This is a genomic window from Psychrobacillus psychrodurans (genome assembly GCF_050209195.1).
Taxonomy (GTDB): domain Bacteria; phylum Bacillota; class Bacilli; order Bacillales_A; family Planococcaceae; genus Psychrobacillus; species Psychrobacillus psychrodurans.
Genome location: NZ_CP189791.1, coordinates 2,479,013 through 2,536,683, shown reverse-complemented (window position 1 = coordinate 2,536,683; position 57,671 = coordinate 2,479,013). Strand labels below are relative to the sequence as shown.

General features: G+C 35.9%; 54 protein-coding genes and 1 other annotated feature (2 of these 55 running past the window's edge). Of the genes, 43 read left to right on the top strand and 11 right to left on the bottom strand.

Annotation, left to right across the window (positions count from 1 at the left end; all coding sequences use genetic code 11):
* The 22 genes from citZ to ACQCPR_RS12145 form a co-directional block, all read left to right on the top strand.
* Positions 1–128 carry the final stretch of a citrate synthase gene (gene citZ, locus ACQCPR_RS12250; protein WP_090564234.1) on the top strand. 988 nt of this gene lie to the left of the window's left edge, so 128 of the gene's 1,116 nt are visible here — the last part of the coding sequence; the start codon falls outside the window, past its left edge; the stop codon is at positions 126–128.
* Between the two features lie 81 nt (positions 129–209).
* Entirely contained in the window at positions 210–1,475 is a 1,266-nt protein-coding gene (gene icd, locus ACQCPR_RS12245) for an NADP-dependent isocitrate dehydrogenase (RefSeq protein WP_340930121.1), read from the top strand.
* 191 nt (positions 1,476–1,666) lie between these two features.
* Complete coding sequence (gene mdh / locus ACQCPR_RS12240) at positions 1,667–2,605, top strand: malate dehydrogenase (RefSeq protein ID WP_340930118.1); 939 nt, start codon at positions 1,667–1,669, stop codon at positions 2,603–2,605.
* A 444-nt stretch (positions 2,606–3,049) separates the two neighbouring features.
* The gene (locus ACQCPR_RS12235; RefSeq protein ID WP_340930116.1) at positions 3,050–3,499 is read left to right on the top strand and encodes a MaoC/PaaZ C-terminal domain-containing protein; all 450 of its coding nucleotides are present in this window, start codon (positions 3,050–3,052) and stop codon (positions 3,497–3,499) included.
* Positions 3,500–3,556: 57 nt separating this feature from the next.
* Positions 3,557–4,264 (top strand): response regulator transcription factor, encoded by a 708-nt coding sequence (locus ACQCPR_RS12230; protein ID WP_427137129.1) that lies wholly within the window; start codon positions 3,557–3,559, stop codon positions 4,262–4,264.
* On the top strand, positions 4,264–5,796 hold the full coding sequence (gene pnpS, locus ACQCPR_RS12225; RefSeq protein ID WP_427137128.1) for a two-component system histidine kinase PnpS: 1,533 nt from the start codon (positions 4,264–4,266) through the stop codon (positions 5,794–5,796). Before ACQCPR_RS12230 ends, pnpS begins: the two co-directional genes overlap by 1 nt.
* Positions 5,797–5,807: 11 nt before the next feature.
* Complete coding sequence (locus ACQCPR_RS12220) at positions 5,808–7,022, top strand: carboxylate--amine ligase (protein WP_090564221.1); 1,215 nt, start codon at positions 5,808–5,810, stop codon at positions 7,020–7,022.
* A gap of 667 nt (positions 7,023–7,689) precedes the next feature.
* Positions 7,690–8,685, top strand: coding sequence for an FtsH protease activity modulator HflK (gene hflK, locus ACQCPR_RS12215; protein ID WP_090564219.1), 996 nt, complete (start codon positions 7,690–7,692; stop codon positions 8,683–8,685).
* On the top strand, positions 8,685–9,665 hold the full coding sequence (hflC, locus tag ACQCPR_RS12210) for a protease modulator HflC (protein WP_090564217.1): 981 nt from the start codon (positions 8,685–8,687) through the stop codon (positions 9,663–9,665). The genes hflK and hflC overlap by 1 nt, the downstream gene beginning before the upstream one ends.
* A 78-nt stretch (positions 9,666–9,743) precedes the next feature.
* Positions 9,744–12,371 (top strand): DNA polymerase I, encoded by a 2,628-nt coding sequence (gene polA, locus ACQCPR_RS12205; RefSeq protein ID WP_340930112.1) that lies wholly within the window; start codon positions 9,744–9,746, stop codon positions 12,369–12,371.
* Between the two features lie 12 nt (positions 12,372–12,383).
* Positions 12,384–13,256, top strand: coding sequence for a bifunctional DNA-formamidopyrimidine glycosylase/DNA-(apurinic or apyrimidinic site) lyase (gene mutM / locus ACQCPR_RS12200; RefSeq protein WP_340930109.1), 873 nt, complete (start codon positions 12,384–12,386; stop codon positions 13,254–13,256).
* A gap of 12 nt (positions 13,257–13,268) precedes the next feature.
* Positions 13,269–13,856: a dephospho-CoA kinase gene (coaE, locus tag ACQCPR_RS12195; RefSeq protein WP_340930107.1), complete on the top strand. Its 588-nt coding sequence runs from the start codon at positions 13,269–13,271 to the stop codon at positions 13,854–13,856.
* 767 nt (positions 13,857–14,623) lie between these two features.
* Complete coding sequence (locus tag ACQCPR_RS12190) at positions 14,624–15,628, top strand: glyceraldehyde-3-phosphate dehydrogenase (protein ID WP_090564209.1); 1,005 nt, start codon at positions 14,624–14,626, stop codon at positions 15,626–15,628.
* A 199-nt stretch (positions 15,629–15,827) separates the two neighbouring features.
* Positions 15,828–16,211 (top strand): adenosylmethionine decarboxylase, encoded by a 384-nt coding sequence (gene speD, locus ACQCPR_RS12185; RefSeq protein ID WP_090564207.1) that lies wholly within the window; start codon positions 15,828–15,830, stop codon positions 16,209–16,211.
* 118 nt (positions 16,212–16,329) lie between these two features.
* Positions 16,330–16,794, top strand: coding sequence for a transcriptional regulator NrdR (gene nrdR, locus ACQCPR_RS12180; protein ID WP_090564205.1), 465 nt, complete (start codon positions 16,330–16,332; stop codon positions 16,792–16,794).
* Between the two features lie 72 nt (positions 16,795–16,866).
* The gene (locus ACQCPR_RS12175) at positions 16,867–18,222 is read left to right on the top strand and encodes a replication initiation and membrane attachment family protein (RefSeq protein ID WP_340931096.1); all 1,356 of its coding nucleotides are present in this window, start codon (positions 16,867–16,869) and stop codon (positions 18,220–18,222) included.
* A 9-nt stretch (positions 18,223–18,231) separates the two neighbouring features.
* The gene (gene dnaI / locus ACQCPR_RS12170) at positions 18,232–19,170 is read left to right on the top strand and encodes a primosomal protein DnaI (RefSeq protein ID WP_427137127.1); all 939 of its coding nucleotides are present in this window, start codon (positions 18,232–18,234) and stop codon (positions 19,168–19,170) included.
* Between the two features lie 491 nt (positions 19,171–19,661).
* On the top strand, positions 19,662–21,590 hold the full coding sequence (thrS, locus tag ACQCPR_RS12165; protein ID WP_427137126.1) for a threonine--tRNA ligase: 1,929 nt from the start codon (positions 19,662–19,664) through the stop codon (positions 21,588–21,590).
* 296 nt (positions 21,591–21,886) lie between these two features.
* A complete protein-coding gene (gene infC, locus ACQCPR_RS12160; RefSeq protein ID WP_211896192.1) occupies positions 21,887–22,408 on the top strand; it encodes a translation initiation factor IF-3 in 522 nt (173 codons plus the stop codon).
* Positions 22,409–22,438: 30 nt separating this feature from the next.
* Entirely contained in the window at positions 22,439–22,639 is a 201-nt protein-coding gene (rpmI, locus tag ACQCPR_RS12155) for a 50S ribosomal protein L35 (RefSeq protein WP_053588661.1), read from the top strand.
* A 46-nt stretch (positions 22,640–22,685) separates the two neighbouring features.
* Positions 22,686–23,045: a 50S ribosomal protein L20 gene (gene rplT, locus ACQCPR_RS12150; protein ID WP_090564198.1), complete on the top strand. Its 360-nt coding sequence runs from the start codon at positions 22,686–22,688 to the stop codon at positions 23,043–23,045.
* Positions 23,046–23,107: 62 nt separating this feature from the next.
* Entirely contained in the window at positions 23,108–23,392 is a 285-nt protein-coding gene (locus ACQCPR_RS12145) for a DUF1294 domain-containing protein (RefSeq protein ID WP_090564196.1), read from the top strand.
* Between the two features lie 882 nt (positions 23,393–24,274).
* Here the strand turns inward: ACQCPR_RS12145 and ACQCPR_RS12140 are convergent.
* From ACQCPR_RS12140 to ACQCPR_RS12130, 3 genes are all read right to left on the bottom strand, one after another.
* Positions 24,275–24,487 (bottom strand): DUF6366 family protein, encoded by a 213-nt coding sequence (locus tag ACQCPR_RS12140; RefSeq protein WP_427137125.1) that lies wholly within the window; start codon positions 24,485–24,487, stop codon positions 24,275–24,277.
* Between the two features lie 463 nt (positions 24,488–24,950).
* A complete protein-coding gene (locus ACQCPR_RS12135) occupies positions 24,951–25,472 on the bottom strand; it encodes a hypothetical protein (protein ID WP_427137124.1) in 522 nt (173 codons plus the stop codon).
* A gap of 604 nt (positions 25,473–26,076) precedes the next feature.
* On the bottom strand, positions 26,077–26,463 hold the full coding sequence (locus ACQCPR_RS12130) for a sigma-w pathway protein ysdB (RefSeq protein ID WP_427137123.1): 387 nt from the start codon (positions 26,461–26,463) through the stop codon (positions 26,077–26,079).
* 93 nt (positions 26,464–26,556) lie between these two features.
* Here ACQCPR_RS12130 and ACQCPR_RS12125 point away from each other — a divergent pair, with 93 nt between their 5' ends.
* The 5 genes from ACQCPR_RS12125 to argF all read left to right on the top strand — a co-directional run bounded on the left by ACQCPR_RS12125 (position 26,557) and on the right by argF (position 34,149).
* Complete coding sequence (locus ACQCPR_RS12125; RefSeq protein ID WP_340930103.1) at positions 26,557–27,042, top strand: dUTP diphosphatase; 486 nt, start codon at positions 26,557–26,559, stop codon at positions 27,040–27,042.
* A gap of 68 nt (positions 27,043–27,110) precedes the next feature.
* Complete coding sequence (locus ACQCPR_RS12120; RefSeq protein WP_340930101.1) at positions 27,111–29,009, top strand: DUF2207 domain-containing protein; 1,899 nt, start codon at positions 27,111–27,113, stop codon at positions 29,007–29,009.
* Positions 29,010–29,089: 80 nt separating this feature from the next.
* Entirely contained in the window at positions 29,090–30,178 is a 1,089-nt protein-coding gene (locus tag ACQCPR_RS12115; RefSeq protein ID WP_090564182.1) for a M42 family metallopeptidase, read from the top strand.
* Positions 30,179–30,798: 620 nt separating this feature from the next.
* Positions 30,799–32,805, top strand: a complete 2,007-nt coding sequence (locus ACQCPR_RS12110; RefSeq protein ID WP_340930098.1) for a methyl-accepting chemotaxis protein — start codon at positions 30,799–30,801, stop codon at positions 32,803–32,805.
* A gap of 378 nt (positions 32,806–33,183) precedes the next feature.
* Positions 33,184–34,149, top strand: a complete 966-nt coding sequence (gene argF, locus ACQCPR_RS12105) for an ornithine carbamoyltransferase (protein WP_427137122.1) — start codon at positions 33,184–33,186, stop codon at positions 34,147–34,149.
* Between the two features lie 302 nt (positions 34,150–34,451).
* On the opposite strand, the gene ACQCPR_RS12100 is transcribed toward argF, so the two are convergent.
* The 3 genes from ACQCPR_RS12100 to sspI form a co-directional block, all read right to left on the bottom strand.
* Complete coding sequence (locus tag ACQCPR_RS12100; RefSeq protein WP_090564176.1) at positions 34,452–35,441, bottom strand: bile acid:sodium symporter family protein; 990 nt, start codon at positions 35,439–35,441, stop codon at positions 34,452–34,454.
* A gap of 1 nt (position 35,442) precedes the next feature.
* Complete coding sequence (locus ACQCPR_RS12095) at positions 35,443–36,837, bottom strand: FAD-binding oxidoreductase (RefSeq protein WP_427137121.1); 1,395 nt, start codon at positions 36,835–36,837, stop codon at positions 35,443–35,445.
* Positions 36,838–37,088: 251 nt separating this feature from the next.
* Positions 37,089–37,298, bottom strand: a complete 210-nt coding sequence (gene sspI / locus ACQCPR_RS12090; protein WP_090564172.1) for a small acid-soluble spore protein SspI — start codon at positions 37,296–37,298, stop codon at positions 37,089–37,091.
* Positions 37,299–37,387: 89 nt separating this feature from the next.
* Between sspI and ACQCPR_RS12085 the strand changes: the two genes are divergently transcribed.
* From ACQCPR_RS12085 to ACQCPR_RS12070, 4 genes are all read left to right on the top strand, one after another.
* The gene (locus ACQCPR_RS12085; protein WP_090564170.1) at positions 37,388–38,152 is read left to right on the top strand and encodes a TrmH family RNA methyltransferase; all 765 of its coding nucleotides are present in this window, start codon (positions 37,388–37,390) and stop codon (positions 38,150–38,152) included.
* 101 nt (positions 38,153–38,253) lie between these two features.
* Positions 38,254–38,486, top strand: a binding site (T-box leader).
* 122 nt (positions 38,487–38,608) lie between these two features.
* Complete coding sequence (pheS, locus tag ACQCPR_RS12080) at positions 38,609–39,646, top strand: phenylalanine--tRNA ligase subunit alpha (protein ID WP_090564168.1); 1,038 nt, start codon at positions 38,609–38,611, stop codon at positions 39,644–39,646.
* A gap of 13 nt (positions 39,647–39,659) precedes the next feature.
* Complete coding sequence (gene pheT / locus ACQCPR_RS12075) at positions 39,660–42,071, top strand: phenylalanine--tRNA ligase subunit beta (protein ID WP_340930089.1); 2,412 nt, start codon at positions 39,660–39,662, stop codon at positions 42,069–42,071.
* A gap of 124 nt (positions 42,072–42,195) precedes the next feature.
* Positions 42,196–43,626 (top strand): sodium:solute symporter family protein, encoded by a 1,431-nt coding sequence (locus ACQCPR_RS12070; RefSeq protein ID WP_340930087.1) that lies wholly within the window; start codon positions 42,196–42,198, stop codon positions 43,624–43,626.
* Positions 43,627–43,665: 39 nt separating this feature from the next.
* Here the strand turns inward: ACQCPR_RS12070 and ACQCPR_RS12065 are convergent, their stop codons facing one another.
* On the bottom strand, positions 43,666–43,860 hold the full coding sequence (locus ACQCPR_RS12065) for a hypothetical protein (protein ID WP_090564163.1): 195 nt from the start codon (positions 43,858–43,860) through the stop codon (positions 43,666–43,668).
* Between the two features lie 134 nt (positions 43,861–43,994).
* A complete protein-coding gene (locus tag ACQCPR_RS12060) occupies positions 43,995–45,134 on the bottom strand; it encodes an MFS transporter (RefSeq protein ID WP_093496033.1) in 1,140 nt (379 codons plus the stop codon).
* 174 nt (positions 45,135–45,308) lie between these two features.
* On the opposite strand from ACQCPR_RS12060, the gene ACQCPR_RS12055 reads away from it, so the two are divergent.
* The 6 genes from ACQCPR_RS12055 (at position 45,309) to ACQCPR_RS12030 (ending at position 48,234) form a co-directional block, all read left to right on the top strand.
* Complete coding sequence (locus tag ACQCPR_RS12055) at positions 45,309–45,542, top strand: hypothetical protein (RefSeq protein ID WP_340930082.1); 234 nt, start codon at positions 45,309–45,311, stop codon at positions 45,540–45,542.
* 15 nt (positions 45,543–45,557) lie between these two features.
* A complete protein-coding gene (locus ACQCPR_RS12050) occupies positions 45,558–46,118 on the top strand; it encodes a DUF402 domain-containing protein (RefSeq protein WP_090564157.1) in 561 nt (186 codons plus the stop codon).
* Complete coding sequence (locus tag ACQCPR_RS12045) at positions 46,111–46,650, top strand: GrpB family protein (protein ID WP_340930080.1); 540 nt, start codon at positions 46,111–46,113, stop codon at positions 46,648–46,650. Before ACQCPR_RS12050 ends, ACQCPR_RS12045 begins: the two co-directional genes overlap by 8 nt.
* 113 nt (positions 46,651–46,763) lie before the next feature.
* On the top strand, positions 46,764–46,907 hold the full coding sequence (locus ACQCPR_RS12040; RefSeq protein WP_340930077.1) for a hypothetical protein: 144 nt from the start codon (positions 46,764–46,766) through the stop codon (positions 46,905–46,907).
* Entirely contained in the window at positions 46,895–47,107 is a 213-nt protein-coding gene (locus tag ACQCPR_RS12035; protein WP_340930076.1) for a DNA mismatch repair protein MutT, read from the top strand. The genes ACQCPR_RS12040 and ACQCPR_RS12035 overlap by 13 nt, the downstream gene beginning before the upstream one ends.
* A 47-nt stretch (positions 47,108–47,154) precedes the next feature.
* Positions 47,155–48,234 carry a nitronate monooxygenase gene (locus tag ACQCPR_RS12030; protein ID WP_340930075.1) on the top strand — a complete coding sequence of 360 codons (1,080 nt, stop codon included), beginning with the start codon at positions 47,155–47,157 and terminating at the stop codon, positions 48,232–48,234.
* Positions 48,235–48,520: 286 nt separating this feature from the next.
* Here ACQCPR_RS12030 and ACQCPR_RS12025 read toward each other — a convergent pair whose 3' ends face one another.
* The 3 genes from ACQCPR_RS12025 to rnhC all read right to left on the bottom strand — a co-directional run bounded on the left by ACQCPR_RS12025 (position 48,521) and on the right by rnhC (position 50,685).
* Positions 48,521–49,012 (bottom strand): hypothetical protein, encoded by a 492-nt coding sequence (locus tag ACQCPR_RS12025; protein ID WP_340930073.1) that lies wholly within the window; start codon positions 49,010–49,012, stop codon positions 48,521–48,523.
* A gap of 215 nt (positions 49,013–49,227) precedes the next feature.
* Positions 49,228–49,734 carry a GNAT family protein gene (locus ACQCPR_RS12020; RefSeq protein ID WP_340930071.1) on the bottom strand — a complete coding sequence of 169 codons (507 nt, stop codon included), beginning with the start codon at positions 49,732–49,734 and terminating at the stop codon, positions 49,228–49,230.
* A gap of 18 nt (positions 49,735–49,752) precedes the next feature.
* A complete protein-coding gene (rnhC, locus tag ACQCPR_RS12015; RefSeq protein WP_340930069.1) occupies positions 49,753–50,685 on the bottom strand; it encodes a ribonuclease HIII in 933 nt (310 codons plus the stop codon).
* Between the two features lie 77 nt (positions 50,686–50,762).
* On the opposite strand from rnhC, the gene zapA reads away from it, so the two are divergent.
* The 6 genes from zapA to ACQCPR_RS11985 all read left to right on the top strand — a co-directional run.
* Positions 50,763–51,023 carry a cell division protein ZapA gene (gene zapA / locus ACQCPR_RS12010; protein ID WP_090564147.1) on the top strand — a complete coding sequence of 87 codons (261 nt, stop codon included), beginning with the start codon at positions 50,763–50,765 and terminating at the stop codon, positions 51,021–51,023.
* Between the two features lie 4 nt (positions 51,024–51,027).
* A complete protein-coding gene (locus ACQCPR_RS12005) occupies positions 51,028–51,570 on the top strand; it encodes a CvpA family protein (protein ID WP_090564145.1) in 543 nt (180 codons plus the stop codon).
* A gap of 822 nt (positions 51,571–52,392) precedes the next feature.
* Positions 52,393–54,096, top strand: coding sequence for a DNA polymerase/3'-5' exonuclease PolX (gene polX, locus ACQCPR_RS12000; RefSeq protein ID WP_340930067.1), 1,704 nt, complete (start codon positions 52,393–52,395; stop codon positions 54,094–54,096).
* Between the two features lie 16 nt (positions 54,097–54,112).
* Entirely contained in the window at positions 54,113–56,476 is a 2,364-nt protein-coding gene (locus tag ACQCPR_RS11995; protein WP_340930065.1) for an endonuclease MutS2, read from the top strand.
* Between the two features lie 70 nt (positions 56,477–56,546).
* Positions 56,547–56,960 (top strand): DUF350 domain-containing protein, encoded by a 414-nt coding sequence (locus tag ACQCPR_RS11990; RefSeq protein ID WP_340930063.1) that lies wholly within the window; start codon positions 56,547–56,549, stop codon positions 56,958–56,960.
* Positions 56,961–57,266: 306 nt separating this feature from the next.
* Positions 57,267–57,671, top strand: partial view of a long-chain-fatty-acid--CoA ligase gene (locus tag ACQCPR_RS11985; RefSeq protein WP_427137120.1) — the 5' portion only. 1,290 nt of this gene lie beyond the right edge of the window; only the first 405 of its 1,695 coding nucleotides appear in the window; the start codon lies at positions 57,267–57,269; its stop codon lies off the right edge, out of view.

The following is a 57,671-nucleotide window of genomic DNA, read 5'->3' as shown; positions in this document are numbered from 1 at the left end:
CAGTATCACGTGTATCTGGTTGGAGCGCACATATTCTTGAGCAATATGCAAATAATCGTTTAATCCGTCCACGTGCAGAATATGTAGGACCTGGAATGCAAAAATATATTCCAATTGAAGAAAGATAGTATTAGTATTATCTTATAAGATAGGGCTTAAACACATTTGTGTTTACTGCCCTATGATTATGATAGTAGGAGGAATAACAAATGACAACAGGCAAAATTACAGTAGAAAACGGCGTACTTAACGTACCAAACACAGCGGTAATTCCTTTCATTGAGGGAGACGGAACGGGTCCAGATATTTGGGCTGCAGCATCACGTGTATTAGAAGCTTCGGTAGAAAAAGCTTATAATGGTGAAAAGAAAATTGAATGGAAAGAAGTTCTTGCTGGTCAAAAAGCATTCGATAAAACTGGCGAGTGGTTACCTCAAGAAACTTTAGATGTTATTAATGAGTATCTAATTGCTATTAAAGGACCTTTAACTACACCAATCGGTGGAGGAATTCGTTCGTTAAACGTAGCATTACGTCAAGAGCTTGATCTATATACTTGCCTACGTCCAGTTCGTTATTTCACTGGTGTTCCATCTCCAGTTAAACGTCCAGAAGATACTGACATGGTTATTTTCCGTGAAAACACTGAAGATATATACGCTGGTATTGAGTATGCTAAAGGTACAGATAATGCAAAAAAACTAATCGAATTCTTACAAACTGAATTCGGAGTGACAAATATTCGTTTCCCAGAAACTTCAGGTATCGGTATTAAACCAATTTCTGAGGAAGGTACTAAACGTTTAGTACGTGCTGCTATTAACTATATTATCAAAGAAGGTCGTACTTCTTTAACATTAGTTCATAAAGGGAATATCATGAAATTCACAGAAGGTGCTTTCAAAACTTGGGGCTACGAAGTAGCAGAACAAGAATTTGGGGATAAAGTATTCACTTGGAATCAATATGATAAAATTAAAGAAGAACAAGGAACAGAAGCTGCTGACAAAGCACAAGCTGATGCACTTGCAGCTGGTAAAATCCTTGTGAAAGATTCAATTGCTGATATCTTCTTACAACAAATTTTAACTCGTCCAAAAGAGTTTGATGTAGTTGCTACAATGAACCTTAATGGAGATTACATTTCTGATGCACTTGCTGCACAAGTTGGTGGTATCGGTATTGCTCCAGGAGCTAATATTAACTATGTAACTGGACATGCTATTTTCGAAGCTACTCATGGTACAGCTCCTAAATATGCTGGTCTTGACAAAGTTAACCCATCTTCTGTTATCCTTTCAGGAGTATTAATGCTAGAGCATTTAGGTTGGAACGAGGCTGCGAAACTTATCATGGATTCAATGGAGAAATCTATTGCTTCTAAAGTGGTAACTTATGATTTTGCTCGTTTAATGGATGGTGCGACTGAAGTTAAATGTTCTGAGTTCGCTGATGAACTTATTAAAAACATGTAATATTAAAATGAGATTTGGTTTTTAAGGAAGGGAATTTTCCCTTCCTTTTCTTTAATAGACAAGAATATATAAAAATGTACCGTGAACACGGGATTCGAATAATGTTACTGATTTCCGTTCCAGGTGTGCGCTTTATAGAACAGGCCTTTTTAGCACGGTTCTACTAATAAACATAAAAGGAGAGTTTTCTAATGACATTGAAAAGAAGTAAAATATCAGTAATCGGTGGCGGATTTACAGGTGCTACAACAGCTTTTCTACTTGCTCAAAAAGAACTTGGTGATGTTGTATTAGTAGACATTCCACAGGCAGAAAATGCTACAAAAGGTAAGGCTTTGGATATGTCGCAAGCCGGACCAGTTCAAGGTTTTGACGCTAATATCATTGGTACTTCTAATTATGAAGAGACGAAAGACTCGGATTTAGTTATTATCACTGCTGGTATTGCACGTAAACCTGGCATGAGCCGTGACGATTTAGTTCAAACAAACCAAAAAGTTATGAAATCTGTTACATCTGAAATCGTTAAGTATTCTCCAAATACAACAATATTAGTATTAACAAACCCTGTTGATGCGATGACTTATACAGTTTATAAAGAATCAGGCTTACCAAAAGAACGCGTAATCGGCCAATCTGGTGTACTTGATACTGCACGTTTCCGTACATTTGTTGCAAAAGAATTAAACCTATCTGTTAAAGATGTAACTGGTTTTGTTCTGGGAGGACATGGTGACGATATGGTGCCATTAGTAAGATATTCTTATGCCGGCGGGATTCCATTAGAAAAACTAATTGACGCTGCTCGTTTAGATGAAATTGTAGACCGTACTCGTAAAGGTGGAGCTGAAATCGTTAACCTTTTAGGCAATGGTTCTGCTTACTATGCTCCAGCTGCTTCTTTAGTGGAAATGGCTGAAGCAATTCTGAAAGACCAAAAACGTGTATTACCATCTATTGCATATTTAGAGGGTGAATATGGTATGGATGGAATTTACCTTGGTGTTCCAACAGTGCTTGGTGCTGGTGGTATCGAAAAGATTATCGAACTTGAATTAACAGAAGATGAAAAAGCATTATTAAACAAATCTGCAGATGCAGTCAAAGCTGTTATGAAAGTTTTAGCTTAACTATAATACTGGTATCAATCGAGTGGGGAAACCTACTCGATTTTTTTAATAAGAAAATACTTAAAAGCTGAGAATTCACTTGGATAAACAGGTTGTTACCAAACCATGTGATGCACATAACTTTTGCCCCTTTTTGTGACTATAGCTTATAGTTAGGATAATAGAATTAGTTTTAGTTAATATAGTATGAAAATTAATAACACTAAAAACTCACCTTTTAATCATAGAGGAAAATGCTAGTCCAAAACCCTTAGAGAACAACGGAAACTGGTGATGAACTAAAATTTCTGTGTATGTCTTTTGCTAGTGATATTATTATGAAAAAAAGGGCTAACTAAGGATGGTTAAAAGATAGCCCAACTGGAACAGGTCCTATCATCACCTTGCACTTTGTGTAGGTTTATTGTTAATATAGAATTAGCTATTTGTAAGGGGGAGCAGCTATTGTTATTAGGGAAAACTCGAAAAATAGGGAGACATATACAGGATATAGAGATAGGTGAGAAATTAACACTTACAGAAAAAATAGAGGACAAAGACTTGCTTCTATATCTTGGACTAACCAATGATAACAATCCTTTATATATTCAACATGATTTTGCGGCTAAGACTCAATATGAAAAACCTATCGTACCGTCGATTATGTTAACGGGTATTATAACATCTGCTATCTCAAAATACTTGCCGGGTCCGGGATCACATATAACAAAACAATATATTAGTTTTCCAACACCTACTTACCATTACTCAATACTAGAATTTACATTTGAAATAAAGGAAATAATAGAACAATCAAATAATATAATAATTTCAGTAATAGCTCAAAATGACCAAAATGAAATTGTTGTGGATGGCGAATTTCATGTAACGCCTCCTATTCTAGAGAAACAATAAGATTATAGCTTAATGGATTTGGAATGGGGGTTTCAAATCAACCTTGGAGGCAAAAAAATGAGAAAAGTATTAGTTGTGGATGATGAAAGCTCGATTGTAACTTTATTAAAATATAATCTTGAGGAAGCTGGTTTTGAAGTCATCACAGCAAGTGATGGTTTAGAAGGGCTTAATAAAGCATTAGAAGAAAAGCCAGAGGTTATTGTACTGGATTGGATGCTACCGCATATGGATGGCATGGAAGTCTGTAAAGAACTTCGTTTAAAGAAAGTGCAAATACCTATTATAATGTTAACTGCAAAAGATGAAGAATTCGATAAGGTATTAGGACTCGAATTAGGTGCAGATGATTATATGACCAAGCCTTTTAGCCCGAGAGAGGTAACTGCAAGGGTAAAAGCAATGATTCGTCGTTCTAGTCTATCTACAGAGCATAAGCAAGAAAAAAACATAGAAGAGATGTATACTTTTGGGCCGTTACAAGTGTTTCCAGAACGTTTTGAAGTACTTTTAAACAATGAAGTCATTGAGTTTACTCCAAAAGAATTTGAATTACTTGTGTATTTAATAGAAAACAAAAATAGAGTGTTAACACGTGATCAGCTTTTAAGTGCTGTATGGAACTATGATTTTGCGGGAGATACTCGTATAGTAGATGTCCATATTAGTCATTTACGTGATAAAATTGAAGAGAATAGTAGAAAGCCTAATTTCATCAAAACAATTAGAGGATTAGGATACAAGTTTGAGGAGCCTAAGAGCTAATGAAATCATTTCATTCCAAACTTTTTAGAACTTATTCTATTATGATAGGGTTAATATTAGCTTGTCTAGGACTAATACTTGGACAGCTTTTTCCTATTTACGCCAAAAATTCTTCTGAAAAAGTCATAAACACACAGATAGAGGAAGTATCTAAAGATTTAGCCGCAACAGGACTAACTGTAGATGAACAGAGGGATATTAGGGATAAGCTAGCTTCTTCTTTTTCACGAGCGGATTTGATTGATTCCCATTCCTTATGGTTATTCTTATTCATCATTTTAGGTATAACATTTCTGGTTGCACTTTTTTTAGGGACAAGTATTTTCAAAAAGTTTGCTCAGCCAATCGAACATTTAACAGAAACCGCTATGGAATTAGCAAGAGGTAATTATCGGATTCGTGCGTTTGAAGATGAATTTTCTGGAATGTCCAAGCTGAGTAACTCTATTAATATACTTGCACGAAATTTGCATGATATATCCGTCATGAGAGAAACTGAAAAAGAACGTTTGAAAACGTTAATCGAGAATATGGGCAGTGCACTTATTATGATTGATCGTAACGGATATATCACCATTGTGAATCGTGCATTTCTTAAACAGCTTGATATTTCGTTCAAAGACGTTGATGGAAAGTTGTTTAATAAAATTGGTCTTCCAAAGAAGATTGAAATGTTCATTGATCAATTATTTTTAACAGAGGCATCTAATCGGGAACAAATATCTGTAAAGAAAAACATACATACTTATTACATGGATGCTTACGGTGCACCAGTTATCGGTGAACATGGAAAATGGCTTGGTATAGTGGTTGTCATGCATGAAATTACGGAGCTTGTGAAATTGGAGCAGGTCAGAAAAGATTTTGTAGCAAATGTATCTCACGAATTGAAGACACCTGTTACAAGTATTAAAGGATTTTCAGAAACATTATTATATGGCGCATATAAAAACGAAGAAACTTTACTTTCTTTCCTTGAAATAATTCACAAGGAAAGTAATAGACTTCAAATGCTGATCAATGATTTATTAGATCTTTCAAAAGTGGAGCAGGTTGGGTATGAAGTGGACTTACAAAAGGTCAACTTATTAGATGTTGTTGAGCGAAGTAAAGAAATGACTAGTCATATAGTAGAGGAAAAGAATATGCGCCTCGAGACGATATATGATGAATCGGTCTTTGTATTAGGGGATTTAAATCGTTTAATCCAAATAACGATGAATTTATTGATGAATGCACTAACTTACTCCCCTGAAAATAAAACCGTGACTATATCTATCAGTCAAAACGAAAAATGTGGAATATTCCGTATCCAAGATGAAGGGATAGGAATAGCAAAAGAAGAGCTTAACCGAGTATTTGAGCGTTTTTACCGAGTGGACAGAGCTAGAAGTAGAAACTCTGGAGGAACCGGTCTAGGTCTAGCAATTGTTAAACATCTAGTGGAAGCGCATCACGGCTTGTTAGAAGTAGAAAGTGAAGTAGGAAAAGGTACTGTCTTTACTGTATCAATTCCACTTGTTAAAAGTTAACGGAGGTCTTTATGAATAACCAACCTTTTATCCCTATAATTATTGGGACAGATATGAATGCTTATAATATGGCGATTTCTTTTCATGAGGAATACAATATTAAGCCGATATTAGTAGGTAAAGAAGAAATGTCCTTTACCAAATGGAGTAGCGTGATTGAACATATAGAAATTCAACCAAATTTATGGGATAAATCTTCTTTTGTTCAAGTTCTTTCTGAAGTAGCACAAAAATATAAAACGCAAGACAAACAATTGCTTCTAATAGGAACAAATGACTTTTATGTACGATTAATAATTGAAAATGCAGTTGCACTAAAGAAAATGTATGTTTTTAACTATATGTCAGAAGAACTAATGAACAATCTACTTGTGAAATCGAATTTCTATAAGCTTTGTGAAGAGCATGGAATAGATGCACCTAAGACATATTATTATTCATGTGCAAAAAAAGCAGCATTTACCGAAGATGTACTTTTCCCTCTAATTATAAAACCAAGCAATGGTGTTATGTATTACAAAAACAAGTTTCCAGGACAACAAAAAGTTTATCGTGTAGAGTCTAAAGCAGAACTTGATGATATTATTAACAAAGTAAATGCTAGTGGATATACAGAAGACTTAATCATTCAGGATTATATTCCTGGGGATGATACGTATATGTGGGATTCAGTATTTTATATGAATTCAAAAGGACAAGCACAACTTAGTACACTTGCACAAGTGGTTCTTCAAGAGCATACTGTTACTGCAATTGGTAACTATACTGCGCTAATTACCCGATATAATGAGGAGCTAATGAAAAAACTTCAACACTTTTTAGAAGCTGTAGGTTACGTAGGTTTTGCAAACTTCGACTTAAAGTTTGATGAGCGAGATGGGAAGTTTAAAGTGTTTGAGGTAAACATTAGACAGGGGAGATCTAGTTACTATACAACAGCTCTTGGACATAATATGGCTAGATATTTTGTAGATGATGTTATTTATCAAAAGGAAAAACCACTTACTCTATTGAATGAGCATTATTTGTTTACCGTAGTGCCTAAAATAGTGCTAAGGAACTTTGTTGAAAATGAAGAGATTCGAGAAGAAGTAAGTGGACTTTTGAAATCGGGTAAATGGGGAAATCCACTCTTTTACAAAAAGGACAAGCATTTTACTCGTAAATTATTTTTGATTGCTCGTCAGTTTAATTATTATAAAAAATACAAAAACAATAATTGGTAAGGAAATATTTACAAAGTATTAACGGGAGATTTACAATTGTTTGTTATATTTAATTAGACCCCTTTTCCAAACGATTTACCTAAAAAAGCTAGCTTTTGCTAGCTTTTTTTATTTATATAGGGAGAATGAAAAATGAATACTTAGTTTACAGGACATTTAAGAATGAATAATACTACTGGTTTCCGTTTCAGGTGGATGCTTTCCGCGGGCTTGACGAAATTACTCTTTACATAAAAAACGGGGTAAAAGATACCCGATCCTCTAAAAACAAAATGTAGATATGCTGTTGATTTTCGCTACGAGCGGACGCTTTCCGTGGGCACGGCTTCAGCCGCTTCCCTCGCGATGCTCAGTCCAGGGTCTTCAGCTCGCGCTGTTCCCACTGGAGTCGCCGCTGCGCTCCATTCAACTAGTTTCACTTTATATAAACGAACAATTGTATATAAAACCTTCTAAATATACATGTTTTATCTTCAAATAAGTGAAAATGAGACTCAGATAAAAGAAACAAGAATGTATAAGTATCTACTTTTCCAACTAAACCCTAAAAGTTTACTTAATATGCTCTTCATAGAAAACATGTATGAGATAACCAATTCTATTATTTTTGAAACCAACTACTAAGTTAAACCGTAAAAGGAAGTATACATAAAAAGGAGGAAATAATATGAGTACGAAAAGGTTACTAACTATTATTGCCATGAGTGTAATTGGAATTATATTAATATCGGCTGTTTTTACATCTTGGTATACAGTAGATGAATCGGAACAAGCAATCGTCATCACATTTGGTGAAGCAAGTGAACCAATAGTGGATTCGGGTTTAAAATTTAAGATGCCTTGGCCAATTCAATCAGTAGAAAAACTCTCCAAAGAAACATTTAGTCTGAAATTCGGTTATAGCCAAACTGCAGATGGAGAAATCGAATCATTTGATAAGGATACTAAAATGATTACAGGGGACGACAATATTGTGTTAACTGATTTAGTCGTTCAATGGAAAATAACAGACCCTAAATCTTATTTATTTAATGCTGAAAACCCACAAGAGTTACTTCATGATGCAACCTCTGCTTCTATTCGTTCCGTTATTGGGAATTCCAAAATAGATGATGCCCTTACTTCAGGAAAAGCACAAATTGAGAGTGACACAAATGATCTATTACGCTCTTTAATAGAGAAGTATGATATAGGAATCACTGTATTAACAGTAAAGCTGCAAGATGTAGAGCTTCCAAATGCAGAAGTTAGATCTGCGTTTACTGCAGTAACGGATGCCGAGGAGACTAAGAATACAAAAGTAAATCAGGCAGAAAAATACAAGAATCAGAAGTTAAGTGAAGCAATTGGTGAAAAGGATGCAATCATTTCAAATGCAAATGGGTATAAAACTGCTCGTATAGAACAGGCAAAAGGAGACGTAGCACTTTTTGATAAGCTATATGCAGAATACCAAAATAATAAAGAGATTACGAAACAGCGTTTAGTAATGGAAACTTTAGATGCCGTACTACCAAATGCTAATTTATATATTATGAATGATGATGGTGGAACGATGAAGTATCTCCCTCTACAATCGTTAGAAGCAAGTAAACAAACGACTCCACCAGCAACTACGACTACTGAAACAGAGGCAGAAAAAGAAGAAGGGAGCGGAAAATAATGGCTGATAACAAAAATCCATTCTCCAATTTAGAAGCGAAATTTAAAACAGTTGAAAACAAGGCAAGTAACTCTCCTAAAGAGAAAAAACCAGTAGATTACAAAAAATATACAAAGCCATTTATTGCAATTTTCCTAGTTTTTGTCTTGTTCATCATCGCCCTTGCGAATATCTTTGTGGTCAAAGAGGGAGAGTTTAAAGTAATTCGTCAGTTTGGAGAAATCAAAGATGTTAAAGATACACCTGGGATTCATATGAAAATACCATTTGTTCAGACTGTAACTACAGTACCTAAATATCAAATGAATTATAAATTATCTGAGGCAGAAATAAATACAAAAGATAAACGTCGAATTATTATTGATAATTATGCAGTGTGGAGAGTAGTAAATGTTAAGGAAATGATTTCTAGTGCAGGTACATTAGTTGGAGCAGGTTCTCGTATGGAAGAATTTATCTATTCGGTCGTTCGTTCTGAGCTTGGTCAATTAAATTATAATGAGATTATTAACGATGAAAATTCCTCAAGAGGAAGCTTAAATGATCAAATAACTAGTCATGTAAATGAATTATTGAAAAAAGATAATTACGGTATTGAAGTAATAGACGTTCGTATTAAACGGACAGATCTTCCTCAAGAAAATGAGCAATCTGTGTACAATGAGATGATTTCTGAAAGACAAAGTATTGCTCAAAAATTCCTTTCTACCGGTGATGCAGATAAACGAAGAATTGAAGCTGAAACAGACCGTGAAGTTCGTGAAATGTTGGCAACTGCCAATAAAGATGCATCTATTATAGCGGCTGAAGGGGATGCAGAGGCAGCAAAAATTTATAACCAAAGTTTTTCTAAGGATCCAGAGTTCTATTCACTTTACAGAACTTTAGAATCGTATAAGAAAACAATTGGAGATGAAACGATGATAATCATCCCGTCAGATTCTCCGTATGCGAATATTCTATCAGGTTACTTAGAATAGTATATGAATCGTCATTCCCCTTACTGTCATGGTAAGATATAGGGAATGACGGTTTTTATTATTAAGGAGTGAATGTATTTGGCGACCGAAAAAATCCTATTATTAGATGGCAACAGTTTGGCTTACCGAGCTTTTTTTGCCCTACCCCTATTAACGAATGAACATGGTGTACATACAAATGCAGCGTATGGCTTTACAATGATGCTACAAAAAATTATGGAAGAAGAAAATCCAACTCATATGTTAGTGGCTTTTGACGCCGGAAAAACAACTTTCCGTCATTCTACATTTGGCGAATATAAAGGTGGAAGACAAAAAACTCCGCCAGAGCTTTCAGAACAATTTCCATATATACGTAAGTTGATCGATGCTTATGGTATTAAGCGTTATGAACTGGAAATGTACGAGGCGGACGACATTATTGGTACTTTAAGTAAGCAAGCAGATGAAAAAGGTCAACAAGTCGTAATTGTTTCTGGAGATAAAGATTTAACACAATTAGCTACTGATAATACAACAGTATATATCACGAGAAAAGGTATTACCGATATTGAAAAATACACACCTGAGCATATTCAAGAAAAGTATGGTTTAAGTCCTTTACAGATTATTGATATGAAAGGCTTAATGGGGGATGCTTCCGATAATATACCCGGAGTACCTGGTGTCGGAGAAAAGACAGCTATTAAGCTTTTAAAAGAACATGGTTCGGTAGAGGATTTATATAAGGCACTTGATAAAGTGAGTGGTGTTAAGCTAAAGGAAAAACTTGTTGCTAATGAAGAACAGGCAATTATGAGTAAGGCGCTAGCTACGATAGAAATAGCAGCACCAATCCAAGTCTCAATTGAGGATATTTCTTATAATGGTCCAAATATGGAAGACGTAATTGAAGTTTGGAAGGAACTATCCTTTAAAACACTTTTGGAGAAATCTGAATATGTTTCTGAAGATCCAGAAACGACAGAGGTGGAATTCCAAATTGTTGAAGAAATAGACTCTACTGTATTAGATAAAGTGATGGCAGTCCATTTGGAAATGTATGATGTTCAATACCATACAAGCGAATTATTAGGCATTGCTTTATCGGATGGAGAAAAAGGTTACTTTGCTCCCGCAGAGATTGCTTTTCAATCTAAGGATTTTTGTTCGTGGTTAGAGAATGATACAAATAAAAAGTATTTAGCAGATTCCAAAGCAACACAAGCAGTGAGCAGAAAACACAATGTTAATGTTCAAGGAGTTGAATTTGACCTGCTCCTAGCAGCGTATATAGTAAATCCAGCTATTTCGTCAGAGGATGTTGCAGCTATTGCGAAAGAATTTGGTTACTTTAACTTGTTGGCAAACGATACTGTTTACGGAAAAGGTGCCAAAAAAACTCCTCCTGAAATCGAGAAAATTGCAGAACATGCAGTTAGAAAAGCAAGGGCAATATGGGACTTAAAAGAAAAGTTAGAAGTGAAGCTTGAAGAAAATGAACAGTACGAGTTGTATAAAGAAATAGAGCTACCTCTTGCATCTATCCTAGGCACGATGGAATCCGATGGTGTTTTAGTGGATAAACAAATACTTGTAGAAATGGGTCATGAACTCAATATTAAATTACAGGTGATTGAACAAGACATTTATACACTAGCGGGAGAAACATTCAATATTAATTCTCCTAAACAATTAGGCGTAATACTATTTGAAAAAATTGGACTTACACCTATTAAAAAGACTAAAACAGGTTATTCAACCGCAGCGGATGTTCTTGAAAAACTAGCAAATGAACATGAAATAATTGAACAAATTCTACTATATCGTCAATTAGGTAAGCTCAATTCGACATATATTGAAGGATTGTTAAAAGAGATTCACAAAGATGATGGGAAAATTCATACTCGTTATCAACAAGCGCTAACTTCAACAGGGCGTTTAAGTTCTATAAATCCGAACCTGCAGAATATACCAGTACGTTTGGAGGAAGGTAGAAAAATACGAAAAGCCTTTGTTCCTTCTCAACCCGGATGGGTAATGTTCGCTGCGGATTACTCTCAGATTGAATTACGTGTTCTTGCGCATATGTCTAAGGATGAAAACTTAGTAGATGCTTTTAATAATGATTTAGATATCCATACTAAAACGGCTATGGATGTCTTCCATGTGGAACAGGAAGATGTGACATCCGATATGCGTCGTGCTGCCAAGGCGGTTAACTTTGGTATTGTGTATGGTATTAGTGATTATGGTTTATCGCAAAATCTAGATATTACTAGAAAAGAAGCAGCGAAATTTATCGAGAATTATTTAAATAGCTTCCCTGGAGTAAAGGAATATATGGACGATATTGTTCATGATGCAAAACAATCAGGATATGTTACTACAATCCTTAATAGAAGAAGGTATTTACCGGAAATAACGAGTTCAAATTTTAATCTAAGAAGCTTTGCAGAACGAACGGCGATGAATACACCAATTCAAGGAAGTGCTGCAGATATTATTAAAAAAGCGATGATTGATATGGCAGCTCGATTAAAAGTAGAAAATATGCAAACTAAAATGTTATTACAAGTACATGATGAGTTAATTTTCGAGGCACCTCCAGAGGAGATTGCATTATTAGAAAAAATAGTACCAGAAGTAATGGAAAATGCTATTAAGCTGATTGTACCTTTGAAAGTGGATTATGCCTTTGGTTCATCGTGGTATGACACGAAGTAGGGGGTTACTTGTATGCCAGAATTACCAGAAGTAGAGGGCGTATTACGCGCCCTTCAACCAATTGTAAGTGGAAAGACTATTAAGTCAGTTGATGTTTCGGAAACCATTTATAATTCAAAAGCAAATGGTAAAGAAGCTATTATTAAAGGGTTAGATGTAGATCAGTTTTGTTTAGCTTTACCTGGCACAAAGATTGACCATCTAGAAAGAAGGTCCAAATATATTTATTTTCATCTTCTAAAGGATGGCCTCCCTTATATGCTAGTATCGCATTTGGGAATGTCGGGAGCATGGTTTTCTGTGAAAAGTTTGCATGAGATTACAGAAGAAAAATTTAGAAAGCATGCGCATGTTACTCTTTACTTTGAAGAGGGTGACATGCTAGTCTATGCGGATATCCGAAGATTTGGCGAATTGCGATTCTTAGAAACAGAAGCGGACTACCCTCCTTTATTATTAATGGCACCTGAGCCTTTTGATCAACATGCATTAGATCATTTTCTGCATATGAGCGCATTACCCAAATATGAGAATAAAGCAATAAAAGAATTTATCATGGATGGTCATGTCGTGTCTGGCTGCGGAAATATTTATGCGACTGAAGCGTTATTTCGTATGAAAATACATCCGGCAAGGACAGTAAAACGAATTAGTAGAGAGCGAAAAATTCAATTATTTCAAGAAATAGTAATTGTTTTGCTTGATAGTATTGAAAACGGAGGTAGTACGATTTCAGATTATCGCACTATTAACGGTGGAGCAGGAAATATGCAAAATAGACTTCAAATGTATGGCAAAAAGGAATGTGGGGACTGTGGTACGAAAACGAAACAAAAAACAATCGGTGGTCGTACATCTACCTACTGTCCAACATGTCAAAAATAAGGGAGCAACTAGATGATAATTGGATTAACAGGAAGTATCGCTAGTGGGAAAAGCACCGTTGCAAATATGTTAAAGGAAATGGGCTTTCCCATTATAGATGCAGACCTTGTCGCGCGAATAGTAGTTGAAAAAGGAACTGCTACGCTTGAAATGATTAAAGAAACTTTTGGTTCGGGGGTTATCCAAGAGGATGGATCCTTAAATCGGGAAGAACTTGGTGAAATTATTTTCACAACCCCTTCTAAACGTAAGTTATTAAATGATATTATACATCCTGCTATCCGTGCGGAAATGTTAGCCCAAAAGGGGCATCTTGTGCAACAGGGACATCCAGTCATTATTATGGATATACCGCTGCTTTTTGAAAGTAGATTGCAATCCTTTGTGGATAAAATTCTTGTTGTGACAGTAACGGAACAAACCCAATTGGAAAGATTGATGTCACGGAATAGGTTTACACAGGAGGAAGCCAAATTACGTATTCAATCCCAATTACCTTTATCAGTAAAAGAAAAAGGAGCAGATGCGGTCATTTATAACAATGGAACAATAGAAGAAACTAAACAACAATTAATAAAAATATTAGCTATTTGGGAATAATAAAACTGGAAATTACACGCAAATAGTAAGTATTTACTCTATAAAGTATAAGAGGAGCGCCAGAAGTTAAATATTCTGGTGCTTTTTTGAAAAGATTAAAAGTATATAAAGATGTCCTGTGAACACTTGATTCATGGGACTTAAAAGAAATGATTACCCACTGATTTCCGTTTCAGGTGGGGTTCAAAGGCTAAGAGAACCACAAAGTGTGGCAACGCCTTCGTGACCTACATCCTGTTGGCCTCCGTGGGGTGATCGATGAGCTATCACCGTCGCCACCTTACACTCCAATCAATATAGAGTGTAGTTCTCCACTCTGGAGATAGAGAAAAGCATATCGCTGAGATAATAAGAGTAATCAAAATTATTATAGGGATAAAAATCGTCTGCCGATTAGGTATACTACTTTATAATGAAAGAAGCAAGTGGATTTTCTTTATCTGAGGCCGTTTCATCCTTACTTATTTTAAGATAAAATACGTATATTTATATGATTTTATATCCAATTATTCGATTATATAAAGCGGAAATCAACGGCATAACTATGTCTTAATTAAGTAAATAACTGTATGTCCAAAGACCTTCCAAAAATCGGTGGTTACAGGTTCTTTCTTTGTTCCTTAGCTCTACTGAACCAATGAAAAGTTATTTGAAAATATCGACTTTATCATTCTGTATATTTGGGGCTACACAATACGTAAAATGTGTTATACTAATTCAAGGTTAAAAAACAATAAGTATCACATAGTTACAGGAGGACTTTTCATATGGCAGTTTCAATTGCGATTAATGGTTTTGGACGTATTGGACGTATGGTTTTTCGTCAAGCAATAGCACAAGAGGATTTAAATGTGGTAGCGATAAATGCGAGATACCCGTTAGAGACATTGGCACATCTTATTAAATATGATTCTACACATGGTACTTTCACTGGAGATATTTCACTAGAAGAAAACGCTCTAATTGTAAATGGCCAACGAGTTCAAATTGTGGATGATCGTGATCCAGCAAAATTACCATGGAAAGAGCTAAACGTGGATATTGTTATTGAATCCACTGGTAAATTTAATGATGGTGAAAAAGCTAAAGCACATATTGAAGCTGGTGCAAAGAAAGTGATAATAACTGCTCCTGCAAAAAATGAAGATGCAACTATAGTTATGGGAGTAAACGATGATAAGTTAGATTTATCGATTCACCATATAATTTCGAATGCAAGCTGTACAACAAACTGCTTAGCACCTGTAGTGAAGGTATTGAATGACACATTTGGTATTGAAAATGGGTTAATGACAACCGTTCATGCATATACAAACGATCAAAATAATCTAGATAATCCACATAAGGATTTACGTCGTGCACGTGCCTGTGGTCAATCAATCATTCCTACCTCAACAGGAGCTGCAAAAGCACTTACACTTGTATTGCCAGAGCTTCAAGGGAAGATTCATGGTATGGCATTACGTGTACCAACTCCAAATGTCTCTTTAGTAGACTTAGTGGTGGATTTGCAAAAAGATGTTACTTCAGAAGAAGTTAATGAGGCTTTCCTTAAAGCATCTGAAGGTACAATGCAAGGTATATTGGGTATTACGATGGAACCTCTAGTATCCATCGACTTTAACACTACAACTCTGTCTACAACGGTGGATGGTTTAACTACTATGGTGATTGGTGACCGTAAAGTAAAAGTTCTTGCTTGGTATGATAATGAGTGGGGTTACTCTGCTAGAGTAGTTGACCTTACTAAAAAAGTAGCTTTATCTCTATAATTATCCAAACCTCTTTCTAGCGATTAGAAAGAGGTTAATTATTTCTTGCATATTTCAATAAAACAACATATAATGAGAATCGTGTTACTTTACTTGTACACCGACTACTTAAAGGGTTAGGACCTCTTTGGACTAACTTTCCCCCGTGGTAGTCAACTTTGAGGTTAAAAATAAAACTTATCAAAGGGGGAAACGGACATTGGAAACAATGGGACGTCACATTATTGCAGAACTATGGGAGTGCGATTTCGACAAACTTAACGATATGCAATTTATCGAGCAAACATTTGTTGATGCTGCACTAAAATCTGGTGCAGAGGTCAGAGAAGTTGCATTTCACAAATTTGCGCCACAAGGTGTAAGTGGAGTCGTTATTATTTCCGAATCGCATTTAACGATTCACAGCTTTCCAGAGCACGGTTATGCAAGCATTGATGTGTATACATGTGGTGATTTAGATCCATCAATCGCAGCTAACTATATAGCAGATGCTCTTAATGCTGGAACACGCGAAACGTTAGAAATGCCACGTGGTATGGGACCAGTTAAAAAGCCTGCATCACGATTGACAGTTCAAGCGTAATAGATTTATACCTGACTGAGTGAGCAGAGGAAGAGATTCCTCTGCTTTTTCGATTTTACCCGAAAATATTGTTATAATAGATACATAAAACTACTGTGAAGAATTAGGAGAGATCTATATGAGATGCCCAACTTGTCAATACAATGGCACAAAAGTTGTCGATTCTCGTCCTGTGGATGACAATAAGGCAATCAGGAGAAGAAGAGAATGCGAAGATTGTGGATTTCGTTTTACTACGTTTGAAAAAGTAGAAGAGACACCATTAATCGTTGTAAAAAAAGATGGTTCCAGAGAAGAGTTTAGTCGTGAAAAAGTGTTACGAGGGCTAATTCGTGCATGTGAAAAAAGACCAGTTGCATTAGAACAACTAGAAAATATTGTTTTCTCTATTGAAAAAGAATTACGAAGAATGGGTAATGCAGAAGTGAAATCGGAAGACGTCGGTGAAATTGTAATGGACAAACTTGCAGAAGTAGATGAGGTAGCTTATGTCCGCTTTGCTTCTGTTTACCGCCAATTTAAAGATATAAATGTATTTATCGATGAGTTAAAGGAAATTTTAAAGAAAAATCCTTCATTATAAATTGAAGTATCATTTTGTGAAACAGCGTTCTATATTTTAATATATTCTAAAGGGGAGTAGATACAATTGTCGATGTTATATAAAGAGCTACAGCCAGCAGATTTGTATATGATTCGCTTACCATATTCTTTATCAGATTATGATCGGCAATTGCTAACTTTGTTTTATCAGCCGTTAGTTGGAGCAGAAAGTATTAGCTTGTATTTAACACTTTGGGCAGAAGGAGAACAAAAAAGCAGTGAGAGATGGTCGCATTACCAACTGATGAATGTTCTCGGGATGCCTATAGGTAAAGTTTTTCAAGCTCGTCTTGCTCTTGAGGCAATTGGTCTTCTACGTACATGGAAAAAAACGATGGATGAAGGGAATATATTCCATTATGATCTTTCGGCACCATTAGATGCAGAGTCATTTTTAAAAGATCCATTACTATCCATGTTTTTGCTAAATAAAGTTGGTGAAAATGCTTTTAAACAATTACGTAATCGTTTTATTCAAAACTCCAATTGGAATGATGGTTTTAATGACGTCTCTAGAACATTTATGGATGTATTTAAACCATCCTCCAAAATGGATAATTCTCTATCTTACGATGACACTTTCGTATCGAAGGAAAGGAAATCAGCTGTTCCATTTTATTATGATCAATTTGATTTTTCATTACTTCAAGAGGGACTTTCTGAGCAATTAGTACCTAAATCAGCGATGACAATAGAAGCGAGAGAAGTAATTGCAAAACTCGCCTTTTTATATAAATTAAGTCCAGTGGAAATGCAAAAAGTAGTTATTCTTGCGTTAGATGATGAATTACATCTTTCAGAAGCTAGATTAAAAAAAGCATGTTCGGATTATTACAAACTTACTGTTTCCAAAGTTGCGCCTGTAATAGAGAAGATTGAAAAACAAGTTGTATCTTTGGAATCCGCTCAACCCTTAACGAAGGAAGGTGAGTTAATCCATTATTTAGAAACAACGCCACCGGTGTCAGTATTAAAGGATATCGCAAACGGAAAAGAGCCAATTCTCGCGGATGTTCAGTTAGCTAATCATTTTGTAACTCACTTCAAAATGCCGATCGGAGTTGTTAATGTTTTGTTACAATATGTATTATTGCGTACAGACATGAAACTCACGAAAAATTATGCGGAGAAAATTGCTTCTCATTGGATGCGGAAAGATGTCAAAACAGCCAAAGAAGCGATGGAGCTTGCTAGGAACGAACACGAACAGTATGTAAAATGGAAAAATGAAGGCTCTCCACAAAAAACATATACAAAAAAGCCGACGCGCGAGGAAAAAGTGCCTGATTGGTTTTATAAGAAAGATGGAGAAACAAAGAAATCATCAGGTAAAACTACGAATGGTATTCAAAATATCGATGAAGAACGTCAAAAATTATTAGCAGAGTTAGGCATGTTGAAAAGGTAGGTGACAAGTATGGAACGTATTAATGAAACCCTCAAGAGAGTTGTATCACCTGAATTTACTACTCGACTAAACGATATGAAAAAGGAAGTCTTAGAAGACGCTAGAGTGCAGAAGTTTCTGGAGGAAAACGCCTCAGATATCAATAAGGAGATAGTCGATCGTAGTTTGAGTAAGCTATATGAATTTATATCTCAATCACATGATTGTGGCTCTTGTCCAACGTTAGATCAATGTCAGAATTACATGAAAGGGTATGAGCCTAAACTAGTCCTTGATCGAAACCTGATAGATAATGATTTTATTCGCTGCAAACGAGGCATTATTGAAGACGAGCGTAAGAAAGTTATTTCTATGATCGACAGTATTCATATGCCTAAAGAAGTTATGGAAGCTAGTCTTGCAGGAGTAGATTTAGAGGATGGCAGTAGAGTTGTTGCAGTCCGTGCAGCTAAAGACTTTCTTAACGAATGGGAGCGTACAAATGTACTTCCAGTAAAAGGCTTATATATCTATGGCATGTTCGGAGTAGGGAAGTCGTATTTGCTAGGTGCACTTGCAAATGAGTTAGCGGCAAGACATATTCATTCTGTAGTTGTATATGTACCTGAATTTTTAAGGGAAATGAAACAAGCAATTCAAGATCAGTCATTAGCAGAGAAGATTGAATTCGTCAAACGTGCTCCGGTTTTAATGTTAGATGATATTGGGGCAGAAATTATGTCTAGCTGGACCAGGGACGAAATTTTAGGGACAATTTTACACTATCGAATGTCAGAGCAGCTACCGACTTTCATGTCCTCTAACTTCAACTATGATGAGTTGCAGCATCATTTGTCCTTCACGCAGCGCGGGGAAAAGGAAGTTGTAAAAGCTGGACGAATCATGGAACGAATTCGAGCTCTTACGACACCGATTGCTCTACAAGGGAAAAACTGGAGGGAAAGTTAAAGGATAAGAGAGAACTTGCACGAAAAAATGAATTTCAGCTTGCAAATGGATTTTCAGTGACGTATAATCATTTCCATAAGAATAAGTAAATGCAATGAAGAGGACAACACTCAGTTTGTACGACTTTGAAGAGAGAGAAGCCATGGCTGTAAGCTTCTTAAGTATCGGCAATCGATTTACCACCTCCGAGCAGTAATTGTGAATTGATATAGCAATTACCGGTCACCGGCCCGTTAGCCGATGCAAAGCTTCGTCTATTTCATTTCTATTGGATAGACAGAAGAAGGGTGGAACCACGACTTGAACCTCGTCCCTTTTTAGGGATGGGGTTTTTTTATTGTTTTTTAAATGTCTAGCTCCAGCGCCAAGTCCCTCGAGGTCGCTTCAGTCTCTTGGTTGAAAGCGAAAAGAATGCTTTCAATTTGGCTTTCAGCGCTTGTCGGGGCTAAAACAGGCGCTTGTGCTTTTCTTATTATAAAGGAGTGTTCAAAATGGCAGAAATTATTAAATTGAAATTTCCAGATGGAGCAGTAAAGGAATTCCCTGTATCGACAACTACAGAAGAAATTGCCCAATCGATAAGTCCTGGCTTACGTAAAAAAGCACTTGCTGGAAAATTAAGTGGAGTATTAATTGACCTTAAAACACCAATCACTGAGGATGGAGACATCGCAATTATTACTCCGGAATCCGACGAGGCTCTAGAAATCTTGCGCCATAGTTCGGCACATTTACTTGCGCAAGCAGTTAAACGTCTTTTCAAAGATGTTAAATTAGGTATTGGACCAGTTATTGAAAATGGTTTTTATTATGATATTGACTCACCAGTGCCGATTACTGCGGAAGACTTACCATTAATCGAAAAAGAAATGAAAAAAATAATTAATGAAAATATTGAAATCATTCGCCACGATGTTTCTCGTCAAGTTGCTTTTGATAAATTTAAAGAAGATGAATACAAAGTAGAACTATTAGAAGCAATCCCTGAAGGTGAACAAGTTTCTATTTATGAGCAAGGAGATTTCTTTGACCTTTGTCGTGGAGTTCATGTTCCATCTACTGGGAAACTTAAAGAGTTCAAGCTATTAAGCATTGCTGGTGCATACTGGCGTGGAAATAGTGATAACAAGATGCTTCAACGTATTTACGGTACTGCATTCTTTAAAAAAGAAGAGCTTACTCATCATTTAAATATGTTAGAAGAAGCAAGAGAACGTGATCACCGTAAAATTGGGAAAGAGCTAGATTTATTTACAACTTCTCAAAAAGTTGGTCAAGGTTTACCGCTTTGGTTACCAAATGGAGCGACAATCCGTCGTGTTATTGAGCGTTATATTGTAGATAAAGAGCTTAAATTAGGTTACAAACATGTATATACTCCAGTATTAGGTTCGAAAGAGCTTTATGAAACTTCTGGTCACTGGGATCACTATCAAGATTCTATGTTCCCGCCGATGGAAATGGACAACGAAACATTGGTACTACGCCCAATGAACTGTCCACATCATATGATGGTATTCAAAAATGGTATGCATTCTTATAGAAACCTTCCGTTACGTATTGCAGAGTTAGGGACAATGCATCGTTATGAAATGTCAGGTGCAGTATCAGGATTACAACGTGTTCGCGGAATGACTTTAAATGATGCGCATTTATTTGTACGTCCAGACCAAATCAAATCCGAGTTCCAAAAAGTTGTAGAATTAATCATTTCGGTTTATAAAGACTTTAACTTAGAAGACTATTCTTTCCGTCTTTCTTATCGTGATCCTCAAAACAAAGAAAAATATTTTGATAACGATGAAATGTGGGAAAAAGCACAAAGCATGTTAAAAGAAGCGATGGACGAGCTTGGTTTAGATTACTTTGAAGCGGAAGATGAAGCGGCATTTTACGGACCAAAATTGGATGTTCAAGTGAAAACAGCGATTGGCAAAGAAGAAACTTTATCGACTGTTCAGCTAGATTTCTTGTTACCTGAACGCTTTGACTTAAATTATGTTGGTGAAGATGGCAAGCAGCATCGTCCTGTTGTTATCCATCGCGGGGTTGTTTCAACGATGGAGCGCTTTGTAGCATTTTTAATCGAAGAATATAAAGGTGCATTCCCAACTTGGTTAGCGCCTGTTCAAGTTGAAATCATTCCAGTTTCCAATGAAGTACATTTTGAATTTGCTAAACAAATAGAAGAGCAATTAGTAGCGGCAGGTTTCCGTGTTGAAATGGATGATCGTGAAGAAAAACTAGGTTATAAGATTCGTGAAGCACAAATGCAAAAAGTTCCATACATGCTTGTACTAGGAGATAAAGAGCTAGAAGCAGGTAATGTCAACGTTCGTAAATACGGAGAACAAAAATCAGAAAGCATTCCTTTTGCAGAGTTCTTAGAACGTTTGAAAGAAGAAGTAGCACATCAATAGATTTGGTTGTTGACATACCTATTTCAGCATGATATAGTTAATAAGGTTATTGAATACAAGTTTGCGGTATAAGAAGAGGCTGCCCGCTTCTCACCTGTTTGACACCTACAAGTGTTGTTGACTGGTAAGCACAAGATCGACTGTAACATGTAGTTACTACATGTACTCATATCGGCGGGCAGACATATACTATATGTCTGTCCGCTTTTTTTATGGATCTAAAACGGCGTAACTTATTCGTTTCTACGGAATTTATGCCCAAACCATGTATTCGCGACACTATTTGGAGGTGGATCATTATTAGCAAAGACATGTATGTAAACGATGGCATTCGAGCTCGCGAACTACGAGTTATTGATCAGAATGGTGATCAATTAGGATTAAAAACACGTAACGAAGCACTTGAAATAGCAGGTCGTGTAAATTTGGATCTTGTCCTTGTGGCTCCTCAAGCCAAGCCACCAGTCGCTCGTATCATGGACTATGGTAAATTCAAATTTGAGCAGCAAAAGAAAGATCGTGAAGTTCGTAAAAATCAAAAAATCATCGTGATGAAAGAGGTTCGTTTGAGCCCAACAATCGATGAACATGATTTCCAAACGAAATTGAAAAACGCGATCAAGTTCCTTGAAAAAGGAGATAAAGTGAAAGCATCTATTCGCTTTAAAGGTCGTGCCATCACTCATAAAGAGATCGGACAACGAGTTTTAGATAGATTTGCAGAAGCTTGTACGGAAGTATCCACTATCGAGTCAAAACCGAAAATGGATGGCCGTAGTATGTTCTTAGTGCTTGCACCAAAGAACGAAAAACAGTAATAGAGTACAATTGTTTAGGAGGAATTCGACATGCCGAAAATGAAAACTCACCGTGGAGCTGCAAAGCGTTTCAAAAAAACCGGGACTGGAAAATTAAAACATGACCGTGCTTTTGGAAGCCACTTATTCGCTAACAAATCTACTAAAGCAAAACGTAAACTACGTAAAACTAAAGTAGCATCTTCAGGCGATTACAAACGTATCAAAACTTTATTAACTTACATGAAATAATAACAGAAATTCAATCATTCGAAAGAATAGCAGGAGGTAATGAATCATGCCACGCGTAAAAAGCACACCAGTAACTAAACGTCGTCGTAAAAAAGTATTAAAATTAGCTAAAGGTTATTACGGTTCTAAACATACATTATACAAAGTTGCTAACCAACAAGTAATGAAATCATTCATGTATGCATACCGTGACCGTCGCAACAAAAAACGTGATTTCCGTAGACTATGGATTACACGTATCAATGCGGCTGCACGTATGAACGGACTTTCTTATAGCCGTTTAATGCACGGATTAAAATTAGCTGAAATCGAAGTTAACCGTAAAATGTTAGCGGATCTTGCAGTAACAGATTCTCAAGCATTTACACAACTTGCAGATGCAGCAAAAAAAGCAATCGCAAAATAATTTAAGATAAAAAAGCTGATAGAGATTCTATCAGCTTTTTTTGTACAAGGGGCCTAATATGTATGACAAACGTTATTCTTATTTTCATATTAATCATGTCGATTATCGCTTTTTTTGTAATGGGATACGACAAATCACAAGCAAGAAAACAGGGGCAACGTATTTCGGAAAGAACACTTTGGACATTCGCGCTATTAGGTGGAGGAATTGGGGCATATATTGGAATGCAAATGTTTCGCCATAAAACAAAGCATACGAACTTTCGTGTTGGATTTTTAATGTTAATGATCTTATATGCTTTCTTAATATTCTACATATTAACAACAGACAGCTCTATTATTGCATAGGGGTGTCTTTTTGTGTATGCTCTGATTTCCGGGAGAAGTGCCTGTGTTTTGTGAAAATTGGCACAAGACACTAGTAGTGATGCCTCGTTGAAGACCAATTATTAAAAGAGATAGGAATTATGAAACAGTGTGCTTTGAGCAATGACATGATTTCAGTTAACGCGGTCGAAACGAGAAGAAGAAAAAGCCTTTAGGGTAACCGTTATTGCCTGTGTAATTAAGCTCTTACATTGGATTTATGCCTTGCTAAAGAAAAGAACTACATTCCAGGATTAGTGAAAAATATTGACAAACTATTAGCTGGTCTAATTGAAGAATGAATTTATTTTTATGCTCCATTTATAAGAAACCACTTAAAAAATTTACACAGTTTTGTTATGTGGGAGTAAAGCTTTTTTTCCAATACTTATATATATTTCAACAGGCAAATAATATAAGATAACTGCAACTATATGAAGTTCTAAACTAAGAAGAAGGACCTCTTTAAATAAGGTAGCTTCGAGTTCACTGAAATTTATATAAAGCATTGTATATAATAACGTGGTGATTACTCCTGACAGTAAATAAGCGATTATTCTCTGATTAAAACTCTTTGTAATTGAAAAGAAGAGTAAAGGTAAATCTTTTAAAAAGTATAGAACAATGACACTTATGGTTCCGATTATAAAGAAAAACTCATTTACTATGTCAAATTTGCTAATAAGAATCAAACGAATTAATAGAAAAACTACTGAAATTGCAAAGGTATACGCAACCTTGACCATATTTGCCCTCGTTTCTAAATTAAAATAAACCTATTAACACAATATGTTTCTGGAAGTTATCATGTTTCTGCACTTCTTGCTAAAGCACCCTTTAATTGAAGAGGGTTGGGTAAAATCTTTAACTAAACAGTTTATATAAGACGTACCCAACGATTAAAACAACAATTAATATTCCTGTCCCTTTCCAACCCATACTACCTGTCAAATCAGTGAGATTTCCAGTTTCACCTCTATTAAATCCATCCCTTAATGCACCGCTAGAATTTTTTTGAAGTTCTTGTTGTCTTAATCTTTCTCTTTTTTCATTTGGAGCTTCTTGTCTATTATCCAAACCTAACACCACCTATGAGTACTATATTCTCTAATTTCTATGCATTCACCTTCTTTTACTAACTTGCTAAGTTAGGTCAATATTGCAAAACTACTCTTGCAGGTAGCCATATGTTTTACGAAAGTACCCGTTAGCCATCCATGTATCGCAAAACCAGCGATACACCACAGAGAATGAAAATGGGAAAACGAGTTAGGATACTACAGCTGGAGAAGTAGGTCGATCATTGGTGCCATTGAGCCCATCTGTTAGTCTGACTCCAACAACCACGGTGTATCAAAGACTGTCGCACTCTATTCGTGTAGCACTCATGGGAGATTAATCCTACTCTGGTTATTGCACCAGACTGCCTTTATTTTAAGAAGAAGGGAGTTGATAAAAAAAGAATTTTCTGAGTCTCTTTTTGTTATGCAATTTTATAGATTTTGAGAGTTTTTTAATTTTCATGAGAAATTGAAAAGGATTATAAAAACTCAACTTTTTTAATTACACCTTCATATTTGAAGAAAATTTGAAAGTTGCGTTCTTTATTTAGTTTTTCGAGTTCTTCTTCGGAGTAATCTCTAAACATTGTTTCAAAGACAAGGGTATATAAGTAACCATTACGTGTGTCTGTTAAACCCAAGGGTTGTATTGGTCCCAAAGATTTTTTCAATATAGAAGAATCAGTTACAACTTCAAAGTTAATAGATAGTCTTTCCTCATTTGTGAGTTCCTTTCTAGAAATCAACGATACCTCATACCTTACTCCTCTAAGAGGCGTATCAAAAGCGCTATCATTTAAGATAGCAATATCACTTTTAATTTCACTTATCTTAAATGGAACAGTATAGGTTTCTTTTTTGCTAACACTTGAATGGTCACTTTCTATTTCTTCATCAGGCTTTGCTGATTGCTTAGCATCATTAACTACTTGTTGATTGGTACATCCTGATAAAAACAATAGCCCGAGCACAGTAAGTGAACTAATATAAAATACTTTCATCATTCTTCCCCTTTGTTCAATAATATACATATATTAACTTATTCAACACAACCGTAAAGAAGCCGAAATAATACTAATCCATACTTGTACTGGCTTGCCTAGGTCATCCGATTATATCTACCTGTATCTACCAGAATCACTATTGGCTAGTATAATTAAAAGAGAGAAATTACATATACAAAACCATATACTTGCTCTTGTATTTCATTTACTTGTGAGAACTGGGAGCCTACTTGTCATCCTTCATAGATTACTTGTGCAGACTGTTAGTTTACTTGCTTAAGAAGCTTATTTACTTGCGGAACGGAAAATATATCCATCAATACTTTCAATTATCTGGTGGATGATCTATTAAAAAAATTCTACCTCACAGTGGTCCCTAGGATATGCGCATTACGAGCCGTAAGAGCGCAAAGAATGAGACTTCAAAAGGGGTGAAGGGACGAAAGATAGCGATCGCGATCCATCCTTGAAGGTTACAAGCGAAGCATGCGGAAATTTCAACATTCATGTAGGGTGTTTCCTATAGTTAAATATTTGATATTTTTTATCGATTAATTACAAAAAGGTTAGCCGAAAACTCTCGACTAACCGTGTTTTATTTTCACTTGTCATCCCGCATTAATTGCTCAATAGGGCTTTTCCAGTTTATTTTGGCATTTGGGTAATTCATTTTAATTTCATTTTGTAAGAAACGTAAGTCTTCTTTTGTAAAGCCCTGTAATTTAGCTGGATCTTTTGTCCAAATAAAGATAGAAACGACTTCGAAGGCTTGGTCGGTAGTACCTAAATATTTTTCTCCTTCAAATAGGATCCCTTTATACGTGATAAAGAAGTTTTTACGAACATTTTTTACCTCATCATAATAATAATACTGTTCTTTTTCATATGCCTCATCCAGTTTACGCTTAGGATCAAATAAGTAGCGAAGAATTTTATAAAAAACATATATGATAAGTATCAAAATAAGCAGTCTTAGTAAATGGAACATCTCAAATGTCCTCCTTGTAAAATACATTGTACTTGCTATACGATAGAAGAGGTAGTTTGGTTTCAAAATAAATTAAAATATTTGGAGGAAATGATGAATTTACACAAACTTTTTACAATGCAGCGCGCTTTAGACCAATATATACAATCCAACAAGCAAGTTACGGAGGATGTTTTTGTAAAAAAAGGGTTGGCACTAATAGTTGAACTTGCGGAACTTGCAAACGAGACGAGATGCTTTAAATTCTGGAGTGAAAAGGGTCCTTCAGAACGAAGTGTTATCTTAGAGGAGTATGTTGATTCTATTCACTTTATATTATCGTTAGGTATAGAAAAAGGATTTGAAGATTTAGAGGAATGGCCTTATAAAAGTATTGATGGAGATTTAACTGCACTTTTCATAGGCACAAATGAATCCGTTTTGACATTCTTAAATGAACCGACTCAGAATCACTACGAAAAACTGTGGATAATGTATGGGGCAATTGCGGACAAACTAGGGTTTAGCAGTGAGGACGTCTTACAGGCATATATCGAAAAAAATCAAACAAATTATGATCGTCAAAAAAGTGGTTATTGATTTTGAGTGAAACTTTTTCGTAGACTAGCCGTAAAAAAACAATACATATTAAAACGGTGGTGTAATCTATGAAAAAGTTTCTTGTATCTATAATATTAGTTGTCCTGTCACTTTCCTTTGGAATAGTAGCAGAAGCAAAGTCCTATTCCATTGATAAAATACATATAAAATCTTGGATTCAACCAAATGGGGACCTTTTAGTAAATGAAGTATTTACTTATAATTTTGAGGGGACTTTCTCTAAATTGCATAGGTCTTTTCCAAATGAACATGGTAAAGACGTAGAACAATTTTATGCTTATGAGTTAGCCGACTTGAACTTGGAACCAGGGTTTATTGATCAAGCTATGATGACTCCCTTACAAGTGACACAAGATAATAATACATTTTTTTCAAATATAGGAGTACGTAATCGGCAAGTGTCATTTTTGTATGCTTATACGCTCAAAAATAGTGTCACTGTATATGATAATTATAACGAGCTAGATGTTGTTTATTTTGAAGAAGGGGACAACCATGATCAGGATTATTCCAATGTAACTATAGATTATATTCTTCCCGAAACAGTTGAAACAAATACATTTGAAGGCGTTTTGTACAATAAAGCAAAGGTGAAAACGGAGAAAAATACTTTTGGTATTCGATTTACAAGTCCTGTTTCCAAAGCATTTACTGAAACGAAGACTAGTTTAATATTCCCTGCAGACCTAATTGCATTACCTGGAAAAACTAAAGCTGCAATACCCTATAAAGATGCTTTGGCTAATGAAATAGAACAACAGAAAAAATGGAATAAAAGACTGTCTTATATCGATACACTTATCTCATTCATACCGAAAGTCTCATTTACAATACTAATTATCATCTTATGCTTACTTCTTTTCTTACCGCAAAGACATTTTTGGAGAAAGGGGTATAGTGAGGAAGTTCTAAATACGGATGTATTGTATTTGTTTTTTGTTGATAAATGCGGAAACCCCAATACTAAAGACTTCCTTGCAGGTCTCTTTTCATTAGTAGAAAGAGGGGCTGTTAAGGTAAAACATGCAAAGTCTGCACTTCGTTTTAAACACGATCCAAAAGCGCCGGAAGAAACCTTGGATTTCCGGCTTACTAATGGCGAACTCGCGACTTCAGTTTTTGAGAAGCAAATGACTAGTTGGCTATTTACAACTAGAAGTGGCTCTAGAAAATGGGCTTTTCATTTACACGATGCTGCAGGTGCTGCGAAAGATAATAAAAATTCCACATTCTTTCATAGCAAAGTAAAAGTCTTTAAAAAGAAAAAAACGGAGTGGCATCAGTTAGTAGAAAAAGAGTTAGAAGAGGCGGGAGCTATGAATAGAAAAATTCCCCTACTAATCATTACAGCTTCTATCCTAATGCTTTCGCTGATTACTATGTTCGCTTATTATGCAAATGTACAGAGCTATTCGGCTATGGCTATTATAGCCATATTTACGATTATTTTTTTAGTTATCTTATGGATAAAAAAACGTTCGACATTATTTTTAAGTATATACGCTATTCTATTATTTTTCTTTACTACTTCTATTGCAAATGAAGAGGTTGTAAATTTAATAATTGGATTATTATTTATGGTTATCATTTTATATTTTGTTGCACCAAGAAATATTCTTTCGATGAATGCAGTCCGTGCAAAGGATGCAGTACGTTCCTATCGAAAAGAATTAAAAAATGGGATGCCAAATACATTAAATAATAATGAGCAAGAAAAATGGGTAGTAAGATCTTATTTACTAGGTAAAAAAAATGTAGATATACCAACGAAGGAGTTTTCAGTTCCATTTGCTGCCGTATTACTTGCAAGCACAGACCCCATAGATTATGTTACTAAGTCTTGGTCATGGACTAAGGTTTCCACTTCATCAGACGGAGGAAGTTCTCACTCAGGAGGTTCAACAGATGGTGGTGGAGACGGCGGTGGAGGTGCGGGAGCTGATTGAAATATCGTGGGCTCAAATTTTGAAAATGTCATTAATTTAGAATATAATTAAATCGTACATATATTTAGGAGGTCGAAATAATGCCAAAGCTAGATGAAACATTGACGATGTTAAAGGAATTGACGGATGCTAAAGGGATTCCTGGTAACGAGCGTGAACCAAGAGAAGTGATGGAAAAGTACATTGCACCTTTTGCAGATAAAATTGAATATGATAATCTTGGTAGCTTAATCGCAGAAAAAGTTGGAGATGTGAACGGTCCTAAAATCATGGTAGCTGGACATTTAGATGAAGTCGGATTTATGATTTCAAAAATCGATGACAAAGGATTTTTGAGCTTCCAAACAGTTGGTGGTTGGTGGTCTCAAGTAATGCTTGCACAGCGGGTAACAATTGTCACTCGTAAAGGAGATAATATAACTGGTATTATCGGTTCTAAACCTCCTCATATACTGTCTGCAGAAGCACGTAAAAAAGCAGCGGATATAAAGGATATGTTCATTGATATAGGTGCATCATCTAAAGAAGAAGCAATGGAATGGGGCGTATTACCAGGAGATATGGTAGTTCCTTATTTTGAGTTTTCTGTAATGAATAACGAAAAACTTCTATTAGCAAAAGCGTGGGATAACCGTATAGGTTGTGCAATCGCAGTGGATGTATTAAAAGCATTAAAGGATGAAAAACATCCAAACGTCGTTTATGGAGTAGGTAATGTTCAAGAAGAGGTAGGCCTTCGAGGTGCTAAAACAACTACTAATAAAATAAAACCAGATATCGGCTTTGCTGTAGATGTGGGTGTAGCTGGTGACACTCCAGGTATTACTGCAAAAGAATCGACAAGTAAAATGGGTGAGGGACCACAAATCGTATTATTTGATGCTTCCATGGTTTCTCATAAAGGTTTACGTGATTTTGTAACAGATACTGCAGACGAGCATAATATTCCTTACCAATTTGAAATGATACCAGGTGGAGGAACTGATGCAGGTTCTATGCATATTTCTGTTAATGGTGTTCCTTCGCTGTCAATTGGTGTAGCGACGCGATATATACATTCTCATGCAGGAATTTTGCATAGAGATGACTACGAAAACACGGTGAAATTAATTGTGGAAGTGATAAAGAAATTAGATCGTGATGCAGTAAATAAAATTACTTTTAGTTAATTCATAACTTAGAAGAAATGAGTGAGGTATGATTTACTCATCCCCTCATTTACGGTATTAAATTATCATTTTAACTGAGGCTGGGACAGAACCCAAAAACAGCATTTTTCTCTGTGAGAAAAATGCTGTTTTTTTGCTGTGCACAAAATTGATTTCCATTCCAGGTACGCTTTCCACGGGCGTTGCCTGAGCCTGTAGTCTCAGGCGTCATGCTATTCCCTTAGGAGTCGCCCCTCCATTCCAATCAATTTTATTAAATATCCATTATTTAGTAAAGCTCTCTCTCCTTATCCAATAAAATTTCTACTTCTGTCCCAGCCTTTTCCTTTATATAGATTTAATGTGTTCGTTAAATTGAAATATCTAATTTATTCTACAAAGTAGATATATATTAAGCCGTTTTAAGTAATGTAAGAGTCTATATACCTATATTTTATAGATAATAATAGTAAATCATAAAAATAACAACAATTATGGGGAAAAAGTACTTTTAATTCGTGAATCTATGTGTGAAAATGTATTCAATTTTTTATTTCTAAACTGAATTTTCCTGTTATAATGAGTTGTCTGAACTTTTAGTTACTAGATATGTAAAATTCAATTTAGAAGGATGATTTAACATGAGAAATTCAGTAAAATGGAAAATAATTATTACCGTAATGGTCCTGATAATTATTAGTATGTCTGCTTTAAGTGTAATCAGTACATTAATGGTTAGTGACAAAACGGAAGAAAGTTTAATCGAACAAAGTCAAGTAGTGGTTAATGGTATGTCTTCCACAATTGACACTTACCTGGGTTCTTATGAAAGTGCTGTGGAACAAATGTCTAAATCCTCCGAGATTGTACAATTTTATAATGAATATATAAATGCAGAGGAAGATGCAAAGGCTCCGCTTCAACAAGAATTATCTAACAAGTTTAAAGAATTCTCGTCTGTATATGATGCAACTTCAGCTATTTACTATGCGTTACCTAGTAAACATTTAGAAATTTATCCAGCGGCAGATTTACCAGCAGACTTTGATCCTACATCAAGAGAGTGGTATCAAAATGGACTTGCGAGCAAGGAAGAGTTTGTTTGGTCAAAACCATATATGGATGAAATAACTAAAACGTATACGATTACTGGTTCTAAAGCGGTTGTGGTAAATGGAGAGGTTATGGGAGTTATCGGTATTGATATCCTACTATCACAACTGACAAATACTATATCTGAAAGTGAGCTAGGATTTGATGGGTATCCTATTATTATGGAGGAAGATGGAACGGCCATTGCACATCCTACGTTAGCAGGTGAAAACTTATCTAACTATACATTTATAAATAAAATGCTAGCGAGTACCGAGGAGGAAGGGGTAATTCGCGATTCTACTGACGGGATGTCAACAATATCCGTATTCACAACTCTCCCAGGGTTAGATTGGAAAGTAGGAGCAGTTTATGAACAGGATAATATAAATCAGATTGCTGATAGCATTCGTAATGTAATTATAATGATTGCATTAGCTATTATGATATTCATGTTTATTTCTCTTTACTTTGTAACAAAACGTCTAATACAGCCTATTGAGCAATTGAAAAAACTAATGGATCAGGTAGCCGAAGGGAATCTAACAGTTCATGCGAAAGTTGATACTACCGATGAAATAGGTCAATTAGCAAATAACTTCAACAAAATGACGGATAGCATGCATAACATAATTGGTGTAGTAAAAGACTCAGCTAATCATGTACAATCCAACTCAGAAAGTTTAAGTGCAGTAGCAGAGGAAACTACCGCTTCAGCAGAACAGGTATCTGTTGCTATTGAAGAAATAGCGGAAGGTGCTTTAAAATCAGCAGAGGATGCAGAAGAAGTTACAAATAACTCAGTTCATTTAAGTGATCAGATCAATCTGATCAGTGAGAAATCGCATAAAATGACGACTATTGCCAAGAAAGCCAGTGAAATTAATATCAATGGCCAAAATCAGATGCGTGAATTGAAAAACTCCTTTAATAGTTGGGAAACAAATTTGACTTCTATGGGTAGCGTTGTTAATACGCTAGAACGTAAAGTAAAGGCAATAGGTGGAGTAATGGAAACAATCATGGAAATCTCTGCACAAACAAACTTACTTGCTTTAAATGCAAGTATTGAAGCAGCAAGAGCGGGTGAACATGGTAAAGGTTTTGCGGTAGTTGCAGATGAAGTTAGGAAATTAGCGGAACAGTCAGCTAAAGCAACAGTAGATGTTAAAAAGACCATTCTTGAATTACAACAGGAATCAGCTTTAGTAAGCGAACAAATGAATGAAACGAGAGAAACCTTCCAAAGTCAGGGGACGGTAGTGGTTGATACAGAAATGACCTTTAAGGAAATATCGGAGCTTATGTCCTCTATGCAAACTTCTATCGACGAAGTATCTAATGAAATAGAACAAGTATCTAATTACAAGGAACAAGTGGTAGATACAATCCAAATGATGGCAGCTACATCACAACAAACGGCTGCTGCATGTGAAGAAGTGAGTGCTTCTTCCGATGAACAACTTCGTGCTATTCAATCGGTAGCTAGTGCATCTGAAACATTGACAGAACTAAGCGACAAATTAACAGAGGCCGTAAATCGCTTTCAAGTATAATAAAAAGAAGTTCATATAAATTAAGTTGAATATTCCTCATGCGAATTTATTAGTACATGAAAATGTACTAATTCTGGATACGCATGAGGTTTTTTTTCTTTATATATATGTATCAATGGTGTCAACCAAACCCTAATACCAAACAGTGTATACAATAAACGTCTGTATGCATATATATGTAAATGGATATGCAATTTAATACTACGTTTTATATGGAATTACAGAGGAAATATAATAAAAGTATTTTTGGGTCAGTCATTTCAAATGTATGTAAATAAAAATGAATTTTTATTGTTTGTATAATAATTCACTTGACTTAATATTTATCCAATAATATAATATGTATTACATAAATATACGGAAAAGGAGATTTTTTAGATGAAGTTACTCGAATGGGTGAATTTAAAGGTAGTGGATAGCTTAAAAGGGAAAGACTTACTAACGCTTTTAGATTACTCAAAGGAGGAAGTTAGCGATTTAATCCAGTTGGCAGTTGAGTTGAAGGCTTTGACGAAAGCTGGAAAATGTCCTCCATTACTAGAAGGTAAAACGTTAGGCATGATTTTTGAAAAACATTCAACCCGTACAAGAATCTCCTTTGAAGTAGGTATGAAGCAATTAGGTGGTAACGGTATGTTCATGAACGCGCGTGATTTACAGATCGGTCGAGGTGAATCTGTATATGACACAGGTCATGTTTTGTCTGGTTACTTAGATGGAATCATGATTCGTGCAAATTCCCATGAAATGGTTAAAGAGCTTGCTGAACATGCCAGTATTCCTGTCATTAATGGTTTAACAGATATTTTCCATCCATGCCAAGCACTTGCTGACATTTTAACGATTCATGAAGTAAAAGGATACACTTCTGGACTCAAACTTGCATATATCGGTGATGGAAACAATGTTGCGCATTCACTAGTAATAGCTGCAGCTCATATGGGGATGCATATTTCCGTGGCAACTCCAGTTGGCTATGAAGCTGACATGCAAATACTAGAAAAGGCTAATGATCTTGCTCTAAAAAATGGTGGCTCGCTGTTCGTTTCTAATGATCCTGTAGAAGCGGTTGTAAATGCAGATGTTGTATATACGGATGTATGGACATCGATGGGGCAAGAAGAGGAAACAACTAAGAGACTTGCTGATTTTAAAAACTATCAAATCAATGATGAATTAGTTGCTAATGCAAAAAAAGATTATATGTTTTTACATTGCTTGCCGGCCCATCGTGAAGAAGAGGTTGCCAGCTCTGTGATTGATGGTCCGAACTCGTATATTTTCCAACAAGCTGAAAATCGCTTGCATGCACAAAAAGCAATACTTGCATCAGTAATGGCTTAAATTTGTATCACAAATGAATGTAGACAGGGTCTGTCTCTTTGTTTGGAATTATTTATAGTGATGTCGTGTATCAAGATGGATAACTTCATCACTACATAGGAAGAGTGATTCGGGAGACGCTGAATCACTCTTTATTATTTTTAAAAAGTAAGTCTAGGTATGTGAAGTTTAAATTACACTATTTCTATATCCTACTTACATTTAGATACATAGATTAGAATTACAATATGTATTGCCAAAATCTCCTCATTTGAACATAAAAAAGAGTAGAGCGACGAGCACTCTACTCCAAATAAACAAGTTTATTCAACTTGGGCTTTAGTTGTACTATCAATAGAAACAACTACGTTTTCTTTCACTTCCTCTTTCACTGGACGCTTAGACCAGTACGTTGCTAAAATCGGTCCAGAAATATTATGCCATACAGCACCTAATGCACTTGGAAGTGCTGCAAGTGGCCCTAAGTGAGTACCTGCTAAAGCAACACCTAAACCAGAGTTTTGCATACCTACTTCAATAGATATAGCACGACGATCCAGCTCAGATAATCCCAGAAGTTTTGCGGTATAATAGCCAAGTAATAAACCTGCTCCATTATGCAAAAATACTCCTAAAAATACTAACAAACCAGCTGAAGCGATATTATTTACATTTCCTGCAACAACAGCTGAAACAATAGTTATTATTGCCAACACGGATATTAAAGGGACAATATTTGTACTTTTCTCAACGGCAACTGGAAACAATTTTTTCACGATTAATCCAAGTACGATTGGGAAAATTATGACTTGAACAATTGATATAAACATTTCAACTGCATTTACAGGCATCCACTGTCCAGCAAATAAAAGTAATAATGCTGGTGTTAATAATGGAGCAAGCAGTGTTGAAAAAGATGTCATTGTAATCGAAAGTGGCACGTTTCCTTTTGCTAAATAAACCATTACATTAGAAGCAGTTCCTCCAGGGACTGAACCGAGTAGTACTAGCCCCGCGGCTAACTCACTAGGTAAATTTAATATATAAGCAATTGTAAAAGCAATAAGTGGCATTATGACAAATTGCGCTATAACACCGATGATAACAGGTTTAGGGTGTGTTGCGATTAATTTAAAATCGACTGCCTTTAAGGTGAGACCCATACCAAACATAACAACACCTAGTAAAATTGTAATATAACCCTTGATTGGTAAAAACGTTTCTGGAACTAAAAATGCAATTACTCCTACGACAATTACAAGTAGTGCAAAATATTTGCCTGCCAAATTACTGATAGATTCCAATACTTTCATCTTATTCACCAGTACTTTCTATTTTTACGATTTTTTGTGGATTTAAAATATTGTTAGGATCAAGAGCTATTTTAATCTTTTCCATTACCTGTAAAGCAGCACCGTGCTCTAATGCTTGGTATTTTTGTTTACCAATACCAACGCCATGCTCTCCTGTACAAGTGCCGTTACGATCGATTGCATAATGCACTATTTTTTCATTAAAACTGTCTGCCCTAGCAACTTCTTCCGCATCATTCATATCAATCATTATTATTGCATGGAAATTACCATCTCCTACATGACCAGTAAGACCTCCAATAAGATCAAGTGAATTTAATTCCTTACGTGCAAAAACCACAGCATCGGCTAGTTCAGAGATTGGTACACACACATCAGTAACCATCATTTTTTTACCGACATTCCCATGGATATACGCATACGCTAAGTTATGTCTTGCGTCCCATAGCTTAGTACGTGCTGTATTATCTGTTTCAAATTGGATTTCTTCGCAGCTGTGATCTTCCATTATTTCTTTTGTAAACTCTACATCTTGTTTTAAACCTGCTTCATTGCCGTCAAATTCTAAAAATAAGGTTGGTCTCTCTGCATAATTCGTTTCACTAAAACGATTAACTTGTCGAATAGATTCTTCGTCGACCAGTTCCACGCGAGCGATTGGTATTCCTGCCTGTAAAATAGAAGTGACAGCTTCTACAGCGTTTTGAACTGTCGGAAAGACAGCTCGAGCTGCTGTTGTGAATTCAGGTATCCCGTATACTCTTAAGGTTAATTCTGTAAAACAACCAAGTGTCCCTTCAGAACCAACAAATAAACCATTCAAATGATACCCAGAAGCTGATTTAGCTGCAAGATTTCCAGTATGTATAACAGTGCCATCCGCTAGGACAACTTCTAAATCACGTACCTGATCACGCATCACACCGTATTTAACCGTCGTTGTGCCACTAGCATTTGTTGCTGCCATACCACCAAGTGTCGCATCTGCTCCAGGATCTACAGAGAAGAATAATCCGTATTTTTTTAGCTCCTTGTTTAATTGTGTTCGAGTTACACCAGGTTGCACCTTGACTAGCAGGTCGTTTTCACGGATTTCCAATATTTTGTCCATTAATGAAAAATCGATTGTAATTCCATTATCATAGGGAATTACATGACCTTCTAGGCTTGAACCGCGTCCAAATGGAACGACAGGTATATGTAGATTATTTGCAGTCTTCAAAATTTGACTAACCTCATCCGTTTCTTTGGGAAACACTACTATGTCAGGTAGACTTACTTCATGATAAGACTCATCTTTACTATGTAATTCTCTTACAGTCAGATTGACTGAAATCTGCTCTTCGTTTAAAAATTTCTTTAATTCACTTAAAGTAATTTCAATGGATGTATTCATTTTATTCGCCTCTTTAATATATTGATAATTTATTAGAATATTTAAAATGATTCCAATAAAACAATTATAAGCAGTAATTATAAAAAGGCAAACTTTTATTATTGTAATTTTTGGATATAAACGCAATTTAATATATTGTATATTTGGGGAGAAGGCCGTACGACAATATTGTAAGCGTTTTAGTGATTCTTGAAAAAATTATTGAAAATTGAAAAACCCCGTGAAGAATTCCATTTCTTCACGGGATTTTCTCATTTTGCGAATGCAGTTGCTAATTCACTTAATACGGATTGTTTGTTCGATTCATCTGTCATATTCCACCATTTTTCAAAGAAAACACCTAATCCAGGTAGTAAGTGTTCCTCGCCTCTTTGGATAGCATCTTCTACTACACCTCGAATATCTGTTGCGGTATGACCTTTCATATTTGCTGTAATAGCTTCTCTTATTTGAAAATCCATTTAATCACTCCTTGTAATTATCTTCCCCAAACTCTCGCAAGCTATACATGATTTTGTTACACTAAAATAAAAAAGGCGGTTACATATACATGAAACGAATTGAATCTCCGCAAAATTCTTTAGTAAAGCATTGGAAAAAATTATTAAGTGTTAGAAAAGAACGCGACAAAACAGGCGAATTCATTATAGAAGGATATCATTTAGTAGAAGAAGCAATTAAGCAAAAAGAAAATGTACTTACCATTATGATAAGTGATACAGCGGAAGTTCCTGGAAATTGGGATATAAAAAATATGGAAGTTGTAGAAATAAATGATTTGATAAAAAAAGAGTTAGCCGAAACAGAACATACGCAAGGTATATTTGCACATTGCAAGCAACAAACTGTGAATGAAGAAGAGCATGTTAACTGGAATCGCATATTATTAATAGATGCTGTACAGGATCCAGGGAATATTGGCACAATGATTCGGACAGCAGATGCGTCTGGTCTTGATGCTGTTATTCTTGGGAAAGGATCTGCAGATGCCTATAATTCCAAAACGTTGCGTTCTGCACAGGGATCTCATTTTCATTTGCCAATTATTAAAGGTAATCTCTCTGAATGGGTAGAAAAATTGAAAGAACGAAAAGTAACCGTATTTGGTACAGCGTTTGAAAATTCTACACCATATAATGAAGTTAAAAAAGAAGAAACATTTGCGCTAATCGTAGGAAATGAAGGAAGTGGGATTAATAAGGAACTTCTCGGGCAGACCGATCAAAATATTATCGTTCCTTTATTGGGACAAGCAGAATCATTAAACGTTGCAGTTGCTACGGGTATTCTGTTGTATGGTCTTACTTTAAAATAATATATAAAATCATTATGCTGTAATTAATTCTGTATATGTATAAAAATAAATCAGACTTGAAGAAAAATTAAAAAGTCCGTATAATAGATGTAATCTAATATATAAAAGCTGTCATCGGGAAAAGTATATATGTTAATTTGAAAACAGGAATTTTACACCTTGACTGAAAGTGTAAATAGAGAATGCATATAGAAGTTCACCCCGCTAGCTGCCACCGGGACCAGCAATTGCTGTAAAGGTGAGCCGGTGTAGAGCCGTTAGTCGAATTGAGTGATTGCACTTATCTTTGTGCAATAATCAGGGTGGTACCGCGAAATTAGTCCTCGTCCCTTTTATAGGGGCGGGGATTTTTTATTTTGTCTCATATTTTGTAAAAGAATATTTAATAGCAAGATAAGGTGCAAAATATGTTGTCCATTTAGATAAGGTGAATTTGATTAAGGAGAGATCAGGAAAATGGAAGCACAACTTCAACAGTTAAAAGAAGAAGTACTACAAAAAATTGAAGCTTCAGCGAGCGTTAAAGAACTTAATGACGTGCGTGTTGCCTACTTAGGAAAAAAAGGACCCATTACGGATTTACTAAAAGGAATGGGTAAACTTCCTGCGGAGGAACGTCCGAAAATGGGGGCGTTAGTAAATGTTGTTCGTGAAGAGGTAACGACTGTATTAGAGGCACGTATGACATTGCTTCAAGAACAAGCAATTAATGAACAACTAGAAAAAGAATCAATTGATGTAACACTACCAGGTCGTCCAGTAAAAATGGGGAATCATCATCCACTAACTCGAGTAGTGGAGGAGATTGAGGATTTATTTATAAGCATGGGTTATGAAATTGCGGAAGGTCCAGAAGTAGAAAAAGACTATTATAATTTCGAAGCCCTGAATTTACCAAAAGGTCATCCAGCTCGTGATATGCAAGACTCTTTCTATATTTCAGAGGATATTCTATTGCGTACTCATACGTCTCCAGTTCAAGCACGTACGATGGAAGCGAAAGAAGGCCAACCAATTAAGATTATTTGCCCAGGTAAAGTATATCGCCGGGATAATGATGACGCGACTCATTCACATCAATTTACACAAATTGAAGGACTTGTAATCGGTGAAAATATTCGCATGAGTGACCTTAAAGGTACTCTTTCTGTATTTGCGAAGAAAATGTTCGGGGATGACCGTGAAATTCGTCTACGTCCAAGCTTCTTCCCATTCACAGAGCCTTCAGTGGAAATGGATATTTCTTGCTTTAAATGTGGTGGCGATGGCTGTAACGTTTGTAAGAAAACAGGTTGGATTGAGATTTTAGGTGCTGGGATGGTTCATCCGAACGTTTTAGAGATGGCTGGCTATGATTCTAAAAAGCTATCTGGATTTGCATTTGGTATGGGACCAGAACGTATTGCAATGTTGAAATATGGAGTGGAAGATATTCGTCATTTCTATACGAATGATGTGCGTTTCTTATCGCAATTCCACCGAACAGAAGTGTAAGGAGGAATTTGACATGTTAGTATCGACGAAATGGTTATCAGAGTATGTAAACACACAAGGATTAGATCCGAAAGATTTAGGGGAGAAAATCACACGTGCAGGTATTGAAGTAGATGCAGTGCTTGATCGTTCTCATGGAATGACAAATGTTGTTGTAGGATATGTGAAAGAAAAAGTGAAGCATCCAGAAGCAGATAAATTGAATATTTGTCAGGTAGATGTTGGTGAAGAAACTACACAAATTATTTGTGGAGCACCAAATGTAGAAGCAGGGCAAAAAGTAATCGTTGCTCGTCCAGGAGCAGTACTTCCTGGTGGTATGAAGATTAAAAAAGCGAAGCTTCGTGGGGAAGAATCGAACGGAATGATTTGTTCCCTTCAAGAACTGGGAATTGAAGGTCGCCTTGTTCCTAAAGCATATGCTGATGGTATTTATGTTCTTCCGGAAACAGCTGTTCCTGGGGAGAGTGTTCTTCCACTTTTAGGTTTAGATGATATTGTTTTGGAACTTGGATTAACACCAAATCGTTCGGATGCATTGAGCATGCTTGGTGTTGCATATGAAGTTGGAGCAATTTTATCTGAGGATATGAAATATCCAGAAGCAGCATATACAGCAAGTAAGGTAAAAGCAACGGATTTCTTAAAACTAACAGTAGAAGCAATTGAAGAAAATCCAATGTATATTGCTAAAGTAGTGAAAAATGTACAAGTGAAAGAGTCTCCACTTTGGTTACAGCATCGCTTAATGGCAGCCGGTGTTCGTCCACATAATAATGTAGTAGATATTACGAACTATGTATTAATGGAATATGGTCAACCTCTTCATGCATTTGACTATGATCGTCTGGAAACAAATGAGATTGTAGTGCGACTTGCAGGTGACGGGGAAAAAATTGTTACTCTTGACGACCAGGAACGTACATTGAAATCGAATAATTTAGTTATAACAAATGGCAATGAACCTGTTGCAATTGCCGGAGTGATGGGTGGAGCAAATTCAGAAGTTCATGATGGCACAACAACTGTTGTCATAGAGTCAGCGTACTTTGTAAGTGGTTCTGTTCGTCAAACATCGAAAGACCATAACTTACGCAGTGATGCGAGTGCACGTTTTGAAAAGGGGGTCGATCCAAACCGCGTAATTCTTGCAGCAGAGCGTGCAGCAAGTCTTCTTGCAGAACTTGCAGGAGGAGAAGTGCTAGCTGGTTCTGTGATCGTCGATGAGCTAGACAAAACTCCTGCTGAAGTAGTTGTATCTCCGGACTTCATCAACAACCGTTTAGGTATGAAGATTTCCTTAGAGGACATGACATCTATTTTAACTCGATTAAAATTTGATTACCAAGCAGCAAATGGTCTCTTGTACATTAAAGCACCAACTCGACGCCAGGATATTAAAATTGAAGAAGATATAATAGAAGAAATTGCTCGTATGTACGGCTATGATGAAATTCCAATGACATTACCAGTTGAGGAATCCAAACCAGGTGGACTAACGTCTTATCAAGCAAAACGTCGTCAAGTACGTGCATACTTAGAAGGTGCTGGTTTATATCAAGCAATTACGTATTCATTAACTTCTAAAGAAATGTCTCAAAAATTTGCGTTAGAAACAGCCACGGTAACAGAGTTGTTAATGCCGATGAGTGAAGAACGAAGCATACTTCGCCAAAGTTTAATCCCGCATTTACTAGAAGCTGTTACGTATAATACAGCCCGTCAAGCAGATACGGTAGCACTGTATGAAGTAGGCTCTGTTTTCTTAGGTGAAACTGATTCTGGATTACCTCATGAACAAGAACATCTAGCAGCGGTAATCTCTGGTAAATGGTTAGACCATAGCTGGCAAGGTGAGAAAAAAGCAGTTGATTTCTTTGTACTAAAAGGAATTGTAGAAGGATTAATGGAGCTTCTCGGACATACAAGTGGGCTTACATTTGAACGTGCAGTAGTAGATGGATTACATCCTGGACGCACAGCTTCTATCAAATTGTCTGGAGAAAAAATCGGATTAATCGCTCAATTACACCCATCTGAGCAAAAAGATCGTGATTTAAAAGAAACGTATGTGTTGGAAATGGATTTAGCAAAAGTTCTAAATAAAGAAGTAGAAGCATTGTATTATGCACCAGTATCTAAATTCCCTTCTATTACACGTGATATTGCCTTAGTTGTAGATAGTGAAAAAGCAACTGGGGAACTTCAAGCAATTATCCAATTATCTGGTGGTAGATTATTAAAAGGTGTACATCTATTCGATTTATACGAAGGAGAAAAAATGGAGCCAGGCAAAAAGTCGGTTGCATTCTCCCTAACATACTTTGATCCAGAACGTACCCTTACGGACGAAGAAGTAGTAAACGCTCATAACAAAGTATTAAAAGCACTTGCGGAGCAAGCGGGAGCGGAATTAAGAGGATAATAAGTAAAAGTTGAGCAGCGCCGATTTTAGGTGTTGCTCTTTTTTTATAGAATTTTTAAAATATATTCAGAATAGTGTTTGAATTGTGTGGCACACAGGGAAGAGAGAAATAAGGAGGGGTTTGATGGGTATAAGCTTTTGGACATGGACATTGACTATCGTATTATCCTTATTTTTTATAGGAATGTCGTTTTTCTTTAAAAAGAAGGCAGATGCTAGTTTCGCTCACTATGCAATAGCGGGTGGGTCGCTACCTTTTTTCTTATTACTATTCACGGATATTGCTACGATTATGGGTGTTGGGAATTTTGTTGGTCACTCTTCAAAGGGTTATGAGATTGGAATAGCTAATATTCCTTTTGTAGTTGGAGAACAGGGGGCAAAGATACTATTTGCTTTAGTATTTGCGGGGTTTGCAGCAAAATTTACATATAAAACGTTGGCAGAAATGATAAATGATTTAATCGTGCGAGATCGCATTACTCGTAGTCTAGTTGCTATTTTGACTTCATCCATAATGATAGCATGGGTCAGTGGACAGGCAATGGGGATGGGGGCTTTGTTTTCAACCTTTACTGGTGCTGACCCTGTTCTAATGATTTTAGTGTTTTCTGCAGTATTTATTATTTATACAGCAGTAGGGGGGATGTATTCAGTAGTATGGACTGACCTCATACAAGGAGGGATACTCATTGCTATAGCAGTGTGGTTCTATTTTCAAGTATTTGATCGTATTGACTTTAGTTATACAAATTTGAAGACCGGGTTAGCTGAGGTCGGTTCAAGTGAACTCGTTCAGATGAATCTATCTGTAATGGAGGTTGTAACACTTTTTGTGACAGGAACTTTAGGAATATTAGCTGCTCAAGTTTATTGGCAACGTTGCTTTGCGTCTAAAAGTTCAAAGTCAGCAAGTCGTGCTATGCTGATAAGTGGTATTGTAGCAATTATCTTTACGACTCTAGCAACTGTTAGTGGATTGGTAGTTAAGCTTCAAAATCCAACTCTCGATGCGGATAATGCTATTTCGTGGTTGATACTAGAAGAAATGACACAATTAGCTGCTCTAGCTTTCTTTATCATGATTTTCATGGCTGCTATATCAAGCGCGTCATCATTACTTCATTCAGCTGCTGTTGTAATCATCAATGATTTAGTTATTCCGAATATGAAAGAAAAAACGGATTTGTTTTACCTCAAGTTAACAAGAATTAGTGTAGTTGTATTTGGGATATTCACTATTGTAACTGCTATTTGGGCGGATTCTATAATTGATTTATTTTCTCTAGCTTACTCTATGGCCGGGGGAGGAGTGGTTCCTGTATTAATTGTAGGATTAATCTGGAAAAGTAAGAGAAACTCTACTTTTGAAATGGGTATGAAGAATAGTCAAGTTTCTGTTTGGGGTGCTCGAATCGGTATAATCTCTGGTGCAATTGTCTCTCTAATACTAGGTGTTTTATGGGGGGTACTTGCATCTGTTATATTGACAATATTATTTTCTAAATTATTTGCCTCAGAAGATATTATGATTGGATCGAGAGAAATGAGTTGATATAGCAAAATGAAAAACCCTGCATTTTACGCAGGGTTATCATTTTGGAGAAATTTGTTTCTGATTAATCCACCAATCAATATGATCCAAATTAAAGACAATCATATTTGCCATTGGTCTTAAGTGAGGAATCTCTTTGTTAATGATTAAAACATTTATTTCCTCTTCAGTTAGTGGGTATCCAACTGTATCTAAATAAGAAGATAGCTTGATTACCCCGTAGGCTCTTCTCAAATTAATCACCCCCCACCAAAATCTCTTTGGGTAAAATAAAGAAAGTTTAGTAAAAGGTACTAATTTTAAGTCTATGTATTTTTAATACCCATTTTTGAGGGGAATAATCATCATTCAACAGAAGGAGAAATATTTTATATTTTTCGTTTCCGAACAGTCAACAGTATACCAAATACGACTCCGATGAAGGACAAAGCTGAAATGATGAAGTAAAATGTCTGTCCTCCAAACTCCTTATAGAGAAATCCTCCTGCATATGAAGCAATAATGCTAGATAATCCAAAGAATAATAATGCAAGAACAGTTTGGCCTGTAGCACGCCATTCCTTTGGCATAATGTTATACAAGTACTGAATAGCAGCAGTATAGAAAATTGGAAACGTCAACATCTGCAATAACTGCAACAATGTAAGAGCAACCGGACTAGTTATAAAACCTGATACAAAAAAACGTAAGAAGTAAAAGAACGTAGCTATTGTAATAATTTCTAATTCCTTACCCTTTCTAAGCCACCAGAAACTAAGTGCAAAGATAATGATCTCACTGGTAGCTGCTAAGAAAAAGGCAATTCCTACCAGGGATGTATCTCCTCCTAGAGCTTTAATATGAATTCCTAAAAAGGTGTCGTTCATACGAGCAGGTACGGAACTTACAAAGATTAATGTTAAAAATAAAAGCATTTCTTTGTTGCGCAATACTGTTTTTAACCCCTCAATAGTCACTGGCTTTGCTGAGGCTTGTACATCAGGCATGAACCAAACAATTCCAAACGATAGAAGTCCCAATAAAACAAATAAGATCGATAGGCTGCTAACCCCAAAATAATCCATTGCAAATCCAGCCAATAAAGACAAAACTGCATATCCTAGTGCTCCATATGTACGTATGGACCCATAGCTAATACGAGCCATTTCCGAAACAGTGAAATTTAAACTCTCAGTTAACGGATCAAGAGGCATTAGGAAAAAATACACTAATAGCGCAAATATAATTAGTAACACAAAACTATCGAAGTTAAATAAAAAGTAACCGGAAACTGCAGTCAAACAAACAAGTATTAGCATCACTTTACGGATTGTTTTTGTTTTATCACTGATAAACCCCCATAAGGGTTGAGCAAATAATGTCACAAATCCACCAGTTCCGATGATTATTCCTATTTCACTCGTAGATAATCCTTGTTCGCCCAAATAAACAGGCAAAAAAGGAATAAATAGGGCGAGTAAGCCGAAAAACAAAAAATTATACCCTTTTAATAAAACTTGTACCTTCAAATAAATTCTCCTTAAGTAAAACTAAAATAATTTATTTCATTGTAACTGATTTTATCAGGGAATTATACGGAAGGCAGAGGAATAATACTAGGTTCGGATATTATATTAGAAATAAAAGAGGGAAAATACAATTTTAAGAGAATGTAAAAAGTAAAGAAGTATGGAGGAGAATAGATGGATGGAATTGACAAAAGAAATCGTTTAGAAGAAAACCCTTTTAGTTATAAGATATCTAAGGATAATACGGTTTTCATAGAATTTCATGGAAAGCGCGTGAAAATATTAAAAGGGAAAGAGGGAGAGAAGTTTTTAAAAAGAATAGAATTGGCAGGAAATGATAAAGAAGTGCAATTAATTTTAGCAAAAATAACAGGGAACTTTAAACGTGGAAATGAGCGAAAAAAATAGAGGGTGTGTGTTTAGATGTTTAGAAGATATGGAGATCGCTCAGATTGGAAACGAATTATTCAAAGAGAGTATACAAAATCTTACGTAGAGAAAAAAGAATTTACAGGACATATCACATTAATAAATATGGTAAAGGTTACCGAGCCACTATGGGTACAGTACGGTGAAAAAAGAATTTGTATTGTAGATGATCATTATATGTGGCTACAGCATTTTCCGATAGGGAAAAATTATTCCGTCACTACGATGTTCGATGCTAATGGGGAAATCGTGCAATGGTATATTGATATATGTTACGAAATCGGAATCGAAAATAATGTTCCTTGGGTGGATGATTTAATTTTAGATATTGTTGTCTTGCCAACAGGAGAAATTATTCAATTGGACGATGATGAATTGGAAGAAGCCTTAGAAAGTGGAAGTATCAATCAGCAAAAGTATGATTTAGCACGAGATGAAGCAACTAGAATTACTAAATGTATTAAGGAAGAACAATTTACGCTTCTTAGATATTCTAATGCTCATAAAGAATTGTTAGAAGGACATCTGCAAAAGGTGGAAAATGAACATGCGTAGAGTAGTAGTAGAAGAATATGTAGAAGATTGGAAGAAAAAGTTTGAAGATGAAGTAATACTGCTTCAAAAGATTTTTGGCTTAGAAATTCAAGTAATTCATCATATTGGAAGCACTTCTGTAGATGGTTTGAGTGCAAAACCAATTATTGATATTATACCGGTTGTTCGAGATATAACAAAAATTGATGCTTATAACGATGTGATGATTGCAAATGGCTATGAGCCAAAAGGAGAAAATGGCCTTCCAGGACGTAGATACTTCCAAAAAGGTGGAGACAATCGAACACACCATGTTCATATGTATGAAATGGGAAATCCTGAAATTGAAAGACATCTTGCATTTCGAAATTTTTTAAGAAAGCACCCTGTTATTGCAAAGAATTATGGTGATTTTAAAAAAATGTTGGCAAAACAATTTCCTTACGACATGGCAGCTTATATTAATGGGAAAGAAGAATTAGCCAAAGAGATTGAACAACAAGCGATCGATTGGTTTAATAGTATAGAAGCAAGGAAGTTTTACAGAGCATAAGGGGTATATGGTGTTTGTTTCCAAGATGAAAGGCTACTCGTTATTAACAAAAATGGAGGTCCATACATCAATCGTTTGGATTTACCAGGGGTAGTTTAGAAGAAAAAGAAAGCTTGACTATTGCTATGAAAAGAGAGTTTCTAGAAGAAACTGGTCTAGAAATTGAAATTATTAAAAGTATTGGAATTGCTGACTTTATGTTTCATCGGACTGGAAAGATTGGACGGATGTTCACCATATTGCAGTGTTTTATTTAGTAAAGCAAATAGGTGGTAATCTAGTAGCGCCCGAACAGTTTGAAGGGCAGGACTCACTTGGTGCCGAATGGGTTACAGAAGAAGAAATTTCTGTTGAAAATGCTTCGCCATTAGTGTTGAAAGCATTTGAATGGCTAAAAACTAATGATTTGGGACTGGATGCTAATTACTATGATGATTGGAAAGTAAAAAAGAAATAAAGTATTTAATTCTGACAAGGTTAATGATAAGTATTGGGGTGTAATATATGTTTGAAAATGAGATTACAAGACTTTTAAGTATAGATTATCCGATTATTCAAGCTCCTATGGCAGGAGGAATTACTACGTCGAAACTCGTTGCTGCTGTTTCCAACAATGGAGCACTTGGAATGATCGGAGCAGGCTATATGAGTCCTATTCAATTGCGGGAACAGATTCGAGAGATAAAGCAACTTACTACAAATAATTTTGGGGTAAATCTATTTGTTCCAAGCAAATTTAAAATATTGGAAAATGAAGTTAAAATGGTGAATAGTTTATTAAACACATATCGTGAGGAACTAAATATATTTGAAGAGAATATCAATCTTCCGAACGTGGACAATGCTTTTCTTTCGTATATGCAGCAAATAAACGTAGTTATAGAAGAAGGAGTACCAATCTGCTCCTTTACATTTGGTGTCCCGACTGCAGATGTGATGGAAAAATTTAAACAACTTAATATAACTACAATTGGAACAGCTACAACTGTGGCAGAGGCAATCTCTATTGAGAAGCTTGGAATGGATGCAGTGGTTGTGCAAGGTAGTGAAGCTGGAGGGCATAGGGGGAACTTTATATCTAGTCATGAAGATAGCTTAATTGGCTTGATGTCTTTAATTCCACAGGTTGCAGACACAGTAAAAATTCCTGTGATTGGAACTGGAGGCATAATGGACGGACATGGACTGGTAGCGGCGTTAAGTATAGGAGCAAAAGCTGTCCAAATGGGTACTGCTTTTTTGACTTGTGAAGAAAGTGGTGCACATCCCATACATAAAGAAGCAATTCTGTGCTCAAAGGATGGGGATACAATTTTAACTCGTGCTTTTTCTGGAAAATGGGCAAGGGGGATTAAAAATAAATATATAATGGAGATGGAACAATATAAAGACGTTATTCCAAACTTTCCAATACAAAATTCACTAACCCAAACGATTCGAAAGGCATCTGCGAATCAAAATAACCAAGATTATATGTCACTATGGGCTGGCCAAAATGCGAAACTTGCTAGAGTCGATACTGTGGCACAACTTGTTCAAAGGGTTATGGATGAAGCGAGGATAGTAACAGATAATCTGGTGTGAGTATAAAAGAATATGAGGCTGGGACAGAACCAAAACAGCATTTTTCTCTGTGAGAAAAATGCTGTTTTTTTGCTATGCACAAAATTGATTTACATTCCAGAGACGCTTTCCACGGGCGTGGCCTGAGCCTGTAGTCTCAGGCTTCACGCTATTCCCGTAGGAGTCGCCCCTCCATTCCAATCAATTTTATTAAATATCCATTATTTAGTAAAGGTTTCTCCTTATTCAATAAAATTTCTACTTTTGTCCCAGCCTCATTAATTTATATAATGCCTTTCGAAAATTTCTAACACCAAACAATAATTTCATAGGGTGTTGTTTGAGCAGGGATACTTCTTGTGGTAGGACCATAAATTACAATTAGATTTCGGTTTGCGGGATTTCTTGTAAAAGCTTGCCCATTTGTCAATAATATTGGTGTATATGGTGATATATTTAATTTTAATTGACCATCACTACTTTCAAACTGGCTGTTGAAGTAGTCTACTTTCACATTTTGATTTGGATTTTCTTTTGCTATAACAAGTGCTCGATATTGTGGTGGATAAATAAGAGGAACAGGTGCATTTGCATCATAGTATCCTGTCACCCTATCTCCAACTACTATCATTACATGGTCTACAAAATAAGTAGTGGGGGACACCACGAAATTTACTGAAGTTCCATTGCCGTTATCTACGGACATTAATGTATAACAACCTTCTCCTTCACCATTAGACCCAGTCATAAAATCACTAATCATGGTAACAGTACCATGAAAAGCTTGAAAATTTACCATACTCTAACCTCCATCGCTATTTAAACATGTACAGATACATGTTATGCATTTCTATGGTTTTGTGTTATCTGTACTAATTTGCAATGATAGGAGCTTTAGGAGGAAAAGTGGCCGGTTTCACAAACAACATCGTCCATTGGGTTGTACTTCTATGTTAAGAATTTTCATATTACTCCACTTTTTATGAGATCAATTGAGTCATTAGGTTGTTGCGATTATTTCAGTAAATACTCATAATAAGGCTCTTCTTGCTCAGTATCTTCAAACCACTTCATTCCTCTATAAGTAAAACCAACTTTTTCTAAAATCTTTAATGAACTTTGATTTAGGGGGTCTGCTGATGCAGTGATGATTTTAGTATTTACTTTATTTTTAGCTAGCTTTAGACAAGCAACCGCAGCTTCTGTTGCAAAACCATTTCCCCATTTGATTTTGTTAAAATGATAAATTAGCTCTACTACTTCCATAGAATCAGATGGATTAAAACCAACAGCTCCAATTACTTCATCCGATTCTTTTTCTATTACTGCATAAACGGATAAACCTCTATCTTCTTGCAATTTACGATATCCTTCTATCACTTTGGGAAGCAACTCATGTGCAGAAGGCCCATCACATAATGACATTACTTCTTCATCACCCCAAAATTGTTTTGCTGCCTCTATATGTGATTGATCAAATACGCATAAATACAACCGTTCTGTTTCATAAATAATTTCCAATTATGTTCGACTCCAATGCTAAAATCGTCGCTTGTTTACAATTTTTATCGCTTTTCCAGTATTAGCAAAATGCCATTTGGTGATGGACTTTAAAAATTCCTCTCCGTGCTTCAAATAAATATTAGCTGCTATTTCATCGACTTTTGCGCTTGCTCCTTTCGGTATCGTGGTATTTGCTATTTCAGTCAAACGATCCATTTCCTTTAAAAATGCATATCTTGCAATAATGGATGCCGCTGCAACTGCAACATGAAGCTGCTCAGCTTTTGTAGAAAACAAAACATTTTCTTGGATGATTTCTTTCTCCATTTTAAGATGATTATAGTAAATGCCACGCTCTGCAAATTGATCGATTAATATATATGCGGGTTTTTCTGTTTCCATTTTTTTTAACACATGCTTTAGTGCTTGGTTGTGCATGAGTGCTTTTATTTTTCCTTGAGACCACCCACGAGATTGTATATCATTGTATTTTTCATTATTCAACACCAAGACACTATGAGTTAGTGTTGCCATCAAGTCAGGTGCCATTTTACGCATCACATCGTCCGTTAGCATCTTGGAATCCTTAACACCTAATTCTTTCACTAGTTCTACTTGGTTTGCATGAACATAACAAGCAGCAACTGTAATAGGACCAAAATAGTCACCAGTTCCTGTTTCATCAGAACCTAGTACGGACAATGAGGAAAAATTAGCAGGTAAAACGTCTCCTTTAGCTACACTTGTTGATGAAGATTTAGTAGAACTTGTTCCCCAAAGAGATGCCTCCCGAGTAGCACCGTTTCCTTGAAACATTACCTTGCCCGATTTATAGATGGTAATAGCTGTATCTACTAGTTTTGCAGCAAAAACAACACCAGGGGCAGAGCGTTCTACCTTGAACTTCATATAATAGGATTTTACTTTTTCTATTTCATGTGGCTTCATTAATAAGACTTCGTTTGACATTCGTTCGTTCCTTTCTTCACATCGTAATCTATTTCGTGTTATTATTAGTATTAGGATTTTCTGAGGAGGGTATGGCTTTGTCAGAACAGGAAAAAACACGAATTTCGGTTGATATATATGGACAGAATTATAAAATGGTAGGTTCTGAATCTTCAGGCCATATGAGACTAGTAGCTTCAATAGTGGATGATAAAATGAGAGAAATACATTCACATAACGGTCAGCTAGATATTGCAAAGCTTGCAGTGCTCACAGCTGTAAATACTGTACATGATTACATAAAAGTAAAAGAACAATTAGAGCTACTTGAAGAAGAATTGAAAAGGTTAAAGGACTGAAAATATGTTAGATATAATTATATTGATATTACTTGTTGGCGGTTTAATAACTGGCGCAAAGCGCGGATTGATTGTTCAACTTATCCACATGACAGGATTTATTGTAGCACTAATAGTGGCATACTCTTATTATAAACCACTTGCAGATAAATTTGTTTTATGGATTCCATTTCCTGCTGTAACTGCCGGTTCTAAATTGACAATTGCAGTAGAGAGTTTAGATTTGGCTCAAACATTTTATCGAATTATTGCTTTTGCGCTTATTTTTATTGCTGTAAAATTTGCTTTACAGATGATTGCTTCAATGTTTGACTTTTTAAAGTATTTACCTATTTTAGGTTTTGTAAGCAATATTGTAGGAGCAATTTTAGGACTTATCGAATTTTATTTTATTATATTTGTACTACTGTATGTATTTGCCCTTTTACCAATCGATATTATCCAAAACTTAATATCAGGTTCAGTTTTAACCGGATGGATGTTAGACCATACGCCAATCCTATCAGAGATGGTTAAAAATTGGTGGTATATTTATATTGAAAAGTAACTTCTCTCGGTAGAGGGAAGTTTTTTTGAAGGAATAAGAAAGTATATAAAAATCATCCGGGAACACGGGACTTTAAAGAATGAATAATACAGCTGGTTTCCGTTTCAGGTGGAGTACAAAGGCTAAGTGCGCCACGCCTTCGTGACCAACATCCTGTTGGCCTCCGCGGGGGGAGCGATGAGCTATCACCGTCGCTTCGCGTCTCTGTGATATCTCATCTATCTCACTCATCCCGCCGGAGTCGCCACCTGTAACGAAGATCAATCAGTGTGTAGTACTCCACTAGAAGATTTATCCTAACTTATCGCTTAGATGATAAGATTGGTCAAATTTTAGAGATGGTCATATTATTTGTAATTGCTTTTCAATTAGAAAGCTATTATCCAATGATCGAAGAAGAGAATAGATTTTCTTTTATACTAGTGGAAATAAAGAGAAGTAGTAAGTGTTTACTATATAAAGAAGCCAAATAGCGAAACGAAATTGTATCTTCGAGAGCTTCCTTTATGAATAAGATAGTATCTTTTCTCTCGTTATCCAAAAACGCGCTAACCTGTTTTCTAAGAGTTGTAGGAGGGCAACGGATAGACAAAAGCCATAAGATTATCGAAAAAAGGGATGCAGGTTGGTTGTGACGAACTTCACAACCAACCTGCATCCCGAGAGCATTCACTCGGTAATCATATAGTAAAACGTCTATCCAAAGGGCTTCGAAAACGATAGAAACAGGTTTTGCCAATAAAGGACCAAGTATGTCTTTTACCAGATTTATCTTAAGTTAGGTTAGCTACATTGCTAATTGAAATGATAGGGGTGTTATCGTTGGATAAGAAGACGATTATTAAAACATTAGAAAAAATTGCGTTATATATGGAATTACAAGGTGAAAATCCTTTTAAAGTATCTGCTTTTCGGAAGGCTGCACAGGTTCTAGAATTAGATGACAGAAGCTTGTCTGAAATGGATAATATCTTATCTTTAAAAGGAATTGGAGCTGCAACTGGGGCTGTAATTGAGGAATTAACCACTGTCGGTGAATCTTCTTTACTCATGGAGCTACAAGAAACAGTTCCTAGTGGCCTTCTACCAATGCTTAAGATTCCAGGACTTGGCGGTAAAAAAATCGCCAAGCTTTACAAGGAATTACATATTGATTCAATAGATTCGCTGAAGCTTGCGTGTGAAGAAGGAAAAGTCCAAAGTCTTCCTGGATTTGCTAAGAAGACAGAAGAAAAGATACTATTAGAAATAGTAAACCTTCAAGCTAAACCGGAACGAACTGCTGTTTGGCAAATTGAACCAATCGTAGAGCTAATTGAATACAAACTTTCTTCTATTTCTTTGATCGATAAATTTTCCGTTGCTGGTTCGTTCAGAAGAGTAAAAGAGGCTAGTAAGGATATCGACTTTATAATCGCTACAAGTTCTCCTCAAGAAGTAAGAGAAGAATTATTAAAAGTACTTCCTGTAAAAAAGATAATTGCTGCTGGAGATACGAAAGTTTCTGTAACTTTAGATGTGGAAGTAGAGATTGATGTCGATTTCCGACTTGTGGAAATAAGCCAGTATGCTTCTGCACTAAATCATTTTACTGGTTCGAAAGACCATAATATTAAAATGCGTCAAATTGCAAAAGAACAAGGGAAGAAAATCAGTGAATATGGGGTTGAGCTACCTGATGGTAGTGTGGAGCATTTTGATTCTGAAGAAGATTTTTATGCTTTCTTTGACTTACCTTTTATACCGCCAACTGTGCGGGAGGACGGATCGGAATTTTCTAAGTTAGATCAGCTACCTCTACTAGTAAATCATAATGATATACATGGCGATTTTCATATGCATAGTACTTGGTCGGACGGTGCTCATTCTATAGAAGAAATGGTAGAAGCCTGCCGTGCAAAAGGTTATTCTCATATGGTGATTACGGATCATTCAAACTATTTAAAAGTAGCAAACGGACTTTCTAAAGAACGATTATTAAACCAAATGGAAATCATACGTGAGCTTAATGTGAAATATACAGATATTGAAATACTTGCTGGTACCGAAATGGATATACTACCAGATGGATCACTTGATTTTGAAGATGATGTATTGGTGCAACTAGATTTTGTTATAGCTTCTATCCATTCAAGTTTTAGTCAGCCACAAGAAAAGATTATGGAGAGACTTTTAAATGCGTTGAAGAATCCATATGTACATATGATAGCGCATCCAACGGGAAGAATAATCGAACAAAGAGATGGTTATAATCCAGATGTTCCAACACTAATAGAATGGGCGAAGGAATATGGTAAGATTTTGGAGTTAAATGCAAACCCATATCGTCTCGATTTGAACACAGAATATTTAAAGTTAGCCCAAGAAAAAGGTGTTCCAATAGCCATTAATACGGATGCTCATCATATCGATCAGCTGAAATATATGGATATTGGTGTTCGATATGCTCAAAAAGCCTGGTTGCGTAAAGATAATATTGTGAACACTTGGTCTTTTGAGAAGTTTAAGGAATATATCCAGAAATAATTAGGAGGTGCCTCGGTTGATAGCTGAAAGAGCACTGAGAACTTTAGAGTATTATAAAATTCGAGAAGAGGTTTCAAATTACTGTACTTCTTCTATTGGAAAAAGCCATATAGATAACCTCATTCCTTCTGTTGATTTTGTAGAAGTGACGAAGTTATTAGAGGAAATGGACGAAGGTATGTCAATTCTTCGGTTACGTGGCAATGTTCCAATGGGGGGAATGACAGACATCCGCCCCCATGCTAAACGTGCCCAAATTGGCGGTATGCTTAGCCCTACGGAATTAATGGAAATTGCAAGTACCATACGTGCAAGCAAAATATTACGCCAGTTTTTAGAAAATGTAGCGGAATCGGAAGATGTTAAGATTCCACACTTCCTTCAAAAAAAGGAAGATATTCCGATTTTAACAGCTCTTGAACATGAAATTAATGATTGTGTAGATGAAAACGGTTCAGTATTAGATAGTGCTAGTAGTACATTGCGCTCTATTCGCCAACAATTACGCATTCAAGTTAGTCGGGTGCGAGAAAAACTAGAAAGCTATACAAGAGGAGCTAATGCTGCGAAAATGCTTTCAGATTCAATTATTACAATCCGGAATGATCGATATGTAATTCCTGTTAAGTCGGAATATCGCAGTCATTACGGTGGAATAATTCATGACCAATCCTCTTCAGGGCAAACATTATTTATCGAACCTTCAGCAGTAGTCCAAATAAACAATGATATTCGAAGCTTAAAAGTGAAGGAACAGGAAGAGATTAATCGTATCCTTATTAGATTGACAGCTGAGGTAGAAATAGTGGGACATGACATCTTTCTATTAGTAAATGTACTGGGAGAGGTTGATGTTATTCTAGCTAAAGCTAAATATGGACAAGCTCAAAAATGTACGATGCCAGTCATTAATAACGAAGGTTATATCCGTTTAGTGAAAGCAAGACATCCACTTATTCCAATAGAGGCAGCTGTGCCAAATACAATCGAATTTGGAAAAGACATTACAACAATTGTAATTACTGGGCCGAATACAGGTGGTAAAACGGTTACACTGAAAACAGTTGGTCTTTGTACATTAATGGCTCAAAGTGGACTTCCTATTCCTGCATTGGATGGCTCTGAAGTTGCTTTGTTTGAATCAGTATTTGCAGATATCGGAGATGAGCAATCTATTGAGCAAAGTTTAAGTACTTTTTCTTCTCATATGGTTAATATTGTCGATATATTAAAAAAATATGACGATAAATCATTGATCATATTTGATGAGCTTGGTGCAGGTACCGATCCACAAGAGGGTGCAGCACTCGCAATTTCTATTTTGGATGCAGTACATGGCACAGGTGCACGTGTAATGGCAACTACACATTATCCTGAACTTAAGGCGTATGGATATAATAGACCTGGCGTTGCTAATGCTAGTGTTGAATTTGACATAGAAACTTTAAGTCCGACTTATAAACTGTTAATAGGGGTTCCCGGAAGAAGTAATGCCTTTGAGATCTCCGAGCGACTTGGTTTACCAGAATATATCATCAGCCAAGCTCAAACGTTTACAGGAACAGATCGCGGAGAAGTGAACTCTATGATTGCTTCTCTTGAGGACAGTCGTCGACAAGCAGAAAAAGATGCGGAAGAAACAGAAGTACATTTAGAGGAAGCTCGTAAAGTAAAAGAAGGTTTAGAATTACGATTAGCTGAACTAGAACAAAATAAAGAAAAACTAGAACAAAAAGCAAAAGACAAGGCAAAGAAAATTGTTGATGAAGCTCGTCGAGAAGCAGATGACATTATAAGTGAACTGCGAAAAATGCAAGCTAATACACATAAGTTTGTAAAAGAACATGAATTGATCGATGCGAAAAAACGTCTAGATGCTGCTTTGCCGGATAATCCCGTATTGAAGAAACAAAAAAAGTTAAATGAAACATTAAAAGAGTTGAAATCCGGCGATGAAGTGAAGGTAGTAAGCTTCGGTCAAAAAGGGACTCTGTTAGAGAAGCTGTCTAACTCGGAATGGTCTGTTCAAATTGGTATGTTAAAGATGAAACTGGACGAATCAGATTTAGAATTTGTTAAACCAGAGAAACAAAAACAGACGGTATCTGTGAATTCCATTCGCGGAAGAGACTCCCATGTGAAATTAGAATTAGATCTTCGTGGTGAACGTTACGAGGATGCCATAATGCGTACAGAAAAGTATTTAGATGATGCAATTCTCGCGAATTACCCGAGAATCTCAATTATTCATGGAAAAGGTACTGGCGTATTAAGACAAGCTATACAACAATTTCTGAAAAATCATTCTCGTGTGAAAAGCTTTCGTTTCGGAGAAGCTGGTGAGGGTGGCCATGGTGTAACAGTTGTAGAATTAAAATAATATATAATTTATGAAACTTTTTATCGGGCTCTCCGTATAGAAGGAAAAGTGTAAAAGGGGTTTTTTAAGTATGGTTCTATCCAGTTTCTGGTCAAACCCACTCGTAGAGTCTGCAGGTTATTTTAGTGTTGTTATTCTATGCTTGCTCGTTTCGATGGTTATTTTTGAAATCGTCACGAAATATAAGAATTGGGAAGAAATAAAAAAAGGTAATGTAGCAGTTGCACTTGCTACTGGTGGGAAAATTTTTGGTGTGTGTAACATTTTTAGGTATTCCATAGAACAACACAATACATTCTTTGAAATGGTAGGTTGGGGTTTATTTGGGTTTACATTACTGATTATTGCATACCTGTTATTTGAGTTTTTAACGCCGAGCTTTAATGTTGATGAGGAAATCGAAAACGATAATCGTTCAATTGGGTTTATTTCACTAGTTATTTCTGTCGGGTTATCATTTGTTATTGGTGCAAGTATTTCTTAGGAGCGTTTACAATGGAAAAATTGTCAAAAATATTATTGGCTGTTGGCCTACTATTTGTCTTAGTAGGTATAATATATATCGTTGCAAATTAATATAATAAATTAATAGCGTATTTAAAGACTGTAATGTAGCACTTTTAATCTTAATGATGATGGAGTGAGCGTTACAGTCTTTTTATTTTTTGCTATTGTTGAGTAGCAAATCGTCAAATAACTCTTTTTAATTAAAGAATTGAATTGTCATTCATTTTTCTCTATAATTAAAAATAGGAATATTCACGCTATTATAAACAAAGGGGGCATTAATATGACAGAAAAGCCGTGGTTAGCACAATATCCACCAGAAATTCCGCACACGCTCGATTATGAACATATTCCAGTTCAAGAATACTTAACTAGAGCGTATAGGAAATTTCCTACCAAGGTTGCTATACATTTCATGGGGAGAGATGTATCGTACAAAGAGCTTTACGAGTCTTCATTGAAATTTGCTAACTACTTACAGTCGATTGGAATCCAAAAAGGAGACAGAGTAGCGATTATGCTACCAAATTGTCCACAAGGGGTAATTGGATACTATGGTGCATTATATGCGGGAGCAATTGTTGTTCAGACAAATCCTCTTTATACAGAAAGAGAAATAGCATATCAAATGAAGGACTCTGGGGCAAAAGTTATTTTAACTATGGATATATTATTTCCACGTGTAACA

What these genes read in the sequence shown, in the direction of transcription:
- ACQCPR_RS12025 (WP_340930073.1), bottom strand. Translation starts at nt 49,012, where the DNA reads ATGGTAAATTTTCAAGCTTTTCATGGTACTGTTACCATGATTAGTGAT.
- thrS (WP_427137126.1), top strand. Translation starts at nt 19,662, where the DNA reads ATGGCAGAAATTATTAAATTGAAATTTCCAGATGGAGCAGTAAAGGAA.
- mutM (WP_340930109.1), top strand. Translation starts at nt 12,384, where the DNA reads ATGCCAGAATTACCAGAAGTAGAGGGCGTATTACGCGCCCTTCAACCA.
- ACQCPR_RS12115 (WP_090564182.1), top strand. Translation starts at nt 29,090, where the DNA reads ATGCCAAAGCTAGATGAAACATTGACGATGTTAAAGGAATTGACGGAT.
- hflK (WP_090564219.1), top strand. Translation starts at nt 7,690, where the DNA reads ATGAGTACGAAAAGGTTACTAACTATTATTGCCATGAGTGTAATTGGA.
- hflC (WP_090564217.1), top strand. Translation starts at nt 8,685, where the DNA reads ATGGCTGATAACAAAAATCCATTCTCCAATTTAGAAGCGAAATTTAAA.
- argF (WP_427137122.1), top strand. Translation starts at nt 33,184, where the DNA reads ATGAAGTTACTCGAATGGGTGAATTTAAAGGTAGTGGATAGCTTAAAA.
- pheS (WP_090564168.1), top strand. Translation starts at nt 38,609, where the DNA reads ATGGAAGCACAACTTCAACAGTTAAAAGAAGAAGTACTACAAAAAATT.
- icd (WP_340930121.1), top strand. Translation starts at nt 210, where the DNA reads ATGACAACAGGCAAAATTACAGTAGAAAACGGCGTACTTAACGTACCA.
- dnaI (WP_427137127.1), top strand. Translation starts at nt 18,232, where the DNA reads ATGGAACGTATTAATGAAACCCTCAAGAGAGTTGTATCACCTGAATTT.
- rplT (WP_090564198.1), top strand. Translation starts at nt 22,686, where the DNA reads ATGCCACGCGTAAAAAGCACACCAGTAACTAAACGTCGTCGTAAAAAA.
- sspI (WP_090564172.1), bottom strand. Translation starts at nt 37,298, where the DNA reads ATGGATTTTCAAATAAGAGAAGCTATTACAGCAAATATGAAAGGTCAT.
- ACQCPR_RS12125 (WP_340930103.1), top strand. Translation starts at nt 26,557, where the DNA reads ATGAATTTACACAAACTTTTTACAATGCAGCGCGCTTTAGACCAATAT.
- ACQCPR_RS12130 (WP_427137123.1), bottom strand. Translation starts at nt 26,463, where the DNA reads ATGTTCCATTTACTAAGACTGCTTATTTTGATACTTATCATATATGTT.
- rnhC (WP_340930069.1), bottom strand. Translation starts at nt 50,685, where the DNA reads ATGTCAAACGAAGTCTTATTAATGAAGCCACATGAAATAGAAAAAGTA.
- ACQCPR_RS12230 (WP_427137129.1), top strand. Translation starts at nt 3,557, where the DNA reads ATGAGAAAAGTATTAGTTGTGGATGATGAAAGCTCGATTGTAACTTTA.
- mdh (WP_340930118.1), top strand. Translation starts at nt 1,667, where the DNA reads ATGACATTGAAAAGAAGTAAAATATCAGTAATCGGTGGCGGATTTACA.
- rpmI (WP_053588661.1), top strand. Translation starts at nt 22,439, where the DNA reads ATGCCGAAAATGAAAACTCACCGTGGAGCTGCAAAGCGTTTCAAAAAA.
- ACQCPR_RS12030 (WP_340930075.1), top strand. Translation starts at nt 47,155, where the DNA reads ATGTTTGAAAATGAGATTACAAGACTTTTAAGTATAGATTATCCGATT.
- nrdR (WP_090564205.1), top strand. Translation starts at nt 16,330, where the DNA reads ATGAGATGCCCAACTTGTCAATACAATGGCACAAAAGTTGTCGATTCT.
- ACQCPR_RS12145 (WP_090564196.1), top strand. Translation starts at nt 23,108, where the DNA reads ATGACAAACGTTATTCTTATTTTCATATTAATCATGTCGATTATCGCT.
- ACQCPR_RS12175 (WP_340931096.1), top strand. Translation starts at nt 16,867, where the DNA reads ATGTTATATAAAGAGCTACAGCCAGCAGATTTGTATATGATTCGCTTA.
- ACQCPR_RS12095 (WP_427137121.1), bottom strand. Translation starts at nt 36,837, where the DNA reads ATGAATACATCCATTGAAATTACTTTAAGTGAATTAAAGAAATTTTTA.
- ACQCPR_RS12190 (WP_090564209.1), top strand. Translation starts at nt 14,624, where the DNA reads ATGGCAGTTTCAATTGCGATTAATGGTTTTGGACGTATTGGACGTATG.
- ACQCPR_RS11990 (WP_340930063.1), top strand. Translation starts at nt 56,547, where the DNA reads ATGGTTCTATCCAGTTTCTGGTCAAACCCACTCGTAGAGTCTGCAGGT.
- ACQCPR_RS12220 (WP_090564221.1), top strand. Translation starts at nt 5,808, where the DNA reads ATGAATAACCAACCTTTTATCCCTATAATTATTGGGACAGATATGAAT.
- ACQCPR_RS12135 (WP_427137124.1), bottom strand. Translation starts at nt 25,472, where the DNA reads ATGAAAGTATTTTATATTAGTTCACTTACTGTGCTCGGGCTATTGTTT.
- ACQCPR_RS12050 (WP_090564157.1), top strand. Translation starts at nt 45,558, where the DNA reads ATGTTTAGAAGATATGGAGATCGCTCAGATTGGAAACGAATTATTCAA.
- ACQCPR_RS12085 (WP_090564170.1), top strand. Translation starts at nt 37,388, where the DNA reads ATGAAACGAATTGAATCTCCGCAAAATTCTTTAGTAAAGCATTGGAAA.
- ACQCPR_RS12070 (WP_340930087.1), top strand. Translation starts at nt 42,196, where the DNA reads ATGGGTATAAGCTTTTGGACATGGACATTGACTATCGTATTATCCTTA.
- ACQCPR_RS12055 (WP_340930082.1), top strand. Translation starts at nt 45,309, where the DNA reads ATGGATGGAATTGACAAAAGAAATCGTTTAGAAGAAAACCCTTTTAGT.
- ACQCPR_RS12100 (WP_090564176.1), bottom strand. Translation starts at nt 35,441, where the DNA reads ATGAAAGTATTGGAATCTATCAGTAATTTGGCAGGCAAATATTTTGCA.
- ACQCPR_RS12045 (WP_340930080.1), top strand. Translation starts at nt 46,111, where the DNA reads ATGCGTAGAGTAGTAGTAGAAGAATATGTAGAAGATTGGAAGAAAAAG.
- coaE (WP_340930107.1), top strand. Translation starts at nt 13,269, where the DNA reads ATGATAATTGGATTAACAGGAAGTATCGCTAGTGGGAAAAGCACCGTT.
- pnpS (WP_427137128.1), top strand. Translation starts at nt 4,264, where the DNA reads ATGAAATCATTTCATTCCAAACTTTTTAGAACTTATTCTATTATGATA.
- ACQCPR_RS12110 (WP_340930098.1), top strand. Translation starts at nt 30,799, where the DNA reads ATGAGAAATTCAGTAAAATGGAAAATAATTATTACCGTAATGGTCCTG.
- pheT (WP_340930089.1), top strand. Translation starts at nt 39,660, where the DNA reads ATGTTAGTATCGACGAAATGGTTATCAGAGTATGTAAACACACAAGGA.
- ACQCPR_RS12120 (WP_340930101.1), top strand. Translation starts at nt 27,111, where the DNA reads ATGAAAAAGTTTCTTGTATCTATAATATTAGTTGTCCTGTCACTTTCC.
- ACQCPR_RS12005 (WP_090564145.1), top strand. Translation starts at nt 51,028, where the DNA reads ATGTTAGATATAATTATATTGATATTACTTGTTGGCGGTTTAATAACT.